Below are 43745 nucleotides of genomic sequence, written 5' to 3' on the forward strand. Positions count from 1 at the left end.
ATCATATAACTGAATACGCCAACCTTCACCTTCCGCTGGCTTTGGAACTGAAACACGCATCGCAAAATTAAAGTCAAAAGCAATTCCTGAACCTGCATCTTGAGTAGGATTTAGTGGTGGTTGAACTAAACTTCCTTCTGTATTTGATTGTGGCTGAGCTGAACCAACAGAATCTTCTGGCGTGGATTGATTAGAAACATTGCTTTCCCCACCGATCTGAGGAGAAAACCTTTTAGCGAGATCTTCAATAATAGGCTGGGTTGTAGAATCTTCTTTTGTTGCCTGTAAATTTGATGTTTCAGTTGAGTCAAGCGTTTCTTTTTCTTCGCGTGTTTTTAATTTAATACGTTCAAAGCCTTCAACTTTAACTTTAGGATCTTCACTCATTCTCTATTCCCTCTTAACTTTTATAATTATGTAAAACTACGATACAGTTACACTTATTTGATTAGCTAACAAATTACATAAATCATTATAATTTTGACACGCAACCATAAATTCAGATGGATCAATCTGAATATGAAAATATGATTCAAAATCACGCCGTAAATTGAGCAACAATTCCGAATCTACCTCCCTATTCACTAGCTTTTCACGCGTTAGCTCTTTCACATCCTCATCCCACTCTTTTGTTGCATCTGCAATCCATTTTTCCACTTCAACCCGAGCCTGCTCATATGTCAAAGGTGGAGGAAGATCAGGAACCTCATAATCAAATCGTTTAATAACAGGCAAAGCATTTTCGTTCAAGGCTTTACGCGTTCTAGCAATTTGTGCCTTACCACTTGGGGTTTTTAATACCCCACCTGGTCGTGTCAGCACAATTGTTTTTGGCCAAATATCATAAGTTTTAGTAATGATTTCATAGGCTATTTGAGCAATTGTATCAAATGAACCTACTGGTTTTTTAATTAACTCTATGATGACAGTAATTGATACAGGATCTTCTAAATCAGCAAGGAAAAATGCTGTTGCATTTGGACGAATATCCGAACATGCTGCTTCTAAAACACCACTGACATCATCTGGGTCATAAGTTTTTCCACGTAAGGTAATCACGTTACTAATTCGTCCAGAAAAGAACAAATTGTCATTTAATAAAAAACCTAAATCGCCAGTTCGTAAATAGGATTCATTTTGCCCTATGATTTTTGCGTGGAAAATTTCTTCCGTCTCTTCTGGCCTATTCAGATACCCTTTCGCAATACTTGGACCTGTGATCCATATTTCCCCAACACGCCCGTTTCTAAGAGGCATATTTGTCTCTGGGTCAACAATCACAACCTTTTGGTCTTCTAACGATGTCCCACAGGAGATTAGCTCTCTTCGATCAAATTTATTAATACTTGGCCATGCAAAACCAGCCATTAATGCACTTCTTGAAAAACTTCTAAATTTAGGTAAAACACGTCGTTGTGTTCTGGTGGCTGTTAAAGTGGCCTCTGCCAAACCATACCCGAAAACTAAATGACGCGCCTTGAACCCAACCGCAGAAAATTTTCGGCAAAAACGCTGCATAATATCAGCTTGCGCGGTATCAGCGCCGTTTAAAGCCAACTCCCAAGAAGATAAATCAAGATGCTGCATTTCCTCATCAGTGACCTCTTTTGTGCACAAATTATATGCAAATGTAGGCCCTCCAGACATGCCGACTTTGTATCGTGACAAGGCCTGTAACCAACGTGCTGGTTTTTCAATAAAATATTTGGGTGGTAATAACATACATTCCCCACCGCACCCTATTGCCAGCAAAACGCAACCAATCAACCCCATATCATGTGCTAAAGGCAGCCAACTAAGACCACTATATTTTTCATCTAAATATTCATAGCTCTTAGCTTGATGACGAAGATTAAAAATCAGGTTACGATGTGTTAGCTCTATTCCCCTCGTATTTCTTGTTGTTCCAGAAGTATATTGAATAAAAGCAACATCATGATTATTACCTCTGATTGCGATTTTATTTTTTGCGTTAAATAAAACCTCTAAAGGCACCCAAATAGGCTTACAATTTAATTCTTTGTGGCTGGCTTTATAATCAGCCAAAATTTTGCGTGGACCAATAATGAGCTTTGGCTGCACATCATTTGCAACCATCTCAAACCGTTCATCACTGCGCATGACATCAATATGGACACCAGACGCAGGAATCATACCCGCGTAAATACATCCAAAAAATGCAGAAATATAGTTTAAATCATTATCACATAAGAGGAGGACACGATCCCCCTCCTTGCCAAAATGATGTAATCCAGCAGCGATCGTGGCAGCAAGATCATTCAACTGAGTACTTGTTAAATGATCTACAATATTGCAATCCCCATCTAATAAGGAATACAAGACCATAGATGGGGAAAGTTTGGCACGATGTTGTAACATATCGACCAAAGTCGCTGTGTGCCAATCAACAATGCCATATACTTTACATGCCCAATCTTCCTCGGAAACATCTGGAACAATAAGAGCCATACTGTATGCTTATTCCATTTCTTTACTAGAGGAATCTTCAAGCATTGCTGTTTTTTCTTCTGATTCTTCAGCATCAGAATCCAGAATTAATGATTCATTACTCTCAAAAGATACTTTCAACTTTCTTAGTAGGACTTTCCCCACATCTTGAAGGTTTTCCTCTTTCATTAATTGTAATAATGAAATCTCACATCCTAACGTATTACTAATCGCAATTTGCAGCTCTACACCCACAAGCGAGTCAATACCAAGTTCTGTTAAACGGGTATTTCCATCAATACTATCAGGTGGGATTTGCAAAGTTTTAGTCAAAATATCAATTAAATTCTTAACCACAAACGGTAAACGTTCTTCTAATGGTAAGGCATTTAATTGACGTAATACTTCAGTTTGCTCATAAGAAGAATTCCCTAGCGTTAATAACTCTTGATAACGTCCAACTGAACGAGTCATCGGGAACACACCAAACCATTTAGACCAATCAATGTCCAAGACGCCAACACAAGGCTGATCTGCTTTCCAAAGCAAGGAAATGGTTGATAATGCTTCTTTAATAGGAATAGGCGTGACCCCAATGGTTTCAAAGTTTTTCGCAGCACGACTATCTTTTTGATACATACTGCCTCCATCAATAGCACCCCACTCAATCGCAAGCGCAGGCAAGCCAATTTGCTTACGATATTTCGCCAATGCGTCTAAGAAGAAATTCGCTGAAACATAGGCTGCTTGACCAATATTCCCAAGCAAATTGGTAGCAGAGGAAAATAGAACAAAATGATCCAATTCCATATCCTTGGTCAATTCATGTAAATTCCATGCACCTTGTGCTTTTGGCAAGATAACTTTTGATAAACGTTCATTATCAAGGTTAGTAATCACACCATCATCAATCACGGCCGCACAATGGAAAACACCTTTTAACGGCACATCCAATTGCGTAGCTTGCTCTATAACAGATTTAATACTGTTGTAATCAACAATATCAGCCTGCATTTGATGAACAGTAATATTATGTGAAGCAAGGATATCTAGTGCTTTTTGGATTGTCTCATCTTCTACTTTTAACGAACGACCAACCAATACAAGATGTTTAGCACCCATAGATACCAGCCATTGTACTAATTGTAATCCCATTCCCCCATAAGCACCAGTTACCAAATACGCAGCATTTTCTTGGACTGTTGGGATTTCTTTCGGAAGAGGATTAACCATTAAATCTGTAGTATCAGAGAAATCTAGAACGACTTTACCGATATGCTGAGCAGACGCTAACAACCTGAAAGCCTCTGTTGCTTTGGCTGCTGGCATAACAGTACAAGGCGGCATCACGATTTCTCTGTTCATGATATGACGCGTACAAGCCGCCAACATGCGAATAATTTCCTCTGGACGTTGAGCCAACATCCGATCCAAATCCATCGAACGGAAGGTTATATTTTCATTAAAGGCATGCATCGGTAGCCATTTGCCCTCAACAATATCTCTTTTCCCAACCTCGAAGAAATATCCGTATGGTGCCACCAAACTTAAACTATGTTGTAATGCTTCACCAGATAAAGAGTTGATAACAATATCCACCCCTCTTCCGTTTGTAACTTCCTTAACACCGTCAACAAACTCTAAATTACGAGAATTCCATACATGCTCACATCCAATATCACGTAGATATTGACGTTTCTCTTCATTACCAGCAGTTGCAAAGATTCTAGCTTTCCGCATTTTGGCAATAGAAATCGCTGCAAGCCCCAAACCACCAGAGCCTGAGTGAACCAGTATCGTTTGTCCTTCCTGAATATCAGCAATATCCAGCAAAGTATGATACGCAGTTGAATAAACAGTCGGCATTGTTGACGCTTCTGCATCAGGAATTTCAAACACTAATTCTTTACGAACACGTTCAATATCTTCTTCTGACAAATTATAACGGTGCGCTTCACGAATAGTAGAGTTTTTGTCCAAATGCATTGCATAAGACGTTTCAACAGAGAATGTCACGTGAGAAGCCAAGCAATCTTTTGTTGAAATAATCACGCGATCTCCAACATAATATCCTGCTGCTTCAGCCCCCTCACCAACAGCAACGATCCGTGTGGCTGCTTCCATTCCTAAACCATCTTGATGAAAAGTTCCCTTTACAACTGAACGGGGCAACAAGCCCATCACTTTTAAAAGATCTTTAAAGTTCAAAGAAGACGTAACAACTTCAACCTCAATATGGCCTGGAGGTGGCTTTTGTCGTTCAAAAGTTTCATAATGAATTTGATCCAACATCCCCGAACGTCCAGGAATCAAACGGAAACCAAGATTTTTTCCTTTGATTTCTTCGTATGGAATTGGGGTAACATTTTCTTGATGCTTATAAGGAACTAAACGTGAAATAAACCGTTTATCTTTTCTTAATGCAACATCATCCTCTACGTCGTCAGATAAAATTTCAGCTGCCAAAACAGGAATTTCAACTGCATTCATATTCCCATCAATATCAACCATTTTAGGTTTAACTTCTGGGCGTTCTAATGAAAATACACGAATGAACCCACGTAAAGAAGATTGCCCAAGATGTTCGATATTTTCGTCTTCAAGAACTTTCTCAGCACCATTCGTGATAATCACACAACGTAAGTTATCTGTAATGTCTTTATCTTCTAACGCTGGTAAGCTCTTGGTCACACATAATAACTCTTGTACCAAAGATAAACCAATAGCATCGTTATTCTTAGTATTATCTTTACGTAAATACACCAAGGCTCGACATTTTTGAATATCTACAAAGGAATAAAACGCCTTATAATCCTCTTCGTTGCCATAACGAATGTTGAAAATACTATCCGTTTCTGATCCAGATTTTTCTCCAAGCCTTCCTTGCAGGACAGTTAGTCCTTGGGATTCAAGCTCCGCAATCAATGGATCGGCAATAGCATCATTATCGGTGATAAGAGCAATACGCGCAATTTCACCCAATAATGGTGTAACTTCAGCGTCTTTCCATTCGTAACGATATAACCAACGTGCACGTTTGGCTTCTTTTTGCCTCTCAGTTGCTAATTCTTTGACGGTCAAACCTGTAATCTTCGCAACGGGTTCACCCTTTGGTGTATAAATGTAAATATCACCAATTAAGAATTCATCATCTCGTCTGACATTACCGCCATAGGCATAGAGCTCACCTTCATGACGACCGAAATACATCACACGTTCAATCGAAACAGGCACAAAGGTCGTATCAGACACCTGCTTTTCTGCACCTAACAATCCAAACAACTGAAATGCGCCATCAAGCAATGTTGGATGAATATAATAATCTTCGATCGTATCTTTTTCAGATTCTGCAATTTTTAAATGTGCAAATGCAACGCCGTTACCTCGATAAAGTTGTTTAATGGTTTGAAATGCTGGACCGTATTGCATTCCAAATTCATGCATCTTTTCGTAATAAAATGATACATCAACTTCTTCGGTAATTTTTGCTTTTAACGCCTCTATATCTTCTATTTGATCGCCATTCCATGGAGCAGTACGGCGTAACAACGCCGTTGAATATAATTCCCAATTAGGAGAATCATTTTCTGTGCGACCAAAAGCCAAAAACCGCCCAGTCAGTTCATCGACGGACCATGTGATATATGGATAAAATTTTCCATCGATCAACATTGCTTTTTTAAATTGAATATCTTCAACAATAGCTGGTTCTTGCATTTCCTTTGGCGCATCAGCAGCAAGTTGAGCATGAGCAGCGATTGCAGCTTCAATATAAGCAGCACCTGGAAAAACTTTCATTCCTTCAAGCTGATGATCGACAATCCATGGCATGAAATTAATATTCAGCTCAGACAACCAACCACGAGAACCTGACCAATCGACATTCCCCAGGACTGGATTAACACGCTCTGCCAAACGACGTGCGCGCAATTGTTTACTTTCATTTAAGTAAACTTCTTTTGCCCAACAATAAAATGGCAGATCAACTCTTTTACCTGAAACAATTTTATCCCAATCTAACTCTAAACCTACAGCAGATAGACTTGCCAAGGATTTAACCAAAGATTTCTCTTCTGGTTCAGAGCGATGGAACGTATAAGCTGTTCCAACAGAAGCATTTAAAGTTGCAGCACATTCTTTAACAGAAGCAGATAAAACAGGATGAGGCCCTACTTCTAAAAATAGAGAATAGGAATCATGGATCATCGTCGTAATTGCTTCGGCAAATAAAACTGTTTGTCTTAAATTACGATACCAGTAGCTTGCATCATGAAAGAACGTATCATCACAAATATGCCCTGTCACTGTTGAATATAAAGGAATAGTTGGAACTTTAGGTTCAATATTTTCAACCGCCTCTTCAAATTCATCGCGAATGTCAGCCATAATTGGATTATGATAAGCCAATTCAACTTTTAAGAAACGATTAAATTCAGAACGCTTCTCCAATTCAGCAGCAATTTTTTCGAGATTTTCCTTGCTACCAGATAGTGTAAAGGAACGAGGACTGTTAATCGCCGCAACGGCAACATCCCCTTCATAATCTTTGATTAATTCAGCTGATGCTGATGGGGGCATCCCCACAGCCAACATCGAACCACGTCCTGCAAAAGTTTGTTGCAGGCGACTACGATGATAAATAACCGTTGTTGCATCTTTCAGGCTCAATGCACCCGCAACATATGCAGCAGCAGCTTCACCCACACTATGACCAACAATCGCAGAAGGTTGAATACCATAAAGCTTTAATGCTTCTGCAAGGCAAACTTGTATTGTAAAAATACCTGGTTGCGCAACAGCAGTTTCGTGAATACGAGATTCTTCCTCTGTCTTTTGCAATTCAGCAAGAATAGACCATCCAGAAAGCTCTTGGAAATAACCATCAATTTCTTTTGCAATTGCTAAAGATTCAGCAGGTCCATTTTTTAGCAACCATTGCCCCATTCCCCACCATTGTGGTCCCATACCTGAAAATACGAACGCAGGCTGTGTTTGGGTTTTAATTTGTTGCTGACCAACAACGACATCTGGATTAGGTTTGTCTTGCGCAAAATCCTCTAGTTTCTGAGCAATCTCTTCCTTTGTTTTACCAAACGTTACCAAATGCCTTTGGAAGAATGAACGATGCTTTCCAACAGAATATGTAATATCTTCAATAGATGGACTATTGTCCGCTCTTAAAAATGCAGCATAAGCCTCGGCTGTTAATTTTAATGAAGGTTGCTGTTTTGTTGAAAGAGACAAGATATAGTTATCAGAAGGTAAATGCGCTTCTTCAGAATTGATTCTGGTTGCAACTTCTTCTTTACGGGGTAAGCGAATAATCGCATTCGCATTAGAACCACCATATCCAAACGAATTTACTGCTGCGTATAAGTCTTGTGCGGTCGTTGTTAACGGTACAACTTCGTCTTGTACTAAACGCAAATTCATATCCGTAAATGCAATATTCGGATTGGGCTCTTTTAAATTAGCTTGAGGTGGTACGGCTTTATGTTCAAGACATAAACAAGCCTTAATTAAACCAGCCACCCCCGCTGCTGCTTCTAAATGACCAATATTGGCTTTAACAGATCCAATAATGACAGGACTTTCCTGAGGGCGACTTTTACCAATTGTATTTGAAATTGCTTGCGCTTCCAGCGGATCACCAACGGGTGTTCCTGTACCATGAGCCTCTACGTAAACAATATCTTTTAAATCAATTTTTGCTTGTTCAGCTACTGAACGAATAAGCTTTTCCTGTGCCACCGCACTTGGAACTGTTATCCCTTCATTATGACCATCTTGGTTAATCCCAATACCGCTGATGACTGCATGGATCTTATCACCGTCTTCAATAGCATCTTCTAATCGTTTGAGAATGACAACGCCACAGCCTTCACCACGCCCATAGCCATCTGCTGCTGCATCAAAACTTTTACTTTTGCCGTCTTCAGCCATGAAACGAGCCTTAGCAACCAATGAACCTGACTGTGGGGTCAACATAATATTGATCCCACCAGCCATTGCCATATCGCTATCACCATCTCTTAAACTTTGGCAGGCCAAGTGAATAGCCGTCAATGAAGAAGAACACGCTGTATCCAAAGCCAAAGAAGGTCCACAAAAATCAAAGAAATAAGATAGACGAGCAGAGATCATTGTTGTTGAGGCGGTCGTCGCCAAGAAATTAGTTTCCACATTTCCTTCACTTGCATAATGACTGGATTGCATAATTAACCAGTCAGTTGCAAAAATCCCAACAAAAACACCAACTTTTTTACCCGCATAGTGAGAAGCAACCAGTCCTCCCTCTTCCATTGCTTCCCAAGCAACTTCTAATAGTACACGTTGTTGTGGATCGCATTGCACAGCTTCCTTTGGTGACATACCAAAGAATAATGGTTCAAATTCATCAATAGGCTGCGTCAGGAAGCTCCCATTTTTAAAGAAGCTTTTTGCAATCATTGTATTGTCTTTATCGTAAGCCCCTTTCCAGTTCCAACGAGAAGGCAATATTTCACTAACAGTTTCTTTTTTGCCACAAACAGCTTCCCAAAAACTAGATAAATCAACAATTCCACCTGGGAATCGACAACCAATACCAATGATAGCTATTTCTCCAGAATATTGCTTATCACCTAATATTTTCATGGGTATTCTACTTTCAACTTTTACGACTTTTGTACTATATAGTTCTTAACTTGATGTAATTGTATAATCAGCAATAACTATTTTATTTTTGCATTTTGGCATATTGCTGAGTTGCCGCCATACTTAATTGATATCGTAATACACGATCAGTCACATCTCTTGGAATCGTATCGACCCACATAGCTCTGACATTAGGTAAGTTGTGGAATTCACTTTCTAAAGCTTCACTTACTTTTTCCACATCAAAATTAACATCTTTAACGATTGCTAGCCATGGTTCAGGAACACCTTGTTCATTAGGCATAGCAAATAAAGCCGCATCTTTGACACCGGGTAATGATTGCACAATACGATCAATCGTGTGCGCATAAAATTTGTCGCCACCAAAATTATATAACTCATCTGCACGACCAAAAATGCGCAAGCCCCCGCGAATATCTAATATTCCTAAATCTCCAGGATAAAACCAACCATCCTTAAATTGGCGATTTGTAGCTTCTTCATCTTCATAAAAACCATTAACAAGCTCTGCACTCTTGACTCGAATATTCCCAATCTCACCAGCAGGCAACTCGTTATCTTCATCATCGACAATTTGTAAATCGACCGATGGTAGCAACCACCCTGCCATATCGTCATGTGTCATTTGTTCAACACGGGCACCGGCAATTAACCCAGCCTCACTAGTTACGTATAATACACGCATATGTTGTGTTAGCTTACGTCGAACTGTTTCTTGTAACGCTGAAGCAAAATATCCAGCCGAGACTACTAATCTTAAACCAGTAACAGAAGGAACGTCAGCAGGCATATGACTTAAAATATCTTCTAATTGTGACGGCGAAATAATCATTATCGATGGTTTTAGCATTGCGATGGCTGCTGGATATTGTTCTCTATCAGCCATGATAACTGAACCACACACATACCATATACTCAACACAGATAAAAATCCATGGATACTGCCTGTCCCTAAAGTAGGCAATAAACGATGATATTGTGCTGCATCCTCTGCACCTTCCCATTCAATATATTCTTGATGAGCATGGCGAATAACAGCTGCCTCAATCATCGGTGCTGTAAAATCGACTCTGTGCTTTTTCTCAGAAGTTCCCGCAGCAATTGCAACTCGTACCACACGATCACGTGGGAGTGCAAAACGCAAAGGCTCTACATCAACTCCATCTACAATTTGAGAATACCATTCCAAATCTAAAACTAAAACCTTAGCCTCGGTTTCTACATCAAAAAAAGCATCACTAATGATCAAATCTGGTTTTAAAACCGCTATTTCTCTGGCTGCAATTAAACTGTCATCACCCACAGATGCTGTCGCAACGCCAATGCGGCTTAATGCCATCAAAAACATCCAGTGAGGATGCATTTGCTGATAAGAAACTGCTACGACCTTCGGTAATGGGTTTAGCTTTTGCAATAATGCTGTTGCCAATCGATTAATATCCGCGTCCATTTTGGCAAAAGTAACCGAACCATCAAATGACAGCATTGCCTCCTTACCTGGAGCTATTCTCGCAACATGCTCTATAAACCGATCGTACATACTAAAAATCTCCACCATATAATAAGAAAAACTTTCCTTTTTGAAATTTCAAAAAGGAAAGTTTTAACTTAATTAAATCATATCATTTTTCATAGAAAAACCAAGTCTATGCGATTTGTTCTGCACATTCAATGATATCTACAAAATACTCTGCCGTAGTGGTCAATTCAATTTTTACCAACTTCACCTGATTGCTCATTTCTGAAACAACTGCGGGTAACGTTGCCAATCCTTGTGTCCAACGATCTGTTCTATTCAACTCAGCAGGGTGCCAACCAGAAAGACCAGTCATATCAGATGGTAAAATATCAAAAGACTTTTCGCCAAGCACGCTGATTTTAGCAACCAACACACCCAACATACGACGATCGTCTAAGAATGGACCAACAACCTCTGATGGCAACGCTGCTTTTGAATACATCGCAACCACACGGGCATTAGCAGGAACATAGAAGGAGTAGACATTTCCTTTGATATCAATAGGTTGAAGTTTTATTCCTTTTTGTGTAATCAAACAAAGATCTGGATTTCTTGTAATCTCTTTTTTGATTACAGGAGCATAACCTTGTTGTGTTGCACGACGATCCAAGCGTTGCCAAATAGGTTCCACTTGATGTCTTGCTACAGTCAATGGTGCAGCAGCATCGTTTTCCCAACTTTGATGTCCCGCATTTTCATCAAAGGTCAAATGCAGATTAACCGCATCACCATTAAATAAATGACGATCATCAGTATTTAGATAAGATTCTGTTGTTAAATTTTCTGACAACAATATTGAATGCTCTTCTGTCTCAATATGGTAAACAGTAAATCGATCCATAGATTTATCTACGATAATAGAACGTCCATTAACCAACATACGTGCTGGGATTAACCCACCATCAACATAGATTGTATGTTCTGGCGTTACCAGTAAATCGCGACAAGGCTGATTTAAACCAAACGCATGTGCCTTAATACAAACTGGATATAAGGTATCTTTATGTTCGTAATGATTTACATCCACATCCATATGACCAGCCCAAACAATCGTTTTGGTGACTTGTCGTCCGTCTTGCAACGTAACAACCTGATCTCCAACTTGTAAGTTTTCAACGGTTACTTCACCATCTGGCGTTAAAATATGAGTTCCCGTTACGAAACACTTAGTCAGCGTAATCGTATGCCCAGTAGAGCTAGAGCTATCATCTTTAATAACAACGTTAGGAACTGCACCTGCAACAGTCGGTGAATAATTGAATTGTGCTAAATTAACCCGTTGACCAGCTTCCGTGATATAGTCGACATATAAAACGCCATCTACAACACTTGTTTGGTAACGGTTTGGATCAAGATAACTATCACCAATCTCAAATACAGCCTCATCTGTTAAATCGAAGTTTTGTAAAGTGACTTTACCACTATTCTCTTGGATAGTACCTTCATATTTATAAATACCCTTTTGTGCAGCAGTGCCAAAATCAACAACATACTGATCAGAACTTAATGCTCTTGCTTTCTGACCACCAACAATAACCGTACCACCTTTGATATTAATGACAGGTTTATTGTTAGATCCTACACCGAATGTTGAGACTGAATCCACGTTTAAAGTTGCACCAGCAGCAACATTGATAATAACTTGCTTGGTACCATCTAGGGAAAGGCTACCAATATTAACATTTGCACCAGCAGTAATATCAACCGTTGTCGTCCCAGCCAAACTTAATGATTGTCCCGTAACTTTACCACTCAAAGTAAATTTAGCATCATTTATAAATGTTGCATTACCAAAACTAAGATCTGTTGCGTTACCAGTATTAAAGAAGGCACCAGTTGCATTACCACCAATAGTGATGTCCCCGATCGATCCTGTAGCACCATCACCTAACGTAATCTGATTTGAAGCACCATTCAGTCTCCATCCAGCAACACCATAATTAATCCCTGCACCAAACGTTAACGCTGGGCTGTCTGCATTCAGAATGATGTTCCTAGCATTAAATGCGGTTTTGTTTGCCCCAACATTAAATGTCGTTCTAGCTGCATTCAAACCAAAAGTGATATCACCTGCAACGTCAACAGAACCACCTGTACCAACAGCAAACTGGGTTGAGGTATTAAATGTCATACCAGAAGTGCCAACACTCAATGCAACGTCATTACCAAATGTCATCGTCGTTGTATTCGCACTGACAACAAGACCACCATTTAAAGTAACATTAGCGCCATTGCTAAACGTGAAAGTTTGTGAAGTTCCACCAACACTTAACGTATTCGCAACAACCTTCCCACTACTACCAATTGTAAAGTTTTGCCATTGACCACTGACCAAAATTGATCCTGTATCAAGCAATAATTGGCTGTTATCCCCCATTATGACTTTATTATTAGCAGCTGCAGCAGCGCCCGTCCCTGATCCGTTCAGCACATAATCACCCGTTAGAAGATGAATATATCCATTGTTATTAAGTTGGAACGTTCCAGATGTAAGGCTGTTGGTTAACCCGTTACTTAACGTAATGCTGGCAGAAGCACCCGCAGAGAAAATATTCCCCTGTTGAGTACCCGCTAATGTCGTATCACTACCAAGATACATTGAACCTGCATTTAAGGTAAAATTAGTACCAAAGTTCATTTGGTTAGCAGAACCTTGTAATAAAAAATTACCATTATGCAGATTCATGCTCGTTAAATTACCAAAAGTAAGCACTTCTGATTTACCAGTAACATTTAAGCCCGTGCCATTAGTTAGATTTTGCACAGCTCCATTAAAGGTTAAATTATCACCGAAAGTCAGTTTATTGGCAGAACCAACAAAAGAAGTAGCACCATTTAGATTTACAGTTGTATTAGATCCAAAAGATAGTGTTTGAGATGTACCTGATACATTAAAATCCTTAGCAGAAACTTGAGCGGTAGCTCCCATCGTAAAGGTTTGCCATTGACCACTAACCAAAATAGACCCTGTATCAAGCAATAATTGGCTATTATCTCCCATTGCAACATTATTGTTAGAAGCTGCAGCCGTTCCCGCACCATTCAGAACATAATCACCTGCAAGAAGATGAATATAACCATTATTATTAACTCTGAACGTTCCGTTAACTAAACTATTGCTTAGCCCATTAGATACCGTAATACTAGCAAGAGCACCCGCAGAGAAAATATTGTTACGCTGAACGCCACCTGCTGGACCAACACCAAACGACATTGTTGAGACGTTGGCCGTCAACTGATCGCCAAAACTCATCGCATTTCCAGAACCATTTAATAAAACAGCACCAGATAGATTTAGTTTAGTGTTATTTCCATATGTTAAGGAGGCTCCTGTCGTCAATTCCACTTTGGAAAAAACAAAGGGATTTACACCAGGCTTTGTATTTGATGCTACGAGAGAATAATCACCCACGACCACGGAGTTAGCATTTAATGTAACATTACTACCAAATGTAAATATATCTCTATTGGCAGTCGCCATCAAGTTACCATTGTTACTAATAACTGGTATATTTGCTAACCCAGTAGAAGTTATACCAGAGGTTAATGTAATAATATACCCATCACCAAATGTTACATTAGCACCAGAAGTATTGTCGTATACATAGTTATATTTAGTTCCACCCGCAGTAGAGCTGCTATTAACAAGCGGTATCTGATATTCTTGGTAAAAACGACCTGCACTAATATAACCAGCGTTTAAAATATTACCACTAGTACCACCACCATTCATTGTTAGAACGTTATTATTTCCATCTAATTCAATACCGCCAGAAAGATTAATTGTAGCACCTGAGCCAATAGTAATACTGTTATTATTTCCCGTATGATACCAAGAGTAGCTCATTGCAACCGGCGGACTTGACCGAGGATCTACCCCTGAGTAATCTTTTGCATAATTCCCCAGAGAAATTGTGCTTGCACCGATTTGTGCACCATTACCGATAATTAATTTATTTCCTGAGATAGCATTAGCAGCAGATCCATCAACTACGATCGCGCCATCGGATCCCAAATAAAATTCCAAACCATTATCGGACAAACCTTTTTGTGCCAAACTGATGATAGCGTTGCTGCCAATAGTCATAGATGCAGGACTATCACCAAGAATAGCGCCCGTACTAGTTACCTGACCATATCCAACAGATATCTCTAAAGCACGCAAATTAAAATCATCACCAGCCGAAATAACAGCACCAGCCTGCGCGGCAAAGTTACCCCAGTTCGCCTGATCTAGGTGGACGCTATTGGCGTTCCCTAAATACATTCTTGCATTGCTTCCAGTATACCCACCAGAATAGGCAGCACCCATACCACCAGTGATATTAAATCTGCCATTATTACCCACTGACATATAACCACCGGAGCCGACAAACACACCACTACCCGCTGATATACCTCCCCCCACATTGACTTGCAGCCCATCATCATAAGTTGCAGAGGCATTCATGAAAATACCAAGGTTACCACCGATATTAAGATGAGCATTCTTACCAAATTTGTTGGTTGTGGGATTTAATCCTGTCGCGGCATCACCAATAATCCCCCAGTCACCTACAACATCGGCACTTACGTTATCAGCAGCCAAAACGTTACCCGTACGTAGACCTCTGTCACCAGTACCCACAGCCTGCCCTGCTTGAGATTTATCGGCAACACCACCAACGTAACCATTGGCACTTAAATAAGACCCCTGATCCATCATAAAATTGGCGCTACCATCAGGTCTGTATTGAAGAGCAAAATTAGCCGCCCCATCAGTCGCACCCGCACTACCAATTAATAGACTGTTTCCAGCAGCGATTTGCGTCAAACCAGTACTGGTAACGCTTACCGCTGAATTGGTCTGATAAATCGCATGACCTGAACCATTAAAACCAATGCCAGCAAATGCAGTCACAGATTGCACTGCATTATAGGTGTATTTGTACGCATCCCCAACATTAGGAGCATTACTAATAGTAACACTATTTAACGCGCGAGCAACAGTACTAACGACATTATAGTCAGGCATCCCTGCTGTCTTAAGCTGGGCAGCCCTATTCAAAGATCCCGCATAGAAAGTTTGATCCAACATAGACGTTGCCGCAGCACTGTACATAGAAGTAAATGCAGCAGCATCAGACCCCAACTCACCTGCAGACACCAAATCAGATAAAGCAGCCGAACCATTACTGCTTAATGAATCACTACTTAATGAACCGCCGCTGACAAGACTGCCTGCGGAACTTCCCAAAACCAAATCACTTAATGAAGAAGAAACGTTGTCATCTGCTGCGACTGCAACAGTAGCCAACTGTTCATTACTTGATATTATATTATCATCAGACATTGAAATACCTTAAAACTAACTATTAACCCACTTTATTTTATTCAATTTCTGTATTTTTATTTATTATTATTATATTTATTTGTTTTATTTATTTTATTCACTTGGTGAAAATTTTAACCCGCTTATACCCGCAAAGATCACGATCTCTCTAAATCTGCCAAAACTACATCAGCAAATTCAGGAACACTAAGAGCGCGCCCTCCGACGTTCACAACGTCAAAATATTCATTCCATTCACTTTCACGTAAATGTTGTGCAATATGTTTACTCATTTCATTTAATTCAACAGACCAAACGACGTAAAACTCAGAGTCTACCACCCTAGGAATTCCACCATCAATTTGCCCAGCCGCGATAAGTCGCACCAAATTTCCGCCTGCCAAAGAAGACAAATTTACAATCATTCTTTGTAAAATTTGCTCTTTTACTGACTTAGTAAGTTTTCCCCACTTTTCTTTTGGTGAAAAAACTTGTGTCATTACATAAGCCATGCCCACCCCCTTTTAAAGCCCATACAAAATAAAATAGCTTAACCTACACATTGCAAGATAAACTATCCAACAATCATTAACATTACAGTTAATAAATGTTTATACACACTAAGTATATAGAACTTTATTAATAAAATCAATATATTCATCAATATAGATAAGGAAAACTTAAAGGTTTTAATTCTGAGTATACTGATTAAAAATTGTTTTTACTTCTTATTTAAAAATAACAACTTCGAAATGAATAAATAAAACATTGTAATATCAATAATATACTTAAACCGCGTGAATATGAACTTTATGCATACAACATTGAAATCTCCACCTCTACCTGAAAATTATTCCGTTTTATTCCATAGACTTACGTCTTGATTCGAACTAATGAGTTTAAGATAATGAGCTTTTACAAGCTCACCAACGATACAGCCAAAAACAAGAATATTTAGTACACTTTATCGTTGCATAATTGTACCACAATTTATGTTATTATAACCCCTCATAATTTCAATCAAAGTCATGATAAAATCCGAATATACAGCTTCCCATATCCAAATCTTATTTTAACTACGCGTTAAAAAGTGCCACATCTTGCCAAAGCCTCACACGATTCCTCTCGAAAATCATAGCCTCTATCGATCATCCCTTGGTTCGATTTTGATATATTATGCTTATAAATTTTTGTACACTTATTGGATCGCACCATGACGATAACCATTCTTAGCTAATAAAGACCATTTTAATTTGCAAGTACGTCTTAAGAGCTCCGCAAGAAACGGGCTTTAATCCTTAATCTGGCAACTTACAATGAGGTTGTATTTTTCCAGTAAAACGATGCCAAACCTGTGTTTCACCAAATAAACTAATTCCTAAATAGCCACGCAAACGTAGCTCATTTTTATTGGTAAGCCATATTTTAGCATTATAGGATTTTTCATCTCTTGGATCTAATATCGTCCCTCGCCAGCGTTTTCCAGATTTATCTTGCTCGAAGTCACGCAACATCAAGAAATTGCATTGTGAATGCCCATATTTGGTATCAGGAGGCATCGACGTTGTATATTGCATTCCAACAAAACGACCACATAATTTTTGACCACAAGCATAAATGTTAAAAACGCCATCGTTCTCTTTAGTAGCCCATAAACCAACCTCTGGAATAGTATTGACTGGTTGTGCTTTGACAAAAACAGCGTTACAGAAAGTAAACAATAGAATTATTAGAATGGCGATAAAATTTAGTGTTTTAATTTTGGAATATATATATAACATAAAATTTTACCGCCTTTACTTAACTAACCTGTAATTAAAAAATAAAGCTGATTAGACTGCAAGCAATTTTTGTAGTTCACCAGACTGATTCAACGCCATCAAATCGTCGCACCCACCAATCGCCTTACCATCAATAAAGATCTGGGGTACTGTTGTTTTTCCTCCGGAACGATTAATTGCTTCTTCACGTTGTGGAGTTCCTTTGGGAGCACTAATTTCTTGGAAATCTGCGTTCTTAGCTTGTAAAAGCATCAACGCCTTTTGACAATACGGACAACCAGGTTGCGTGTAAATTTCAACTTTAGCCATTGTTAACTCCTAATAAATACATAATATTATAAAACATAGACAACACATAACTACAAAACAAGACCTCTATATGAATTAAAATCTATTTTGTTACGTTAACTGACTTTTGCTGCTGCAATAATATCAATGTGTTTTGCGCCTGCCTTTAATAACGTTTCCACACATTCCGCCATCGTAGACCCAGTCGTCATCACGTCATCTACTAATATAATTCTCTTATTTTCTAGATACTGCTTATATTTTGGATGCACTATAAAAGCATTTTGGAGCAATACTCGTCGCTCTTTCTTGCTAAGGTGGCCCAAAACAATGGTCTCTTTGATGCGCATTAGTCCCATAGGCAAGACCCTAGTGTTTCCCTTACGCCCCAATTGCCATGCTAATAAAGCAGATTGATTATATTTACGATATCTCAACCTCTTTTTATGTAAAGGAACAGGCATAATATAATCTGCTTTTGCAATTAAATCTTGAGCGGATCGATACATAAAATATGAAAGGAATTGTAGGCTTTTTTGTTGATCGCCATATTTCAGAGGCATAATCAATTTTTTAAAACCCTCGTTATAGACAAAAGCTGCCCGACAATGTTGCCAAGGAACGTAAGAAGTATCGCAATCTAAACAAATATCTTTCTTTCCTGCTTCATCCTGCGAAGCAAATGGACGAGCACATAAACGACAATATGGAAGCTCTATAAAATGCAGCTGTTTAAAACAATGCGCACATACCTGTCCAGCGTCTAGCACTATATGATTACATATGAGACATCGCGGAGGTATAAGAAAATCAAGAAAATTTTGTAAAATTATTATTAATTTCCTTCTGCTTTTTTATAAAAAAGGAAACTGACGATAAATATTATTCGCCCAGTAAATGCAGTGCTATTTCTCGTAAATGCGGATGCTTACGATGTTCGAATAAATATATACCCTGCCACATTCCCAAAACCATTTGCCTATTCACTACTGGAATAGAAAGATGTGTTTGAGTTAATATTGTCTTAATGTGAGCAGGCATATCATCCTTACCCTCACTATTATGTAAATAAGACCGGTTTTCAGGCACTAAATCATTCAAATAGCGCAAAATATCATGACGCACGTCAGGATCTGCATTTTCCTGTACAATAAAGGATGCGGATGTATGTTTACACCACAAAGTCAGCAAACCAGTAACAATTCCTGTTTTCAGAATCCAGTTCGATATGTCTAGATTCAACATCGTCAGCCCTTGACCGTGTGTTTGAATCTGTAAAAAACCTGTTTGCTGCTTCATCATGATTATTTTATAAATCCTACTATAGCTTCTGCTTCAGAGACAATTGGTTCTGCAATCGCTGACGCTTTTTCAGCACCTTGTTTTAAAATCGCATGGATATGGGCTTGATCCGATAATAATTTTTTAGTTTGTTCGCGAATAGGCGCAATATGTTGAATTAATACGTCAGCAAGAGCGGTCTTGAACCCACTAAAGCCTTGACCTGCAAATTCTTGTAATGTTTCATCAACTGTTTTGCCCGACATCACCGAATACATAGAAACTAAATTCAATGCTTCTAAACGATTTTCTAGCCCTTCTTTTTCAGAAGGCAAAGGCTCGGAATCACTCTTGGCGCGTTTTATTTTATTTGCAATGACATCATCTTCATCCATTAACTCAATCCGCCCTTGTTCAGAAGGATCAGACTTGGACATTTTCTTGCTGCCATCACGCAGATTCATTACTCTAGCACTGGTTGTCGGAATATAGCCTTGTACTTCTGGAAAGAAATCTGTCTCATAATCATGATTGAATTTCTGAACAATATCATTGGCTAACTCTAGATGTTGACGTTGATCTTCACCAACAGGCACACAAGTTGCCTTATAAGCCAAAATATCAGCCGCCATCAAATTTGGATAAACATATAAGCCAGCGGAATGAGCCTCTCTATTTTTACCAGCTTTATCTTTAAACTGGGTCATTCTGTTCATCCAGCCAATACGCGCCACACAATTAAAAATCCATGCAAGGCGCGCATGAGCTGAAACTGCTGATTGATTGAACAAAATTTGTTTTTGTGGATCAATGCCTGCTGCAACTAAAATCGCTGCTTGTTCAATTACTTGCTTTCTTAATTGCGCAGGATCTTGCCAAACCGTTAACGCATGCATATCCACAAGGCAATAAATACATTCATTTCCTTCTTGAATATCAACCCAGTGACGAATAGCCCCCAAATAATTTCCTAGATGAGGAATCCCCGTGGGTTGAATGCCCGAAAAAACTCTTTTTCCTAACGGTTTAGACACAATAAAACACCTTTGTTTTCAAAAATTAGTTATTACCAGCAGAGCCTTTTGTAACCCCAACCAAATGGATTTTAAAGACTAATGGACTGTTGGCAGGAATAATCCCCATGGTTTTTTCCGCATATGCTAGATTAGCAGGAACAAAAAGTTGCCATGTATCCCCAGGATGCATCATTGGCAATGCTTCCATCCACCCAGGAATAAGCCCATCAACAGGCATTTGCATTAGCCCACCGCCGTGGCGATCTGACGCATCAAAAATCACACCATCAGGCAAACGACCTTCATATTCAACCAGAACCAAATCACCTTTAGAAGGAGAAGCATCCTTTGGATCGCCAGATTTAATTACACGATAAGCCAAACCACTGGGGAGTGTTTTCACACCAGACTCAGCAGAAACTTTTTTCATAAATTGATCAGATGTTAACTGGACCTCTTTATCACCAGCACATGCCGTTAAAGAAAAAGCAAATAATGCAGGCGCTATAAAAGCGAAGATTTTCTTCATGATCGTCAATTCCTAATTTACTGAGTTATAAGCTACCACCACGACGCCCTGCTTGCGCACCCAGACGTAAACGTAATGCATTTAATTTGATAAAGCCTTGCGCATCTACTTGGTTATACGCGCCTTCATCATCTTCAAAGGTTACCACACGCATGTCATATAAGCTATTGGGGCTTTCACGACCCATCAGGATAATATTACCTTTATAAAGTTTTAAATGAACACGACCATTTACCGAGTGTTGGCTTTCATCAATTAAAGCCTGCAACATACGACGTTCTGGAGAGAACCAAAACCCATTATAAATTAATTCAGCATAACGTGGCATAATATTGTCTTTTAAATGCCCAGCTTCACGGTCTAAGGTAATAGATTCCATATTTCTATGAGCAAATAAAAGAATGGTTCCACCTGGAGTTTCATAAATTCCACGGGATTTCATACCCACAAAACGATTTTCAACCAGATCTAAACGACCAATGCCATTTTCTTTGCCCAATTCATTCAAACGAGTTAGCAAGGTTGCTGGGGACATTGCCACCCCATTAATCGCTACTGGATCACCAGATTTGAAATCAATGGTGATTTCGGTGGCTTTATCAGGTGCGTCTTCAGGGGAAATCGTGCGTTGAAATACGATTTCATCTGGCGCAACAGCTGGATCTTCCAGTAATTTACCTTCGGAAGACGAATGCAATAAATTCGCATCAACAGAGAATGGTGCTTCCCCACGTTTATCATGTGCAATCGGAATTTGATTTTCTTCAGCAAATTGTAACAGACGGGTGCGAGAGGTTAACTCCCATTCACGCCAAGGCGCAATCACTTTGACATCTGGTTTTAATGCGTAATAAGCCAGTTCAAAACGGACTTGGTCATTTCCTTTGCCTGTTGCCCCATGAGCCACCGCATCAGCACCAACTTGTTCAGCAATTTCAATTTGACGTTTTGAAATTAATGGACGTGCAATAGAAGTCCCAAGCAAATATTGACCTTCATATAACGTATTGGCACGAAACATTGGGAAAACATAGTCACGAACGAATTCTTCACGTAAATCTTCTACAAAGATTTCTTTGACACCGAACATTTCGGCCTTTTTACGTGCTGGCCCTAATTCTTCGCCTTGCCCTAAATCTGCGGTAAAGGTAACCACTTCACATTCATAAGTTTTTTGCAACCAACGCAAAATAACCGAAGTGTCCAACCCACCAGAATAGGCAAGAACAACTTTGTTCACCTTTTTTTCTGCCATTCGTTTTCTCTCTCTTGTCTTTAAATCCAAATAATTGCTGTTTTTATAGCACTATCGACAGGTATTTTAAACAGTATTTGCCTACTTTCAAAATAAATATTCCACTAAACATAGAAAATACAATGTATATAAAATAATTTCATCAAACATATTTCTATTTATCAGCAAAAAGCACAAAGCTCTTAATATGATCTTCCTAAACAAAAAACTGCTATTTGGTTTAATCTCACTGAATATCTTCACACTTCCTTTAACAGGATATTCACAAGAGCTAACAACGCAAACAATACAAAAAAAGTTTGCAGTAGATCTATACCCTGATGGCAAAGTTTTTATTCAAACAAATCTTGATCCAAAACATAAAGCAACTTTTGATTCTCTTGTTGTAGAATATAAACAAGACAATCAAACACAGCGAGAAACTCTATACAATAACCTTTCTGAACATTCAGAAATCGTCTTTGTTTTCTCAGAGAAAATCGATCAAAATATGTATTTCTTTGTAATGACTAAAAAACAAGAAATAGATCGTAAAAAGAAAACCAATGGTTACGAATATTCACTAAATACGTTCATACAAGATTCACATGGTAAATTACAACTTGCAAGCATAGCAGATTGTGATGATACTAATATACAAAATGATAATATTGGCTCACATCTATATTTAAGTGGTTTTGAAGGGATATCAAATGGTTCCAAGCAAACTTTTGATTACAAAACACCAGAATCTATCAAAGAATACTTAAAAACCAGTATGATACATGGACCGCTAAAGACTGACCTGTATCCTGAAGGAAAAATCTACTTTCAAGGGAAAAGCAATGTATTAACTTATCCTGTTTCCTTTTTGTTAGAATATAATCATAACGGAAAGATTAAAAAGGAAATAATCGATCAATATGAACCAGATTCAGGAGGAGGATTTTATACTCCTGCAACGATTCAGTCTGTTTTTACCTACCCTATAGAAAAGAAAAACCATATCTTCGTTATTGTCAGTTGGGATATTGATTTTGTTGCAAGCGTTGGAAAAGGTGGCAGTGATTATAAAATCTATAGCTATACCAAAGATCAAAATGGAAACTTAAAACAAGATGAAAATTTGATGAATGACCCTCAACTCAGTGGATTTGATGGCAGCTATACAGAAAGTAACAACGAAGACCATGATAAAGACATAGACATCACGGAATCTTTTAATTTAAATAATGCTGAAAAATTAAAAAAATATCTTGAACAAACTTATAATTTTGCAATCATTCAAGGTCCTTTTGAAACTACTCTATATTCTAAAGGAAAAATATATTTCCAAGCCCAAGAGAGCGGATATCAAACACCTGTTAATTTTATTTTGGAATACAACCAAAACGGTCAAAATAAAAAAATAATTATTGACCAATATAAACCCAACCATGTTGCTGCAGAAATAGCATCGGTTTTTACCTATTCTATCCATCAAAAACCCTATATATTTACCATTGTAAAATGGAGCGCAAAACCCGATACATCGAATGGAAGATATGGATATTTTTATAAAGTCTATGGGTATACAAAAGATCAAAATGGTAATCTAAAACTGGATCAAAAGATTAACAATGATCCAAAGTTAAAAGGATTTATTGGTGCAAATCAATATGAAGTCAAAGAAGAAATTACATTTAAATATGAGACCGCAGGAAAGCTAAAAAAATATTTAAACCAAAAGTATTAATAGCCTCAGCCATTATAAGCCGCTTTAAAGCGTTTCAATAACCAATCTCTACAAATTACAGGGGGATATTTAGGTGGATTTTGTTCATCCGAACATTGCGGCAAGCACTGTATCAGTTGACTTGGATGGGGTTCCGTAAAAAACGGCATAGAGATACGGTCTTGACCAATATTCAATACTCTATGAGAGGTGCTTTTATAACGATCATTCGTCCACATCGCCATCATGTCCCCGATATTTACCACAAAACCATCAGTGATTGGCGGAACATCAACCCATTGATTGTCTTTACTTCTCACTTGTAATCCACCAACATCATCTTGGTGCAAAATCGTTAAAATCCCATAATCTGTATGCGCCCCGCAAACCACGCGATTACGTTGCTCGGGCAAACCTGGATAATGAATAATTCTAAAGGTGCTTAACGATTCAAAAAACATATCATTGAAAAAATTCTCTTCCAGTTTTAATCCCAAAGCAATTATTCGAAACAACACTTTAGCAAGCTCTGTCATATTTTGATAATGTGTCTCAAACAGCTTTGTCCAACCTGCAATCAAATGTTCTGGGTGCTGATTAGAACCACGAAAAGGCTCTTTTCTTTGCACTTCAGGATGGTCAGCATCTAGGTGATAGCCCATATCAAATATTTCTTTGTAATCAATACTACGCTGGTAATCTAACTGCTCCATCTCATGACTGCTATACCCCCTATAGATCTGATTATTTAAAATACTGACACTTTGTTTATCTTCCATCGGAAGACTAAAAAAATGACGGGCAAACGCTTTGATCCTTTGGATATCTTTCTGTGAAATGTGATGTCCTGTGATACAAAAAAAGCCTGAATGACGACATGCTTCGTCAACACGTTGCGCAATTTGCAGATGCCTATTTTTATCACTTTGATAGATATCAGAAATATCAATAACTGGGATATATTCCTGCATTCTCTAGATATCCTTTTCACGAGAAAATAATGTCAATAATAGTATATGCATTACTTCGCTCTATTCAACAATAGACCAGAATATTAATCATTTACAAATTAAAAATAGATATTAAAGATCGCTTAAATGGCGACATATTGGTTTAAAAGCATTAACTTTTTTTAATTTTTTAAAGCGTCTTCCAATGAAACAGAGAATTGTCCTGGCTGTAAGGGCTGTTGCTGCGATGAATCTGGCCCCCATCCTGTTAACACTGCAAAATGCAAAGGAACGGCTATTTCATCTTGATCTTGTAATTTAGTGATGCAACTTGCCAAAAAATCTTTGTTCGTAAACGTCTTTTGCTGCTCCATCAATGCGTTTGTTTCACCAGCAAACCGCAAATCTTTCATTAACGCCATTGCTGAGCGATAGACTAAAGACAATTCTTCTTTATCTACGACAGGCAAAGCAAACCCTGCGCGTTGCATTAAGGTGGCACAAGCACGCAAATCTGGAAAGGGCGATATGCGAGGGAAAACTCTGCCACACAACTCCACTTCCTCCTCTGTCATCACATCACGTAACGTCGATAAAGTCGGCAATATCGGTATTGCTGCTAAAAACAAACCATCGGGGCGTAATATATTCTTTATTTGCAATAAAGAACCAGGCAGATCGTTTACCCAATGTAGATTAAAATTTGCAATCACTAAATCAAAACTATGCGCTTTGAAAGGCAAGTATTCCTCATCTAAGCAAACTGACAGTGCCGAATTTATGGAAACCAATCGATGAGATAAATCACCAGAAACAACATTCATTCCTTTGGATTGCAATATAGGGGCGACGACCCCTCTTCCACCAATTTCCAATACATCCGTAAAGGAACGTTGAATATCATCCAAGCGTTCTAATAATCTGTCTGCACCAATTTGAACAATATCTTGTATTGTTTGATGGTGGTATGCTGCCCTGTCACGATGATATCGAACAAGTTTGCGATTAAATATAACAGGTACAGTCATCTTCTTTAAATATCTCTAACATCTATGCGATTTAAAGATAAATAATACCCTATAAATAAATAAAGACGCAACCTTTACAGCTGCGCCTTTATTATAAATCATTTAATATTCAATTTAGACTTCTGGTAATTCTACCCCAGAGGCACTTAATTGAGATTTTAAAGCATTTTTAAGATTTTCAAGACCATCGCCCGTTGTGCTTTCAGCTCTTGCAACCAAAGATGCTTGAGTATTAGAAGCTCTTAGTAGCCACCAACCATCAGCAGTATTCACACGAACACCATCAATTGTGACGACATCGGCTTTTTCAGCTTGCAGACGAGCAGCAACTTCTCTAACCACATCAAATTTGCGATCATCTGGACAATCAAATCGAATTTCAGGCGTAGAAATCGCTTTTGGTAATGACTCTGTAATTTCAGAAAGTGGCCCTTTTAAGCGGCTAACGATATCCAAGGTTCTAACCGCTACATAAAGTGCATCATCAAAACCATACCATTTATCAGCAAAGAAAATATGCCCTGACATTTCCCCACCCAATAATGCTTTGGTTTCTGCCATCTTTGATTTAATCAAAGAATGCCCTGTACACCACATTAATGGATTACCGCCAGCTTTTTTTACTTCCTCAAATAAAATTTGGCTTGCTTTGACATCTGCAATAATGGTCGCGCCTTGATTATCAGGTAAAATATCGCGACTGTAGACGATCATTAACTGATCGCCCCATAAGATATTGCCCTTATCATCAATAACACCAATACGATCTGCATCACCATCAAACGCGATCCCAATATCAGCTTGACGTTTAGCAACTTCATCTTGAAGTTGTACTAAATTTTTTGGAACGGTTGGATCTGGGCTATGTGCTGGGAAATTACCATCGATTGTACCGTTTAATACGATATGTTCGCCTGGAAGCTGTTGTACTAATTTTGTTAATACTTCACCAGCAGCACTATTGCTATTATCCCAAACCACCTTGAGCTTACGATCAGTGATACCAAAATCTTTTAAAAGACGTGTGACATACTCATCAACGATATCGACTTTGCGAACACTGCCAATTCCCTCTGGAACAACATCGCCTTTAGCGACTTGAACGCCAAGTTCCTGGATTTGCTTACCAAAAAAAGATTTTCCAGCCAACATGAATTTCATGCCGTTATATTCTTTTGGATTATGACTGGCTGTTACCATCACCGCGCCATCTGCTTCCATCGTTGTGGCAGCATAGTACAACATTGGTGTCGGACCACGACCAATGCGAACAACTTCCAATCCGCATTTTTTTAGTCCATCAACCAAAGCCGCTTCTAAATCAGGTGAACTGACACGTCCATCATAACTAACGACAACTTTTTTGCCATTATTCCGTACAATAAGACTGCCAAAAGCACGTCCGATTGCGTAAGCATCTTCGATGAAAAAAGTTTTGTCATATACACCACGAATATCATATTCACGCAGAATACTGGAATCAATATTTCTTTGATGTTCCATTATTTTTCACCTTCATGAGCATATTTTTTTAAGATTTGACGCATAGAAGATGCCAAATCTGGGCGTTGTAAAGCAAAAGCAATTTGCGCTTCTAAGAAACCAGCTTTACTGCCACAGTCATAACGTGTGCCTTCATAACGCAACCCATGAAACGGCATCTGCCCAATTAATTTTGTCATAGAATCGGTCAATTGCACTTCATTGCCCGCACCGCGTTCCATTTTAGAAAGATGAGACATAATATCTGGCGCCAAAATATAACGACCAATAACGGATAAATTAGAAGGCGCATCTTCTGGTTCTGGTTTCTCAACAACACCAGATACTTTTACTAAATGTCCATCGTCTGAAGCAACATCAATAATACCGTAACTTGAGGTTTTTTCTTTTGGCACTTCTGAAACAGCAACAACGTTACCACCGTACTGATTATATACTTCTACCATTTGCGATAAACAGCCACGTTCACTTAAAATCAAATCGTCTGGCAATAATACGGCAAAAGGATCATCCCCTACGAAAGTACGTGCACACCATACTGCATGCCCTAATCCCAAGGGATCTTGTTGGCGCAATGCGGTTAAGGAACCTGCTTGGATGCTTGATGGTTGCAATGCTTCTAAAGCATCTTTTTTACCTTTTTGACGTAATGTATCTTCCAACTCATACGCAACATCAAAGTAATCAATCAAAGAATCTTTACCACGTGCAGTAATCAAACAAAATTGTTCAATGCCAGCAGCTCTTGCTTCGTCAATTGCATATTGAATTAATGGACGATCCACAACAGGCAACATTTCTTTAGGCATAGATTTAGTTGCAGGCAAGAAGCGCGTACCAAATCCAGCAACAGGCAATACAGCCTTACGTAGAGGTTTAATCACAAAATTTTACCTTAATTTAGTTTTCATTTGTATTTAGATATACCAAAAACTGTTAATAGTTTAAAGTATTTTACTTTCTATCTATATTAATAAATATTATATTACACCCATCTATTATCTAAAAAAATTAATAAACACCATACTTTCGATTAAAAATTGGTAGTTTTATAATAGTTTTAGGACGGTATTCACACATTATTGAATAAAGTTACTGTTTGAAATAACGCTCTATTCTATTATTTAAAAGAAAGAAAATAGAGCATTTAAATATAATAATTATAATGATTGTTTAATGGCAATCATTGCAAGATTAACAATTCCACGTGCCGTTGTGCTTTCTGTTAAAATATGTAACGGTTTCGTTGCGCCAAGAGTTATTGGACCAATTTGCAACGCATCACCAACGACACGACTTAGAGAAAGACCTATATTCGCAGAGTCTAAGCAAGGCATAATTAACAAATTAGCATTACCTGTCAAAGGTGAATCATCAATCAGACGATTACGCACCGTTGGACTTAGTGCTGCATCGCCTTGCATCTCACCGTCGATTTCTAATTGAGGATCCTGACTTTTAATCATTTCCAATGCTTCACGCATTTTTTGAGCCGAACCTGACTTACCTGTTCCGAACGAAGAATAAGACAGTAATGCTGCACGTGGGGGAAGACCAAATTTAGAAACTGCTTCGGCAGCCAACAAAGTTAACTCCGCAATTTCTTCCGCAGATGGATTCAGATTTAAATAGGCATCTCCCATAAATAATACAACATTAGATTGAATCAATGCTGAAATGGTATGAAATTTTTTAACATCGGGACGTCTTGGAATAATTCCTTTTAAATATTTAAAGTGTCGATACCATTCTCCATAACCACCAATTAATGAAACATCAACATGACCCTCTCTTAACAACATAGCAGCCATTACAGATTTACGACGATAAAGTTGTTCATAAGCCAAAGACGGGGGAATCCCTTGCCGTTCAACCAGTTTTTTATAAGGATCTTCCAAAGATTGTAATAATGGATCATTTCTATTAGGTTCGAAAACACCAACATGTTCATCAACACGTAAACTTAAACCAAGACTATTAATTTTTGCCTGAATAAGTTCCTTATTTCCAATGACATACGGTTTAGCAAGCTTATCATTCACTAATGTTTGTATTGCACGTAATACGCGACCGCTTTCCCCTTCTGAAAAAACAATTTTTTTCAATTCAGGTTGTCTACGTACAGCTTCGAAAACAGGCTGCATGACTTGACTGCTACGAAATACAAACTCTTGCAAATGATCGGTATAAGCTTGGAAATCTTCGATCGGTTGTGTTGCAACACCACTATCCATCGCTGCTTTTGCAACGGCTGGGGCAATATGCAAAATTAGCCTTGGATCAAAAGGTTTTGGTAAAATATATTCTGAACCAAAAGAAGGTGCATCTCCACCATAAGCAGCAATGACGGCTTCGTTGGCTTCCAAAGTTGCCAATTGTGCCAATGCATATACAGCAGCATGTTGCATTTCTTCATTGATTTGTTTGGCACCAACATCCAAAGCACCACGGAAAATAAAAGGGAAACATAAAACATTATTGACTTGGTTCGGATAGTCTGAACGTCCCGTAGCGATAATAGCATCCGTTCTGACTTTTTTGACTTCATTTGGTGTAATCTCTGGCTCTGGATTAGCCAATGCCAGAATAATAGGCTTTGGTGCCATATGCTCCAAATATTCTGGTTTCAATACACCTGCTGCAGATAATCCAAGGAAGATATCGGCCCCATTAATAACTTCTTGTAATTTACGCGCATTCGTTTCCTTGGCATAACGTGCCATGTTTTCTGGCATGTTTGGATCACGACCTTTCCAAACCACACCATCAATATCGGTTAAGGTTACATTTTCAACCTTCAACCCCATACCAACCATCAAATCAACACAAGCCATGGCTGCAGCGCCAGCACCAGAAGTCACCAATTTAACGTCTTCAAGTTTTTTATTTTGTATGCGTAGCGCATTCACCAATGCTGCGGTTACAACAATCGCCGTTCCATGCTGATCATCATGAAATACGGGAATGCTCATTCTAGATTGTAAATTTTTCTCAATTTCAAAACATTCCGGTGCTTTGATATCTTCCAGATTAATCCCACCAAATGTAGGTTCTAACGCAGCAACGACGTTACAAAAATGTTCTGGGTCTGTTGCGTCAACTTCAATATCAAAAACATCAATACCTGCGAATTTTTTAAATAAAACCGCTTTACCTTCCATCACAGGTTTACCTGCTAATGCGCCGATGTTCCCTAATCCTAATACTGCCGTACCATTTGAAATAACGGCAACCAGGTTACCTCTGGCCGTATATTTACTTGCTAATGAAGGATCTCTTTGAATTTCTAAACACGGAGCGGCCACACCAGGAGAATATGCCAAGGATAAATCACGTTGTGTTGCCATTCTTTTCGTTGGCGTGATCGTTAATTTCCCTGGCTTTGGGTATTGATGATAATCGAGTGCTTCCTGTTTAAATTTTTGATCCATGTTTTCCTCTGTTGATGGTTAAGTTCAAAGCATCACTATATCTTAAAATAGATACAAGAAAAGGAAAATCACTCTTTTTTGACAATTGGAAAATATGGTGCGGTCGAGAAGACTCGAACTTCCACGGGGTTGCCCCCACAAGCACCTCAAGCTTGCGCGTATACCATTCCGCCACGACCGCACATGACAACCATTCTATATGGTGGTATCATCGAATATGGTATCTCTATAACCGATCAAAAGATTTCATGCAATGGCATTTCATCCTCTATTTATACAAAAAAGTAAAAAACTTGTTTCCTATCCCAATGCGATACAGCATATGGAACGTTATGTACAAGACATTTATAATGAAAAACAACCGGAATGCTTATGGTTTCTTGAACATCCCCCTTTATATACAGCGGGAACGTCAGCGAAAGATTATGATTTAATCAACACACAAAATTATCCCACTTTTTATACAAATCGCGGTGGGCAATGGACATATCATGGACCTGGACAACGTATTATCTATATAATGATGGATCTGAGGAAGGATCATCAGGCTTTCCCATCCAGAGATATTCATGCGTTTGTAAATGCTATTGAAGATTGGGTTATCCTAACCCTAAGGCAATTTAATATTTATGCGGAAAAACGCAAAGATCGTATAGGATTATGGGTCATTAACCCGATCACTAAAAAAGAAGAAAAAATTGCGGCCTTAGGTATCAAATTAACTCGTTGGATCAGTTGGCATGGAATTGCGCTCAATATATCCCCTAATTTAAACGACTATACTGGTATTGTTCCCTGTGGATTAGCTGAATTTGGCGTGACCAGTATGGAAAAATTAGGGGTAAAATGTTCTATGGATGAGGTAGATCAGGTTTTACTTGAACAATGGAACCATATTTTCCCTTATTCACTGCAAGAAAAAAACCTGTTCACATAAGTATTATTGCCCATCAGGATAAGCAAAAAAGGTTGCTGGAACTTGGATCCCTTCTTGAACATTTTCAATATCCATAATGCTACGTCGTTTTCTTACATCCACTGCTTGCATTTGACGCAAAACCAGCTTGCCCTCAGCTTCTGTAAATAATAATGTTAACAATCCTTGTGATGGATTATCTGAACTGGCTAATGAGATTTGTAACATTCCATCTTTATGTTGAACATTTGTGACCAAGATAGGATTAGACAAATGCACAGGTGTTTTAAGCATCAATCCCAACGGGTTACGGGATAATCCGATATGGGTCACAGATTGGTTGCTGAAATCCTTTGCCACCATTTTTTTATCTTTGGCAACCACAACCATTGGAGATGGGTAATCATAATTCAATCTTAATTTACCTGGCTCATAGATAATACGCCCTGTGGATTTCCCCCCATCAGGCCAAGTCTGCGTGAATTGTCCTGTAAATCCTTTGGGATTGTTCAAACTAGATTCCACTTGTGAAATTGCTGTTAACTCACATGTTGGACGCAATTCTTTTCCACCGTGACAGGCTGCCAATAAGATTGGTAGCAAAAGAAATATGCTTTTTCGCATCCACTTCATGTTATTCCCTTTTTAGTTTTTATTCGATATACTCAAATGCTTTAATAAGAACTGTCATCATAGCTGCAATTCCCATAAAGCAAAACAAATTTGATTATTAAGAGGTTTTCTCTTTCGAATATTTTCTTATGAATAAGTTTTATAAAATTATTATGAAGGCTTATCCTATTTTATTCAGGATAAACACGGCAATAGACATATTGTTTTTTATGATTTTAATATAATATGATATTATTAATCTCTTTTACATTTTTAAAATTTAACAATTTCTTATAGAATGACTGCTCATAAAAAACGTTTTCGTGCCTTTGATCCTGATCCTGATTGTCCCGACAATAAATGTTGTGACATGCCTAGCTGCGATCAGCCTGCGGGATATAAGGCCCCCAAATCACGTCAGCAATTAAATGATTATTACTGGTTTTGTTTGGAACATATCAGAGAATACAATAAAAATTGGGATTATTGTAAGGGGATGACTCCTGCTCAGATTGAAAATCATCTCAGAGCTTCGACCGTGTGGGATAAACCGTCTTGGAAATTGGGACAATTAGGGAAAGCAGATCTTCTAAAGGAACAATATTTCAAAGATTCTTTGGGAGTATTTAAAGACCATCCAGGTTTCAACAATACGCAAACCAGTCCACAAGTCCCTAAAGCACCAAAAGAGTTACAGCATTCTTTGAAAACTCTAGAACTAACTTGGCCAATTTCTTTACAGGATCTAAGGAAACGATATACCGTTTTAGCACGCAAATATCATCCCGATACGAACCATAAAGACAAAAGCTTAACGGAACAATTTAAAAATATTAACGCTGCTTACTCACAATTAAGAACTCATTTAATGAATTCTGTTGAAATATAGTCTAATTTATACTTCATTACTTATATGAATGACTGAAAAACCACGCAAAAGGATTGTTAAAGAATGACCGAAAAGCCTGCACAGCCAATACAAGACCTCAACGCTGAACTTCCCTCGACTTCTGTTCTTTCTGAACCTGATGTTCAGTATAATGTCAGAAAGACATTTAATATTGATCTGGATATGGAAGTTCCAGGTTTTTCAATTAAAACGTCCCTAGTCCCTGACCTTGATGCCAGCTATTGCTTTGACAAAGAGATTACTCAAGCCATTTTGGCAGGTTTTCGTTATAATCGCCGTGTTATGGTTCAAGGGTTTCATGGAACTGGAAAATCCTCTCATATCGAACAAATTGCAGCTCGTTTAAACTGGCCTTGCGTTCGTATCAACTTGGACAGCCATATTTCTCGTATTGATCTGATTGGTAAGGACGCTATTGTTCTTAAAGACGGCAAGCAAATTACCCAATTTCAAGAAGGATTGCTACCTTGGGCATTAGAAAATCCTTGTGCATTGATTTTTGATGAATATGACGCAGGTCGTCCTGATGTCATGTTTGTTATTCAACGTGTCCTTGAAGCCGAAGGAAAATTAACTTTATTAGACCAAAATAGAGTTATTCGTCCCAACCCTTATTTCCGCTTATTTGCCACTGCCAACACGATTGGTCTAGGCGACACAACAGGGCTTTATCATGGTACTCAACAAATTAACCAAGGGCAAATGGATCGTTGGAGCATCGTTGCAACCTTGAACTACCTACCCCATGAACAAGAATCCAAAATTATTATGTCTAAAATGGGGGTCACTAAGGACGATCATGAATCAACACAAATGATCAATTCAATGGTAGCGTTAGCAAACTTGACACGTAATGGCTTTGCAACAGGTGAAATCTCTACCGTAATGTCTCCAAGAACAGTCATTACTTGGGCAGAAAATTTTGAGATATTCAAAGATTTACCCCTTGCTTTCCGTCTGACATTTCTTAATAAATGTGACGAAGCAGAACGTCAGACAGTTGCAGAATATTATCAACGCTGCTTTAATACTAATCCTTTAATTGCTGACTTAATCTAACTTAATATATCACAGGAGGAACTTATGTCAGAAGAGTCCAAAACATCTAAATCTTCCCCTCAACTTCCTCCTGATAACAATGAGTATAACCCCGAACGATTTAAACAAGCCACAATCGGGGTTATTCATGCACTCAGTGGCCGTCAAGATACAAACATTCATTTTTATTCTGGATCTTCTTTACGCAATCACACCCCACAAAATACAATCAATCCAACTTCTGTGCATCTACCGAACCCACCTGAAATTCATGATCCCATCATGATGAACCAGTTACGGGGCGCAGCAGATGCAATTGCGTTAAGATTAAAATATCACAACCAAAAATTACACGAAACAACTCAACCCACAATCGCTGATGCCAGAGTTGCATTCGACGCATTGGAACAAGTTCGTGTTGAGGCATTAGGAAGTCGATACATGCAAGGGGTGGCAGCTAACTTACGATCTGTTCAAGAATATAACAGCCATGCCGAAGGGCATGCACGAATGGACAAAGCCGAACAACTGCCTCCTCAAACAGCATTAGCACTAATAGCCAGAGAAAAGTTGACGGGTGAACCTGTTCCAAAAGCTTCTCGACGCATTGTTCAACTATGGCGCAATCGCTTAACAAAAAGTGGTGAAGAAGCACTGGACCAAATGGTTCAGCATATGAACAGTCAAAAAGATTACGCTACTGCATCTCAACAATTATTAACAGCCTACCAGCTTATGGAAGAGTTAGAGGAAAAAGAACAAGATTCCTCTAATGACCAAGAGAATGAAAATCCAGATTCTCCTGAAACATCAGATAATCCTTCGGAAGAGAATACACAAGAAGAACAAGAGCAAGAGCAACCAGAAGAACAATCCCCTCAAGTCGCTCAAGGGATCGATAGTAATGACTCTTCTGATGCTGATGAAGGGGAAGGATTTGAAACACAAGATACTCCTGCTGGCCCCAAAGAAGGTGAATTGCCGCCTTTAAGTGAGGTGGAAGATGCTGAGTATCATATTTATACCAAAAAATTTGATGAAATCATTTCTGCCGATCAAGTTTGTAACGCAGAAGAGTTAGCATTCTTAAGACAGCAACTCGACCAACAACTCCAAACGATGCAGAATATTATTGCAAAGCTCGCAAACCGTCTGCAACGCAAACTCATGGCGCAACAAAGACGACGGTGGAATTTCGATCAAGAAGAAGGGTTATTAGATGCCAGCAAGCTGCCTCGCATTATCACTAATCCTATGTATTCGCTGAGTTATAAATATGAACAAGAAACAGAGTTTAAAGATACCGTCGTTACTTTGTTAATTGATAATTCTGGTTCTATGCGGGGTAAACCCATTACAATTGCAGCCATGTGTGGCGATATCTTAGCCAGAACCTTGGAACGTTGTGCTATCAAGGTCGAAGTTTTAGGCTTCACTACCCGTGCATGGAAAGGCGGGCGCAGCCGTGAAGAGTGGCTTAAAAATGGTAAACCTGCGCAACCAGGTCGTTTAAATGATTTGCGTCATATTATTTATAAATCCGCCGACCAACCTTGGCGACATGCACGTAAAAACCTGGGATTAATGTTACAAGAAGGATTACTCAAAGAAAATATCGATGGAGAAGCCTTGCATTGGGCTTGGCAACGCCTCCGCGCTCGTCCAGAAAAGCGTAAAATCCTGATGATTATTTCCGATGGTGCGCCAGTCGATGACAGCACTTTGTCCAGTAATAATCCAGATTATTTGGAAATGCATTTACGACGTATGATTGCTCGCATTGAATCTCAGCCTGATATCGAACTCACCGCTATTGGCATTGGGCATGATGTCACTCGATATTATCAAAACGCCGTCACCATCACAAATGCCGAACAATTAGGGGGCACAATGATGCAAGAATTAGCTGCGTTGTTTGATCCCAAAAACCCAAAGCAAAAAATACGTATTTAAACCTATATCTAATAGATTAATGAAGAAAATGATGATTTATAATATAACTTTATCTTTAAATATTACAGATGTTCAAACGTGAAAACAAAATTTTTTTTAACTCTTATATCATCATTCATAGCTTTACTTGTAATTACTATCTGTATAACAACAACACTCTCTACTTCTCATATGATATCAGATACAGATATCAAAAATGCAGTAAAAAGGTTTGGCCCTCTCATCAGTCAAAATAAAATACAAGAAGCAGCAGATAATTTACAAATATGTTATCAAGACGCTCACTTTAACCAACCTGCTGCTAATGAATGCATCGCCGCTGATTATAGCATAACGCAAATGATATACTTAAGAGATCAAGGAGAAAATAAACCTTATATTATCCCGTTTTTTACTTGGGAATCTTTTAAAAAACGTATCAAAAAAACGGGAATTTCCCCCGCATATATTTTACCTTTCACTAAAGCGGATCATTACACAACTTTTGCCAATACCTTTGATCAAACTAAATCTAAGCATACAGGATATTCTAATTACGATCTTTTTAGAAACTTCACTATGTGTTATGTAAATTTTATCGATATATTAACTAAAAATTATTCAACTAATCTGTTTTACCGTAATATTGTTATGCACTAATTTCTATTTTTATAAAATAATTTATTAACAGCAGCATATATTTCACTACCAAAAAAAGGATTTTTATACTTCTCAATGGCTAGCCATTGAGAAGAAAGCCCTCTTTCTATCTTAACTTGGTATATAAATATAGTATTTACTGTAAACTCTCTACAAACTTCGCAATTCGTTTACAAGCTTCTTCCAACACCGCATCATCTGCAGCATAAGAAATCCGCAAATATGGGCTTAACCCAAACGCATGGCCTGGAACGACAGCAACATAATGCTCTTCTAACAAAGCTTCGGCAAAATCTTGATCATTCTCGATTTTACGTCCACCTGCACTAATTTTACCAAGACAGCCTTTGATCCCAGGATAGACATAAAATGCCCCTTGCGGCACTGCACAGATCACGCCAGGCATGTTTGAGAAAGCCTCTTTCATCATAATACGACGACGATCGTAGGCTTGTCTCATTTCCTCGACATCCTTCGCACAATGATGCAAGGCTGCGGTTGCAGCAGCTTGACTGATACTGGATGCGCCTGAGGTCGAATTGCTTTGGATCTTCGTCATCGCTTTAACCAAGCGTTTCGGGCCACCAGCATATCCAACACGCCACCCAGGCATTGCAAAAGTTTTTGATGCACCATTAGCTGTTAAAATCCGATCCTTTAAATCGGGTGCTAAGGCTGCCAACGAATAGTGAACTGCCCCGTCAAAGATCAGATGTTCATATATTTCATCCGCAAAAACCCAAATTTGAGGATAATCGCGTAAGACTTCTGCGATCTCCAACAAATCTTGTTTTGACCAAACCGCGCCCGTAGGATTACTGGGCGAGTTAATAATCAGCCATTTAGTTTTATCGGTTATAACTTTGCGTAAATCTGCTGCTTTCAAAGAAAAATTATTTTCTTCTGAACACATTACGTCAACAGGAATACCACCTAAAAACTTTGCCATAATCGGATAGCTTGTCCAATAAGGCGCAGGAACAATCACTTCATCCCCAGGATTTAACGTTGCCATCAATGCATTAAATAAAATCTGCTTGGCACCATTCGCCACCATGATTTCATCCAACGCATAATCCAAGCCATTTTCAAGTTTGAATTTCTTTTGAACAGCCTGTTTTAACGCTAACACACCATCAATCGGTGTATATTTTGTCTTCCCCTCTAATGCAGCCTCATAAGCCGCATCACATGCCACTCTGGGGGTAAAGAAATCAGGTTGCCCCAAGGCAAGGGAAATCACATCCTTGCCTTGTGCAGCCAGTTCTCTGGCACGCATAGACATTGCAATGGTTGCTGGGGCTTCGAACCCTTCCATTCTCAAAGAAAGGCCTGGCTCAGTTTGTGAAGAGTTAACAGCCATAAATAAACCTATTTCGTTCTATTGAAGATTCATACAGAATTGTTTAATCCGCGTGCATGCTTCTTTTAACAATTCAGTGCTGGTCGCATATGAAATACGAAAATAACCTTCCATCATAAAGGCTGCTCCATGAACTGCTGCTACGCCCTCCTCTTCAAGCAGAGCGGTTACAAAAGATTCACTGTCTACAATTTTAACACCACTCTTTGATGTTTTACCAATACAGTCATGAATAGATGGAAATAAATAAAAGGCACCCTCTGGTTTTATACAGCTTAGACCTGGAGTAGCGTTGAGTTGTTCCAAAACAATATCACGACGTTTTTGATAGGTGCTGGTCATATCTTGTATAAAGTCTTGAGGCCCTGAAACTGCTTCAATCGTTGCTGCTTGGCTAATTGAGCAAGCATTTGTGGTAGATTGCCCTTGAAGCTTCATCATTGCCTTGATAAATTCTACTGGAGCGGCAGCATAACCAATACGCCAACCAGTCATAGAATAAGCTTTAGATACGCCATTCATTGTTACAGTGCGTTCTTTTAATTTTGGCTCGACTTGGACGATCGTAGAAGCGACAAACCCGTCATACGTCAATTTTGCATAAATATCGTCTGTTAGAATCCATATATTTGGAAATTCTAATAAAACATCACACAATGCCCGCAACTCTTCTTTAGAATATGTCACACCTGTAGGATTGCAGGGGGAATTGATAATTAACCATTTTGTTTTTTCCGTAATTGCTTCTCTCAATTGTTGAGGTTGCAATTTAAATCCTGTCGTCTTTTCATCACAAACCACCATTACAGGCTTGCCCCCAGCCAACGTCACAATATCTGGATAAGAGACCCAACAAGGGGTTGGAATGATAACTTCGTCTTCAGGGTTGATGCTGGCCATCATCGCATTAAAAATAACTTGCTTACCGCCAGACGAAACCGCTACTTCATCAGCTGTATAATCCAAACCATAATCTGTATTCAAACGATTTGCGATAGCTTGACGAACTTGTAAGGTTCCTCCGACATCTGTATATTTCGTTTGTCCAGTTTGAATAGCTCTGATCCCTGCTTGGCTGATATTCTCGGGGGTGCCAAAATCAGGTTCACCTGCAGAAAGGCTGATAATATCACGTCCTTTTGCCTTCATCTCACGCGCTTTAGCAGAAATAACCAATGTTTGACTTGGCTGTATTTGTTTTAGACGATCTGATATAATATCCATTCTAACCATTCCAAATGTAACAAGAATTCTTATATTGACTTGAAATACAAGAAAAATAACTTCTTTTTAAAATTTACTGTTTTTTGATATAAAACAATAAAGATTGAATCTATATAAATTCTTAATCTTCATCAACTAGACAAAATATCATATTTAAGAATTTCATAGTTAAATAATAGCATATATCCTGCTTTATCAATATATACAAAGCAAATGCTAAATATAAAATATTTCATTATATAATTATGATATATTAAAATGATTATGATATTTTCTGTATTCAAAGAGTGGCGCTGTGACTGATATTGCCTGTTTAACCAATGATATTGTAAAATTTGTAGCTTCTAACAAAGATGTCGTTCGGCCTGTGTTATTAGATCACTCTTTACAAAACATCACCCCTATTATTGAAGGTTTTCAACAAAATCCAAATAGCGTGAATAATATTAAAGAATTAGCCAAATACTGCGCTTTTCACCAAAACTATGCACTAGCAGTTCAATTGCTAGACTGGGCAATAAAATTATATCCAAATCAATGTGAATATCATTATTTTCAAGCGGTTCTTTACTTTAAACAACAAAATATTCCTGCAACAATGCTGGCAATCGAAAAAATGCTACAAAGCATGCAAACCTCTGAGACCCAAAGAAAGCATATTTTGAACCGTTTACAAGATGAAAATTTTAAAAAACACTGTGTATTTTTCATAGATAGCCTCTTGAAAGAATTTAATTTACCTCTCACTCAAAGAGACTTTAATATATTCGTATTGCCCTATGATTTAACAAATAAAAATCAAATTATACAATATTACTATAGCATTTATTTTGTGATGTTTTGTAATACATTAAAGTGGATAGATAACGGCCAGTTAACGATATTATTAGAGATTGAATGTGATAAAAATGGTGCCAGTCCGTGGTATCATTTATGTATGGGCAGGCTTGCTTGGATATTACAGGACCGAAAACAAGCTGACTTGCATTTTAAACAAGCTAAAAAACTTTCTATTGAACAAAATATTATTTTTACCACAGCGGACTGTGGCATATATACATGGTTGTCTGATGAGGAAATAAACAAATTTCCATCACTTCAAGAGGGCAATGATCCATTTCAATTAAAAATGTGGCAATGGTCTTATGCTGACTTAAAAGGAAATCATCCTGACACCTCTATTATTTTAGGGTGTGATTTTAAATATTTTAGATATTTTCCTAAATTTCTTTTTTCATTGCTTAAAGCTCATGTGCAAAACAACTATCAGGAAAAGACTGTAATCAGTATATGTCTTGACAATCCATCCCCAGAACAAATCAGATTTTTACGCAAGACTGCAGCGCATATTCATCTCCATATTCCTAATTTTTATTTAACCTTCGGTTATGGATTATGCCCTTACCAAGATGGGGCTTATTTTGCAAGTATTCGTTATTTATTTGCCCCAGAACTATTTAAACTTTATCCAACTCAAACCTTTATTATCGATATTGATGCGTTTGCTTACCCAGATTTTTATGCCAGACTGAAAGATATCAAAATTAAATATGATTTTGGCTTGCGTATTTATGCGTTTGATCAAAAAGGCAATCAAGTCTCAGGAGAGCCATGGTGTCTTGGAGCAGGTATCTTATATCTCGGCGATTTAGAAAAAACCAAGCTCATTTTACAGTTCTTAAAACAATATGTAAATTACGCCTATGATCCAAAAAATCCGCTCAATTGGTGTATCGATCAATGTGCTCTTGTCCAAGCTTTTGACTACTACATCAAGCCACATTGGAATCAACTCAGAGTTACTGATATCGATCACAATCCACCTTTTCTTCTATCGCATATTATTGGAGAAAAAGATGATTTCTACAATTATGAAGGTGTAATTGATATCGATAATTTTCAAGAAGTTTTAGAACAGTTAGCTCGTTAAATATTATAAGAATATAAAGGAATATATGATGAATAAATCTTTAGCTGCCAGTGTTTCCCCTGCGTTATATTCTACCAAAGCCAACGCACGAATATTTACGTTGACCAGTACGGAACATAATATTGAGGTCGCAGATTGGAAAATCGACAGCACACAATTAGGCATTATCGATACTTATTTTACAATCGAGCAAAAAACTCTCCATGGTGGCAAACAAGAAGGTTCTAAGGTTATTATACTCACCAGCCCCAATGGATTAACCATTACTCTCAGCCCAACCAGAGGGATGAGTATTATGAATGTCACAGGTAAAGAAATGCGCTTTGGTTGGGATTCTCCAGTTAAAGAAGTCGTTAATCCTGCCTTTATTAATCTTGAGAGCCGCAATGGTGCTGGATGGCTAGAAGGATTTAACGAAATGATGGTCCGATGTGGCTTTGAATGGGCAGGTCATCCAGGAATTGAAAATGGAGAGATGCGTACCTTACATGGCAAAGCAGGCAATACGCCAGCTTCCGAAGTCGAAATTGAAATCAGTGAAATAGCACCTTATGAAATCAAAGTAAGAGGTTTAATCAAAGAAAGCACCTTTAAAAAAGCTGATTTGCAAACCATCGCGGAACTTTCCTATATTCCTGATACTTACAGTTTTACGATCCATGATCATTTAACCAATCATGCGGATTACCCTCGTGACTATCAAATTATGTATCACAGCAATTTCAGCAAACCATTATTGGAAAAAGATGCACAGTTTATCGCCCCAATTAAAGAAATTAGTCCTTTTAATGATTACGCGCAAAAAGGTTTGCAAGATTGGGCGACTTACTTAGAGCCTACCAAGAATTTTGACGAAATGGTTTTTAACATCGTTCCTTATAGCGATGCCGATGGTTATACTCTAGCAGCATTACATAACAAAGATGCAAATAAAGGTGTTTCAATAGAATTTAATATTAATGAACTTCCCTATTTAACTCTTTGGAAAAATACAGATACAGAAAAGCAAGGTTACGTCACTGGCATCGAACCTGGCACAAATTACGCCTATACTACTAGCATAGAACGTGAACAAGGGCGTATTCGCCAAATAAAACCAGGACAAACTATACAATTTAAAATTAGATATAGTGCTTTGATGAACAGAGAAGCTGTTGATACAGTAAAAGAAACAGTTACTAATATCCAGGGCAACCAAAATATAACTTCTATCCAAACACCAATCGCTGAAGAATAGAGAACATCTACATTGGATATGGAGATCCATATCCAATAAATTTTACTTTATAAGCGTCGCTAAATAACAGCAATTTTTTTATTTTTTGTTTCAATAAAATAATGAAAATATTTAAAATTACTTGATAGCTCTATATCGATATCTAAGCGATCACTTAATCTCGATAACCCAAAATAACGATTGCAGTAATCATATATTATAATAATTATAATAAGATGCTGCTCAAGAGCTATATTCCAATGCGCAGCAACGTACACACGATAACCAAGAACGGAATCATCCTATAAATAAAATTCACATCTCGTAAAATAAGAAACAAGCCTGGGCTGTGAATTTTTGTATTTAACTATAGAGCCTCACTCACGAGCAATACCAGTAATTCCAGTTAATGACCTGATAGCCTCTTGTAACCGAATTTAAAATATAAATTGTGAATCGATTAACCTATCACTACGCATTATTGTATTTCATTAGGAAACAATCACAAAGAATTTATCTCACTAGGACAACTTATAGTTAAAAATAGACCGTCAAATAGTATCCAGACGATTAACTTAATTTATTACATATACAGGATGATATTTATACAAAGATATCACAATTCAATAATAAATATTCTTAAGTCAGTATACAATACCAACAAGTTAATAGCTAATTTCACTTTTGTAGCAATCACAGATAATTCAGAACCAAGTGACGCTTCTTCCAAATATAAAAATCAAGTTTTGAAAAAATCAAAGACAAATCTAAATAGCAACCTATCTATGATAACGATCGACAAAGCATAATATTGACTTTTGATATAGAAGGTTAATTACAATTATTTTTTTGATATCATTTTATTAATCATCCCACTACAACCACTAATAAAAACGATACCAAAATCCGAACATTTTCAAAACAAATCAGTAACAACTTTAAGGTAAATACTAAAATGTAAACCGTTATTTTCCTTTAAAACTAACCAAAACAGCACGCTAATTGAACGTATAACTATTTATTTTGATATTATATTGAGTTAACTTTATTGAGGCATATGATTTTTATATACAGATACTTGCCTGTTGTGCGCAGAGGAATAAAAAAATTAATTTTTTACATTTATGAACTTAAATATACTTATTATATTTGGAGTATTGGGAGCGGGGAGAGGATTTGAACCTCTGACCTTCAGGTTATGAGCCTGACGAGCTACCGGGCTGCTCCACCCCGCAGGGGTGTATATGCCTGAGT

The 43745-nt window shown here is 38.1% G+C and carries 29 protein-coding genes and 2 tRNA genes (1 of these 31 running past the window's edge); 8 read left to right on the forward strand and 23 right to left on the reverse strand.

All coding sequences use genetic code 11. The features are described from left to right. The 13 genes from PQG54_RS10235 to PQG54_RS10295 all read right to left on the reverse strand — a co-directional run. Window positions 1-387, reverse strand: the start of a protein-coding gene (locus PQG54_RS10235; RefSeq protein ID WP_271790410.1) for an autotransporter strand-loop-strand O-heptosyltransferase. The gene continues 1083 nt to the left of window position 1, outside the view; only the first 387 of its 1470 coding nucleotides appear in the window; it begins with the start codon at window positions 385-387; its stop codon lies off the left edge, out of view. Between the two features lie 36 nt (window positions 388-423). Then, window positions 424-2469 (reverse strand): fatty acyl-AMP ligase, encoded by a 2046-nt coding sequence (locus PQG54_RS10240; RefSeq protein WP_271790409.1) that lies wholly within the window; start codon window positions 2467-2469, stop codon window positions 424-426. Window positions 2470-2478: 9 nt separating this feature from the next. Beyond that, entirely contained in the window at window positions 2479-9084 is a 6606-nt protein-coding gene (locus PQG54_RS10245; RefSeq protein ID WP_271790408.1) for a type I polyketide synthase, read from the reverse strand. A gap of 82 nt (window positions 9085-9166) precedes the next feature. Continuing rightward, window positions 9167-10663 (reverse strand): AMP-binding protein, encoded by a 1497-nt coding sequence (locus PQG54_RS10250; RefSeq protein ID WP_271790407.1) that lies wholly within the window; start codon window positions 10661-10663, stop codon window positions 9167-9169. An 88-nt stretch (window positions 10664-10751) separates the two neighbouring features. Further along, on the reverse strand, window positions 10752-15956 hold the full coding sequence (locus PQG54_RS10255) for a Hint domain-containing protein (protein ID WP_271790406.1): 5205 nt from the start codon (window positions 15954-15956) through the stop codon (window positions 10752-10754). A gap of 137 nt (window positions 15957-16093) precedes the next feature. Then, entirely contained in the window at window positions 16094-16447 is a 354-nt protein-coding gene (locus PQG54_RS10260) for a DUF6616 family protein (protein ID WP_271790405.1), read from the reverse strand. 786 nt (window positions 16448-17233) lie between these two features. After that, window positions 17234-17716 carry a DUF2147 domain-containing protein gene (locus PQG54_RS10265; RefSeq protein ID WP_271790404.1) on the reverse strand — a complete coding sequence of 161 codons (483 nt, stop codon included), beginning with the start codon at window positions 17714-17716 and terminating at the stop codon, window positions 17234-17236. 51 nt (window positions 17717-17767) lie between these two features. After that, the gene (gene grxC / locus PQG54_RS10270; RefSeq protein WP_271790403.1) at window positions 17768-18025 is read right to left on the reverse strand and encodes a glutaredoxin 3; all 258 of its coding nucleotides are present in this window, start codon (window positions 18023-18025) and stop codon (window positions 17768-17770) included. A gap of 95 nt (window positions 18026-18120) precedes the next feature. Beyond that, entirely contained in the window at window positions 18121-18840 is a 720-nt protein-coding gene (locus PQG54_RS10275; RefSeq protein WP_340163360.1) for a double zinc ribbon domain-containing protein, read from the reverse strand. A 46-nt stretch (window positions 18841-18886) separates the two neighbouring features. Beyond that, on the reverse strand, window positions 18887-19303 hold the full coding sequence (locus tag PQG54_RS10280; RefSeq protein WP_271790475.1) for a secondary thiamine-phosphate synthase enzyme YjbQ: 417 nt from the start codon (window positions 19301-19303) through the stop codon (window positions 18887-18889). A 5-nt stretch (window positions 19304-19308) separates the two neighbouring features. Then, window positions 19309-20319 carry a tryptophan--tRNA ligase gene (gene trpS / locus PQG54_RS10285; RefSeq protein WP_271790402.1) on the reverse strand — a complete coding sequence of 337 codons (1011 nt, stop codon included), beginning with the start codon at window positions 20317-20319 and terminating at the stop codon, window positions 19309-19311. Between the two features lie 25 nt (window positions 20320-20344). Continuing rightward, window positions 20345-20830 carry an FKBP-type peptidyl-prolyl cis-trans isomerase gene (locus PQG54_RS10290; protein WP_271790401.1) on the reverse strand — a complete coding sequence of 162 codons (486 nt, stop codon included), beginning with the start codon at window positions 20828-20830 and terminating at the stop codon, window positions 20345-20347. Between the two features lie 25 nt (window positions 20831-20855). Then, window positions 20856-22085 (reverse strand): argininosuccinate synthase, encoded by a 1230-nt coding sequence (locus PQG54_RS10295; RefSeq protein WP_271790400.1) that lies wholly within the window; start codon window positions 22083-22085, stop codon window positions 20856-20858. Between the two features lie 187 nt (window positions 22086-22272). Between PQG54_RS10295 and PQG54_RS10300 the strand changes: the two genes are divergently transcribed. Then, complete coding sequence (locus tag PQG54_RS10300) at window positions 22273-23799, forward strand: hypothetical protein (protein WP_271790399.1); 1527 nt, start codon at window positions 22273-22275, stop codon at window positions 23797-23799. Between the two features lie 5 nt (window positions 23800-23804). Here the strand turns inward: PQG54_RS10300 and PQG54_RS10305 are convergent, their stop codons facing one another. From PQG54_RS10305 to PQG54_RS10330, 6 genes are all read right to left on the reverse strand, one after another. Next, entirely contained in the window at window positions 23805-24749 is a 945-nt protein-coding gene (locus PQG54_RS10305; protein ID WP_271790398.1) for a 2-oxoglutarate and iron-dependent oxygenase domain-containing protein, read from the reverse strand. Window positions 24750-24910: 161 nt separating this feature from the next. After that, complete coding sequence (locus tag PQG54_RS10310) at window positions 24911-25756, reverse strand: methyltransferase domain-containing protein (RefSeq protein ID WP_271790397.1); 846 nt, start codon at window positions 25754-25756, stop codon at window positions 24911-24913. 114 nt (window positions 25757-25870) lie between these two features. Next, window positions 25871-27259, reverse strand: coding sequence for a phosphoglucomutase/phosphomannomutase PgmG (gene pgmG / locus PQG54_RS10315; protein ID WP_271790396.1), 1389 nt, complete (start codon window positions 27257-27259; stop codon window positions 25871-25873). Next, window positions 27259-28143 carry a UTP--glucose-1-phosphate uridylyltransferase GalU gene (gene galU, locus PQG54_RS10320; RefSeq protein WP_271790395.1) on the reverse strand — a complete coding sequence of 295 codons (885 nt, stop codon included), beginning with the start codon at window positions 28141-28143 and terminating at the stop codon, window positions 27259-27261. The genes pgmG and galU overlap by 1 nt, the downstream gene beginning before the upstream one ends. A gap of 276 nt (window positions 28144-28419) precedes the next feature. After that, entirely contained in the window at window positions 28420-30690 is a 2271-nt protein-coding gene (locus PQG54_RS10325; RefSeq protein WP_271790394.1) for an NADP-dependent malic enzyme, read from the reverse strand. Window positions 30691-30785: 95 nt separating this feature from the next. Then, window positions 30786-30871: transfer RNA gene (locus tag PQG54_RS10330), tRNA-Leu, on the reverse strand. 72 nt (window positions 30872-30943) lie between these two features. Here PQG54_RS10330 and lipB point away from each other — a divergent pair. Further along, window positions 30944-31627, forward strand: a complete 684-nt coding sequence (gene lipB / locus PQG54_RS10335; RefSeq protein ID WP_271790393.1) for a lipoyl(octanoyl) transferase LipB — start codon at window positions 30944-30946, stop codon at window positions 31625-31627. 3 nt (window positions 31628-31630) lie between these two features. On the opposite strand, the gene PQG54_RS10340 is transcribed toward lipB, so the two are convergent. After that, a complete protein-coding gene (locus PQG54_RS10340; RefSeq protein WP_271790392.1) occupies window positions 31631-32239 on the reverse strand; it encodes a LolA family protein in 609 nt (202 codons plus the stop codon). 277 nt (window positions 32240-32516) lie between these two features. Between PQG54_RS10340 and PQG54_RS10345 the strand changes: the two genes are divergently transcribed. From PQG54_RS10345 to PQG54_RS10360, 4 genes are all read left to right on the forward strand, one after another. After that, on the forward strand, window positions 32517-33107 hold the full coding sequence (locus PQG54_RS10345; RefSeq protein WP_271790391.1) for a J domain-containing protein: 591 nt from the start codon (window positions 32517-32519) through the stop codon (window positions 33105-33107). A gap of 63 nt (window positions 33108-33170) precedes the next feature. After that, entirely contained in the window at window positions 33171-34187 is a 1017-nt protein-coding gene (locus PQG54_RS10350) for an AAA family ATPase (protein WP_271790390.1), read from the forward strand. A gap of 24 nt (window positions 34188-34211) precedes the next feature. Beyond that, a complete protein-coding gene (locus PQG54_RS10355) occupies window positions 34212-36119 on the forward strand; it encodes a cobaltochelatase CobT-related protein (RefSeq protein WP_271790389.1) in 1908 nt (635 codons plus the stop codon). A gap of 78 nt (window positions 36120-36197) precedes the next feature. After that, window positions 36198-36758, forward strand: a complete 561-nt coding sequence (locus PQG54_RS10360) for a hypothetical protein (protein ID WP_271790388.1) — start codon at window positions 36198-36200, stop codon at window positions 36756-36758. 136 nt (window positions 36759-36894) lie between these two features. Here the strand turns inward: PQG54_RS10360 and PQG54_RS10365 are convergent, their stop codons facing one another. After that, window positions 36895-38121 carry a pyridoxal phosphate-dependent aminotransferase gene (locus PQG54_RS10365; RefSeq protein ID WP_271790387.1) on the reverse strand — a complete coding sequence of 409 codons (1227 nt, stop codon included), beginning with the start codon at window positions 38119-38121 and terminating at the stop codon, window positions 36895-36897. Between the two features lie 18 nt (window positions 38122-38139). Beyond that, a complete protein-coding gene (locus PQG54_RS10370) occupies window positions 38140-39345 on the reverse strand; it encodes a pyridoxal phosphate-dependent aminotransferase (protein WP_271790386.1) in 1206 nt (401 codons plus the stop codon). Window positions 39346-39640: 295 nt separating this feature from the next. Between PQG54_RS10370 and PQG54_RS10375 the strand changes: the two genes are divergently transcribed. After that, complete coding sequence (locus PQG54_RS10375) at window positions 39641-41275, forward strand: tetratricopeptide repeat protein (RefSeq protein WP_271790385.1); 1635 nt, start codon at window positions 39641-39643, stop codon at window positions 41273-41275. A 25-nt stretch (window positions 41276-41300) separates the two neighbouring features. Next, a complete protein-coding gene (locus PQG54_RS10380; RefSeq protein ID WP_271790384.1) occupies window positions 41301-42512 on the forward strand; it encodes an aldose 1-epimerase family protein in 1212 nt (403 codons plus the stop codon). Window positions 42513-43649: 1137 nt separating this feature from the next. Here the strand turns inward: PQG54_RS10380 and PQG54_RS10385 are convergent. Continuing rightward, window positions 43650-43726, reverse strand: a tRNA-Met gene (locus tag PQG54_RS10385). Window positions 43727-43745: the final 19 nt, after the last annotated feature.

Source organism: Commensalibacter communis (genome assembly GCF_947179015.1).
Lineage (GTDB): Bacteria > Pseudomonadota > Alphaproteobacteria > Acetobacterales > Acetobacteraceae > Commensalibacter > Commensalibacter communis.

What these genes read in the sequence shown, in the direction of transcription:
- PQG54_RS10355 (WP_271790389.1), top strand. Translation starts at nt 34,212, where the DNA reads ATGTCAGAAGAGTCCAAAACATCTAAATCTTCCCCTCAACTTCCTCCT.
- PQG54_RS10370 (WP_271790386.1), bottom strand. Translation starts at nt 39,345, where the DNA reads ATGGATATTATATCAGATCGTCTAAAACAAATACAGCCAAGTCAAACA.
- lipB (WP_271790393.1), top strand. Translation starts at nt 30,944, where the DNA reads ATGGCATTTCATCCTCTATTTATACAAAAAAGTAAAAAACTTGTTTCC.
- PQG54_RS10265 (WP_271790404.1), bottom strand. Translation starts at nt 17,716, where the DNA reads ATGTTATATATATATTCCAAAATTAAAACACTAAATTTTATCGCCATT.
- PQG54_RS10345 (WP_271790391.1), top strand. Translation starts at nt 32,517, where the DNA reads ATGACTGCTCATAAAAAACGTTTTCGTGCCTTTGATCCTGATCCTGAT.
- PQG54_RS10365 (WP_271790387.1), bottom strand. Translation starts at nt 38,121, where the DNA reads ATGGCTGTTAACTCTTCACAAACTGAGCCAGGCCTTTCTTTGAGAATG.
- PQG54_RS10325 (WP_271790394.1), bottom strand. Translation starts at nt 30,690, where the DNA reads ATGGATCAAAAATTTAAACAGGAAGCACTCGATTATCATCAATACCCA.
- PQG54_RS10300 (WP_271790399.1), top strand. Translation starts at nt 22,273, where the DNA reads ATGATCTTCCTAAACAAAAAACTGCTATTTGGTTTAATCTCACTGAAT.
- PQG54_RS10380 (WP_271790384.1), top strand. Translation starts at nt 41,301, where the DNA reads ATGATGAATAAATCTTTAGCTGCCAGTGTTTCCCCTGCGTTATATTCT.
- PQG54_RS10245 (WP_271790408.1), bottom strand. Translation starts at nt 9,084, where the DNA reads ATGAAAATATTAGGTGATAAGCAATATTCTGGAGAAATAGCTATCATT.
- PQG54_RS10260 (WP_271790405.1), bottom strand. Translation starts at nt 16,447, where the DNA reads ATGGCTTATGTAATGACACAAGTTTTTTCACCAAAAGAAAAGTGGGGA.
- PQG54_RS10280 (WP_271790475.1), bottom strand. Translation starts at nt 19,303, where the DNA reads ATGAAGCAGCAAACAGGTTTTTTACAGATTCAAACACACGGTCAAGGG.
- grxC (WP_271790403.1), bottom strand. Translation starts at nt 18,025, where the DNA reads ATGGCTAAAGTTGAAATTTACACGCAACCTGGTTGTCCGTATTGTCAA.
- PQG54_RS10350 (WP_271790390.1), top strand. Translation starts at nt 33,171, where the DNA reads ATGACCGAAAAGCCTGCACAGCCAATACAAGACCTCAACGCTGAACTT.
- PQG54_RS10295 (WP_271790400.1), bottom strand. Translation starts at nt 22,085, where the DNA reads ATGGCAGAAAAAAAGGTGAACAAAGTTGTTCTTGCCTATTCTGGTGGG.
- PQG54_RS10240 (WP_271790409.1), bottom strand. Translation starts at nt 2,469, where the DNA reads ATGGCTCTTATTGTTCCAGATGTTTCCGAGGAAGATTGGGCATGTAAA.
- PQG54_RS10305 (WP_271790398.1), bottom strand. Translation starts at nt 24,749, where the DNA reads ATGCAGGAATATATCCCAGTTATTGATATTTCTGATATCTATCAAAGT.
- PQG54_RS10340 (WP_271790392.1), bottom strand. Translation starts at nt 32,239, where the DNA reads ATGAAGTGGATGCGAAAAAGCATATTTCTTTTGCTACCAATCTTATTG.
- pgmG (WP_271790396.1), bottom strand. Translation starts at nt 27,259, where the DNA reads ATGGAACATCAAAGAAATATTGATTCCAGTATTCTGCGTGAATATGAT.
- PQG54_RS10255 (WP_271790406.1), bottom strand. Translation starts at nt 15,956, where the DNA reads ATGTCTGATGATAATATAATATCAAGTAATGAACAGTTGGCTACTGTT.
- PQG54_RS10290 (WP_271790401.1), bottom strand. Translation starts at nt 20,830, where the DNA reads ATGAAGAAAATCTTCGCTTTTATAGCGCCTGCATTATTTGCTTTTTCT.
- PQG54_RS10310 (WP_271790397.1), bottom strand. Translation starts at nt 25,756, where the DNA reads ATGACTGTACCTGTTATATTTAATCGCAAACTTGTTCGATATCATCGT.
- PQG54_RS10250 (WP_271790407.1), bottom strand. Translation starts at nt 10,663, where the DNA reads ATGGTGGAGATTTTTAGTATGTACGATCGGTTTATAGAGCATGTTGCG.